The sequence below is a fragment of the Kibdelosporangium aridum genome (genome assembly GCF_900176515.1).
Lineage (GTDB): Bacteria > Actinomycetota > Actinomycetes > Mycobacteriales > Pseudonocardiaceae > Kibdelosporangium > Kibdelosporangium aridum.
In genome coordinates this window covers 343258-400727 of record NZ_FWXV01000006.1, presented here as the reverse complement: position 1 = coordinate 400727, position 57470 = coordinate 343258, and the positions used below count along the sequence as shown (strand labels likewise).

54 protein-coding genes and 3 pseudogenes (2 of these 57 only partly in view) are annotated in these 57470 nt (G+C 66.2%); 25 read left to right on the top strand and 32 right to left on the bottom strand.

All coding sequences use genetic code 11. The features are described 5' to 3' along the window. The 6 genes from B9C43_RS32320 to B9C43_RS32295 form a co-directional block, all read right to left on the bottom strand. Positions 1-1701, bottom strand: the 5' end (the start) of a protein-coding gene (locus B9C43_RS32320) for a WD40 repeat domain-containing protein (RefSeq protein WP_084430616.1). The gene continues 1944 nt to the left of window position 1, outside the view; the window shows 1701 of its 3645 coding nt (coding positions 1-1701); it begins with the start codon at positions 1699-1701; its stop codon lies off the left edge, out of view. Positions 1702-1782: 81 nt separating this feature from the next. Continuing rightward, positions 1783-3183, bottom strand: a complete 1401-nt coding sequence (locus B9C43_RS32315; RefSeq protein WP_235038980.1) for an amidase — start codon at positions 3181-3183, stop codon at positions 1783-1785. A gap of 13 nt (positions 3184-3196) precedes the next feature. Beyond that, positions 3197-3901 carry a GAP family protein gene (locus tag B9C43_RS32310; RefSeq protein ID WP_033380437.1) on the bottom strand — a complete coding sequence of 235 codons (705 nt, stop codon included), beginning with the start codon at positions 3899-3901 and terminating at the stop codon, positions 3197-3199. A gap of 488 nt (positions 3902-4389) precedes the next feature. Next, entirely contained in the window at positions 4390-5949 is a 1560-nt protein-coding gene (locus B9C43_RS32305) for a beta-N-acetylhexosaminidase (protein WP_084430615.1), read from the bottom strand. Between the two features lie 82 nt (positions 5950-6031). Then, positions 6032-9184: a glucodextranase DOMON-like domain-containing protein gene (locus tag B9C43_RS32300; protein WP_084430614.1), complete on the bottom strand. Its 3153-nt coding sequence runs from the start codon at positions 9182-9184 to the stop codon at positions 6032-6034. Positions 9185-9245: 61 nt separating this feature from the next. Next, positions 9246-9551, bottom strand: a complete 306-nt coding sequence (locus B9C43_RS32295; protein WP_084430613.1) for a hypothetical protein — start codon at positions 9549-9551, stop codon at positions 9246-9248. 154 nt (positions 9552-9705) lie between these two features. On the opposite strand from B9C43_RS32295, the gene B9C43_RS32290 reads away from it, so the two are divergent. Then, positions 9706-10659, top strand: a complete 954-nt coding sequence (locus B9C43_RS32290) for a quinone oxidoreductase family protein (RefSeq protein WP_084430612.1) — start codon at positions 9706-9708, stop codon at positions 10657-10659. A gap of 59 nt (positions 10660-10718) precedes the next feature. Then, a complete protein-coding gene (locus B9C43_RS32285) occupies positions 10719-11183 on the top strand; it encodes a winged helix-turn-helix domain-containing protein (protein ID WP_051894818.1) in 465 nt (154 codons plus the stop codon). Here B9C43_RS32285 and mnmA read toward each other — a convergent pair. Continuing rightward, entirely contained in the window at positions 11167-12243 is a 1077-nt protein-coding gene (gene mnmA / locus B9C43_RS32280; RefSeq protein ID WP_084430611.1) for a tRNA 2-thiouridine(34) synthase MnmA, read from the bottom strand. The two genes, B9C43_RS32285 and mnmA, sit on opposite strands and share 17 nt — an antisense overlap. Positions 12244-12245: 2 nt before the next feature. Beyond that, positions 12246-13418, bottom strand: coding sequence for a cysteine desulfurase family protein (locus B9C43_RS32275; RefSeq protein WP_084430610.1), 1173 nt, complete (start codon positions 13416-13418; stop codon positions 12246-12248). A 160-nt stretch (positions 13419-13578) separates the two neighbouring features. On the opposite strand from B9C43_RS32275, the gene B9C43_RS32270 reads away from it, so the two are divergent. From B9C43_RS32270 to B9C43_RS32255, 4 genes are read left to right on the top strand one after another with little or no spacing between them, the layout of a single operon-like run. Then, positions 13579-13863, top strand: coding sequence for a hypothetical protein (locus B9C43_RS32270; RefSeq protein ID WP_143446749.1), 285 nt, complete (start codon positions 13579-13581; stop codon positions 13861-13863). Between the two features lies 1 nt (position 13864). Next, positions 13865-14827, top strand: a complete 963-nt coding sequence (locus tag B9C43_RS32265; protein ID WP_084430608.1) for a hypothetical protein — start codon at positions 13865-13867, stop codon at positions 14825-14827. Then, positions 14824-15420: a DUF3558 family protein gene (locus tag B9C43_RS32260; RefSeq protein WP_084430607.1), complete on the top strand. Its 597-nt coding sequence runs from the start codon at positions 14824-14826 to the stop codon at positions 15418-15420. Before B9C43_RS32265 ends, B9C43_RS32260 begins: the two co-directional genes overlap by 4 nt. A gap of 3 nt (positions 15421-15423) precedes the next feature. Continuing rightward, entirely contained in the window at positions 15424-15879 is a 456-nt protein-coding gene (locus B9C43_RS32255) for a hypothetical protein (RefSeq protein WP_084430606.1), read from the top strand. On the opposite strand, the gene B9C43_RS32250 is transcribed toward B9C43_RS32255, so the two are convergent. Further along, on the bottom strand, positions 15857-16609 hold the full coding sequence (locus B9C43_RS32250) for a hypothetical protein (RefSeq protein ID WP_235038979.1): 753 nt from the start codon (positions 16607-16609) through the stop codon (positions 15857-15859). The genes B9C43_RS32255 and B9C43_RS32250 overlap by 23 nt on opposite strands. A 162-nt stretch (positions 16610-16771) precedes the next feature. Here B9C43_RS32250 and B9C43_RS32245 point away from each other — a divergent pair, with 162 nt between their 5' ends. Next, a complete protein-coding gene (locus tag B9C43_RS32245; protein WP_235038978.1) occupies positions 16772-18820 on the top strand; it encodes a PQQ-dependent sugar dehydrogenase in 2049 nt (682 codons plus the stop codon). Between the two features lie 64 nt (positions 18821-18884). Here B9C43_RS32245 and B9C43_RS32240 read toward each other — a convergent pair whose 3' ends face one another. From B9C43_RS32240 to B9C43_RS32215, 6 genes are all read right to left on the bottom strand, one after another. Next, positions 18885-20246, bottom strand: coding sequence for an MFS transporter (locus B9C43_RS32240; protein WP_235038977.1), 1362 nt, complete (start codon positions 20244-20246; stop codon positions 18885-18887). After that, positions 20243-21217 (bottom strand): LLM class flavin-dependent oxidoreductase, encoded by a 975-nt coding sequence (locus B9C43_RS32235; RefSeq protein ID WP_143446781.1) that lies wholly within the window; start codon positions 21215-21217, stop codon positions 20243-20245. The genes B9C43_RS32240 and B9C43_RS32235 overlap by 4 nt, the downstream gene beginning before the upstream one ends. 31 nt (positions 21218-21248) lie before the next feature. Continuing rightward, positions 21249-22067, bottom strand: a complete 819-nt coding sequence (locus B9C43_RS32230; RefSeq protein ID WP_051894819.1) for a lysophospholipid acyltransferase family protein — start codon at positions 22065-22067, stop codon at positions 21249-21251. Between the two features lie 44 nt (positions 22068-22111). After that, complete coding sequence (locus B9C43_RS32225; RefSeq protein WP_084430604.1) at positions 22112-22894, bottom strand: GNAT family N-acetyltransferase; 783 nt, start codon at positions 22892-22894, stop codon at positions 22112-22114. A gap of 198 nt (positions 22895-23092) precedes the next feature. Then, positions 23093-24052 (bottom strand): electron transfer flavoprotein subunit alpha/FixB family protein, encoded by a 960-nt coding sequence (locus tag B9C43_RS32220; RefSeq protein WP_033380446.1) that lies wholly within the window; start codon positions 24050-24052, stop codon positions 23093-23095. 26 nt (positions 24053-24078) lie between these two features. Next, a complete protein-coding gene (locus tag B9C43_RS32215) occupies positions 24079-24864 on the bottom strand; it encodes an electron transfer flavoprotein subunit beta/FixA family protein (RefSeq protein WP_033380447.1) in 786 nt (261 codons plus the stop codon). A gap of 269 nt (positions 24865-25133) precedes the next feature. Between B9C43_RS32215 and B9C43_RS32210 the strand changes: the two genes are divergently transcribed. From B9C43_RS32210 to B9C43_RS58790, 5 genes and pseudogenes are all read left to right on the top strand, one after another. Further along, positions 25134-25976 (top strand): DegV family protein, encoded by an 843-nt coding sequence (locus B9C43_RS32210; RefSeq protein ID WP_033380448.1) that lies wholly within the window; start codon positions 25134-25136, stop codon positions 25974-25976. 314 nt (positions 25977-26290) lie between these two features. Continuing rightward, entirely contained in the window at positions 26291-28471 is a 2181-nt protein-coding gene (locus B9C43_RS32205) for a putative bifunctional diguanylate cyclase/phosphodiesterase (protein WP_084430603.1), read from the top strand. Further along, positions 28435-28947 (top strand): annotated as a pseudogene (locus tag B9C43_RS60240) (MEDS domain-containing protein); the annotation flags it as partial. The gene B9C43_RS32205 and the pseudogene B9C43_RS60240, both read left to right, overlap by 37 nt. Positions 28948-28990: 43 nt before the next feature. After that, positions 28991-29317 (top strand): hypothetical protein, encoded by a 327-nt coding sequence (locus B9C43_RS58795; RefSeq protein ID WP_235038976.1) that lies wholly within the window; start codon positions 28991-28993, stop codon positions 29315-29317. Beyond that, entirely contained in the window at positions 29314-29712 is a 399-nt protein-coding gene (locus tag B9C43_RS58790; RefSeq protein ID WP_084430602.1) for an ATP-binding protein, read from the top strand. The genes B9C43_RS58795 and B9C43_RS58790 overlap by 4 nt, the downstream gene beginning before the upstream one ends. Here B9C43_RS58790 and B9C43_RS60235 read toward each other — a convergent pair. From B9C43_RS60235 to B9C43_RS57725, 3 genes are all read right to left on the bottom strand, one after another. Next, complete coding sequence (locus B9C43_RS60235; RefSeq protein ID WP_407657142.1) at positions 29669-29875, bottom strand: response regulator transcription factor; 207 nt, start codon at positions 29873-29875, stop codon at positions 29669-29671. The genes B9C43_RS58790 and B9C43_RS60235 overlap by 44 nt on opposite strands. Positions 29876-29891: 16 nt before the next feature. Next, a complete protein-coding gene (locus B9C43_RS57730; protein ID WP_200825794.1) occupies positions 29892-31148 on the bottom strand; it encodes an ATP-binding protein in 1257 nt (418 codons plus the stop codon). A 75-nt stretch (positions 31149-31223) separates the two neighbouring features. Next, the gene (locus B9C43_RS57725) at positions 31224-31985 is read right to left on the bottom strand and encodes an ATP-binding protein (protein ID WP_235038975.1); all 762 of its coding nucleotides are present in this window, start codon (positions 31983-31985) and stop codon (positions 31224-31226) included. Between the two features lie 135 nt (positions 31986-32120). Here B9C43_RS57725 and B9C43_RS32185 point away from each other — a divergent pair, with 135 nt between their 5' ends. Both B9C43_RS32185 and B9C43_RS32180 read left to right on the top strand, forming a co-directional pair. Next, positions 32121-32870 carry a class I SAM-dependent methyltransferase gene (locus B9C43_RS32185; RefSeq protein WP_200825792.1) on the top strand — a complete coding sequence of 250 codons (750 nt, stop codon included), beginning with the start codon at positions 32121-32123 and terminating at the stop codon, positions 32868-32870. Then, complete coding sequence (locus tag B9C43_RS32180) at positions 32867-34366, top strand: 1,4-alpha-glucan branching protein domain-containing protein (protein WP_084430601.1); 1500 nt, start codon at positions 32867-32869, stop codon at positions 34364-34366. The genes B9C43_RS32185 and B9C43_RS32180 overlap by 4 nt, the downstream gene beginning before the upstream one ends. A gap of 3 nt (positions 34367-34369) precedes the next feature. Here the strand turns inward: B9C43_RS32180 and B9C43_RS32175 are convergent, their stop codons facing one another. Further along, positions 34370-36754, bottom strand: a complete 2385-nt coding sequence (locus B9C43_RS32175; protein WP_084430600.1) for an ATP-binding protein — start codon at positions 36752-36754, stop codon at positions 34370-34372. 265 nt (positions 36755-37019) lie between these two features. Here B9C43_RS32175 and mftM point away from each other — a divergent pair, with 265 nt between their 5' ends. Continuing rightward, positions 37020-37937, top strand: a complete 918-nt coding sequence (gene mftM, locus B9C43_RS32170; protein ID WP_084430599.1) for a mycofactocin oligosaccharide methyltransferase MftM — start codon at positions 37020-37022, stop codon at positions 37935-37937. Positions 37938-37951: 14 nt separating this feature from the next. Here mftM and B9C43_RS32165 read toward each other — a convergent pair whose 3' ends face one another. The 3 genes from B9C43_RS32165 to B9C43_RS32155 are packed head-to-tail and all read right to left on the bottom strand — an operon-like array spanning position 37952 to position 41246. Beyond that, positions 37952-38608 (bottom strand): MadR family response regulator transcription factor, encoded by a 657-nt coding sequence (locus B9C43_RS32165; RefSeq protein ID WP_033380455.1) that lies wholly within the window; start codon positions 38606-38608, stop codon positions 37952-37954. After that, positions 38595-39977, bottom strand: a complete 1383-nt coding sequence (locus B9C43_RS32160) for a MadS family sensor histidine kinase (RefSeq protein WP_235038974.1) — start codon at positions 39975-39977, stop codon at positions 38595-38597. Before B9C43_RS32160 ends, B9C43_RS32165 begins: the two co-directional genes overlap by 14 nt. Before the next feature lie 9 nt (positions 39978-39986). Continuing rightward, positions 39987-41246: an iron-containing alcohol dehydrogenase gene (locus B9C43_RS32155; protein ID WP_084430598.1), complete on the bottom strand. Its 1260-nt coding sequence runs from the start codon at positions 41244-41246 to the stop codon at positions 39987-39989. A 236-nt stretch (positions 41247-41482) separates the two neighbouring features. Between B9C43_RS32155 and B9C43_RS32150 the strand changes: the two genes are divergently transcribed. Then, positions 41483-41677: a helix-turn-helix transcriptional regulator gene (locus B9C43_RS32150; protein ID WP_033380459.1), complete on the top strand. Its 195-nt coding sequence runs from the start codon at positions 41483-41485 to the stop codon at positions 41675-41677. A 106-nt stretch (positions 41678-41783) separates the two neighbouring features. Then, entirely contained in the window at positions 41784-43034 is a 1251-nt protein-coding gene (locus tag B9C43_RS32145) for a glycosyltransferase family 4 protein (RefSeq protein WP_084430597.1), read from the top strand. Here B9C43_RS32145 and B9C43_RS59685 read toward each other — a convergent pair. The 4 genes from B9C43_RS59685 to B9C43_RS59680 form a co-directional block, all read right to left on the bottom strand. Then, positions 43027-43152 carry a hypothetical protein gene (locus B9C43_RS59685; protein WP_268811600.1) on the bottom strand — a complete coding sequence of 42 codons (126 nt, stop codon included), beginning with the start codon at positions 43150-43152 and terminating at the stop codon, positions 43027-43029. The genes B9C43_RS32145 and B9C43_RS59685 overlap by 8 nt on opposite strands. 202 nt (positions 43153-43354) lie before the next feature. Further along, the gene (locus B9C43_RS32140; RefSeq protein ID WP_143446748.1) at positions 43355-43618 is read right to left on the bottom strand and encodes a helix-turn-helix transcriptional regulator; all 264 of its coding nucleotides are present in this window, start codon (positions 43616-43618) and stop codon (positions 43355-43357) included. A gap of 7 nt (positions 43619-43625) precedes the next feature. Further along, a complete protein-coding gene (locus B9C43_RS32135; RefSeq protein ID WP_084430596.1) occupies positions 43626-43877 on the bottom strand; it encodes a hypothetical protein in 252 nt (83 codons plus the stop codon). After that, positions 43858-43989, bottom strand: a complete 132-nt coding sequence (locus B9C43_RS59680) for a hypothetical protein (RefSeq protein ID WP_268811599.1) — start codon at positions 43987-43989, stop codon at positions 43858-43860. The genes B9C43_RS32135 and B9C43_RS59680 overlap by 20 nt, the downstream gene beginning before the upstream one ends. Positions 43990-44121: 132 nt before the next feature. Here B9C43_RS59680 and B9C43_RS32125 point away from each other — a divergent pair, with 132 nt between their 5' ends. After that, on the top strand, positions 44122-44352 hold the full coding sequence (locus B9C43_RS32125) for a DUF397 domain-containing protein (RefSeq protein WP_084430595.1): 231 nt from the start codon (positions 44122-44124) through the stop codon (positions 44350-44352). A gap of 24 nt (positions 44353-44376) precedes the next feature. Here B9C43_RS32125 and B9C43_RS32120 read toward each other — a convergent pair whose 3' ends face one another. Further along, positions 44377-44973 carry a superoxide dismutase family protein gene (locus B9C43_RS32120; protein ID WP_084430594.1) on the bottom strand — a complete coding sequence of 199 codons (597 nt, stop codon included), beginning with the start codon at positions 44971-44973 and terminating at the stop codon, positions 44377-44379. A 184-nt stretch (positions 44974-45157) separates the two neighbouring features. Here B9C43_RS32120 and B9C43_RS32115 point away from each other — a divergent pair, with 184 nt between their 5' ends. Then, entirely contained in the window at positions 45158-45646 is a 489-nt protein-coding gene (locus tag B9C43_RS32115; RefSeq protein ID WP_084430593.1) for an ester cyclase, read from the top strand. Here B9C43_RS32115 and B9C43_RS32110 read toward each other — a convergent pair whose 3' ends face one another. Beyond that, the gene (locus tag B9C43_RS32110; RefSeq protein WP_084430592.1) at positions 45647-47980 is read right to left on the bottom strand and encodes an ATP-binding protein; all 2334 of its coding nucleotides are present in this window, start codon (positions 47978-47980) and stop codon (positions 45647-45649) included. Between B9C43_RS32110 and B9C43_RS60230 the strand changes: the two are divergent. From B9C43_RS60230 to B9C43_RS32095, 3 genes and pseudogenes are all read left to right on the top strand, one after another. Then, positions 47876-48526 (top strand): annotated as a pseudogene (locus tag B9C43_RS60230) (AAA family ATPase); the annotation flags it as partial. The gene B9C43_RS32110 and the pseudogene B9C43_RS60230 overlap by 105 nt on opposite strands. A 586-nt stretch (positions 48527-49112) precedes the next feature. Further along, positions 49113-49790 (top strand): hypothetical protein, encoded by a 678-nt coding sequence (locus B9C43_RS58780; RefSeq protein ID WP_084430591.1) that lies wholly within the window; start codon positions 49113-49115, stop codon positions 49788-49790. Between the two features lie 118 nt (positions 49791-49908). Next, entirely contained in the window at positions 49909-50172 is a 264-nt protein-coding gene (locus B9C43_RS32095) for a Prokaryotic metallothionein (RefSeq protein WP_084430590.1), read from the top strand. A 45-nt stretch (positions 50173-50217) separates the two neighbouring features. Here the strand turns inward: B9C43_RS32095 and B9C43_RS32090 are convergent, their stop codons facing one another. Further along, complete coding sequence (locus B9C43_RS32090) at positions 50218-50973, bottom strand: acyltransferase (protein ID WP_033380474.1); 756 nt, start codon at positions 50971-50973, stop codon at positions 50218-50220. A gap of 378 nt (positions 50974-51351) precedes the next feature. Between B9C43_RS32090 and B9C43_RS32085 the strand changes: the two genes are divergently transcribed. Then, complete coding sequence (locus B9C43_RS32085) at positions 51352-51936, top strand: RICIN domain-containing protein (protein ID WP_084430589.1); 585 nt, start codon at positions 51352-51354, stop codon at positions 51934-51936. Between the two features lie 224 nt (positions 51937-52160). Then, a complete protein-coding gene (locus B9C43_RS32080) occupies positions 52161-53561 on the top strand; it encodes a vanadium-dependent haloperoxidase (RefSeq protein WP_200825791.1) in 1401 nt (466 codons plus the stop codon). A gap of 37 nt (positions 53562-53598) precedes the next feature. Here the strand turns inward: B9C43_RS32080 and B9C43_RS32075 are convergent, their stop codons facing one another. From B9C43_RS32075 to B9C43_RS58770, 3 genes and pseudogenes are all read right to left on the bottom strand, one after another. Beyond that, positions 53599-55605 (bottom strand): ATP-binding protein, encoded by a 2007-nt coding sequence (locus tag B9C43_RS32075; protein WP_235038972.1) that lies wholly within the window; start codon positions 55603-55605, stop codon positions 53599-53601. A 139-nt stretch (positions 55606-55744) separates the two neighbouring features. Further along, entirely contained in the window at positions 55745-56278 is a 534-nt protein-coding gene (locus B9C43_RS58775) for a helix-turn-helix transcriptional regulator (protein ID WP_235039005.1), read from the bottom strand. Between the two features lie 63 nt (positions 56279-56341). Next, positions 56342-56795 (bottom strand): annotated as a pseudogene (locus B9C43_RS58770) (hypothetical protein); the annotation flags it as partial. A gap of 636 nt (positions 56796-57431) precedes the next feature. Between B9C43_RS58770 and B9C43_RS32065 the strand changes: the two are divergent. Then, positions 57432-57470 carry the start of a hypothetical protein gene (locus B9C43_RS32065; RefSeq protein ID WP_033380482.1) on the top strand. The gene runs 441 nt beyond the window's last position, so only the first 39 of its 480 coding nucleotides appear in the window; the start codon lies at positions 57432-57434; its stop codon lies beyond the right edge, outside the window.

Below are 57470 nucleotides of genomic sequence, written 5' to 3'. Positions count from 1 at the left end.
GGGCGAAGCCGTGATGCTTATCAAGGCGTCTCGCGCCTCCGGAATGGGCGCCAACCGGTACGCCGCCAACGCGATTTGACGTGCCAACGCGGGATTGGCGGTTCGCATGGCGTTCGCATCGTTGACGGCTTTGCGCACAATGGCCAACTGGTGCTGCTCCGCCGCTTTCTGCTCGTTCATGACAGCCGTCGTAACACCACCGACCGCGACCAACACCAAGACGACGAGCAGCGCGACGAGCTGTTTCAGTCGTCTGGCGCGACTGCGGGTTCTCCGGTACTCCATGGTTTCCGCGGTGTTGCTGGCATGGAGAAACGCCTTTTCCCTTGCGGAAAGGAGATCTTGATGGGAGTTCGCCCAATCCCGCGCCACGGTGAGCCGAATGCCACGGTAGAGCGTGCCGGGGTCGCGCCCGTGCGACTCCCATTCGTCGGTGGCCGACGTGAGCTGCCGATGCACTCGCCGCCCTTCCCGGTCGGCGGACAGCCACTCAGCGAACCGCGGCCAGCTGCGCATCAGGACCTCGTGCACGACCTCGACACAGTCCTGGTCGAGCATGATCAACCTGGCCTGTGCGAAGCGTTCCAGGACCACCACGGTGCCGGGGTTGTCGTCGAACTCCTGCCGTCTGGCACGGCGCTTGGTGTCGTCCGTTCCTTGACCGACGGCTGCGAGGCGCAGCATGACCTGCTGGGCGATCACCTGCTGAGCGTCGTTCAAGGCCAGGAACGCCTCTTCGGCCGTACGAGCGATCGCGTGTTGGAGTCCGCCGGTCTCCTCGTATCCGGCGAGCGTCATCCGGTTGCCGCGTCGACGTCGCCAGGTCTCCAGCAACGCGTGCGACAACAGCGGCAGGACTCCAGGCTCACCCACGGCCTCCGCGGTCAGTCGCGAGACCAGCGCCGTCTCAACCATGAACCCGGCGTGCACGGCCGGTGCGGTGATGGCACGGCTGAGGTCGCCCGGCGTCATGGGTCCAATGAGGACTTGGGCGTCCTTGAGGGCTTCGACGAGCGCTGGGTACTGCGCGCAGTGGGCGTAGAAGTCCGCTCGTACTCCGATCACGACCTTGGGCAACGCCAGTATCCGCTGGATGAAACGGTCCCGTTCGGCCGTGTCCTCGCACAGGGTGAACAGCTCTTCGAACTGGTCGACGACGACCAGGAGGTCGTTCTCGGCCTGCGGGTGTGGCGGGTGGGCGCCTGGCGTGACCACCAGGACCGGCTTCTTCTCTTTGATCCAGGCCGCGGCGAGTCCCGCTCGCAGGACCGAAGATTTCCCTGCCCCCGATGCACCGAACACCGCCAGAAATGATCTCTCCCGCAGCCTGGCCCGGATGTCCTCGACCAGTTCTTCCCGGCCGAAGAATTTCCCGGCATCGTCCGGCTGGAACGCGGTCATCCCGACATAAGGCGCTTCTTCGTCCGGTTTCTCGCCGGAATCTTCGGCTATTTCCAGCCATCGGGCACGCCAGCTGTCCACGTCACCCGAACAGGCGCGGACAAAGGCGAGCGTGACCGCGAGCGTGGGGAGGCTTTTGCCGCTCGCCGCTTCGGACAAAACCGTTGACGAGTAGTGCGCGACCGCGCTGAGCTCGCGATACGTCGGAGTGCCCGCCTCGGCCCTGAGCCTGCGGAGATCGGTTGCGAAAGCCGCCAGTGCGGGGTCGTGACTCGATACAGGTTTTTCCGGACGCGCCATCGGCTCCCCCTCCAAGCCCGCCTTCTTTCGCAGCGTAACGGCGTCGTGGCGGATGGGTAAGGGGAACTGCCCAATGGGGCGTCAAATCGGCGGCGACCACGACTTCGTGCAGTACCAGGGGTTGGCCGAGGCGATGATGTTGCCAAGTGTGAAGACCGTTTGGTCGTCATAAGGACGGCCGACCACCTGGACGCCGGTGGGCACTCGATTTCCCGCCAGGCCCGACGGCACGCTCAGCACCGGGCACCGGCTGGCGATGTTGAACGGGATCGTCAGCGGCGCCTCGAGGTTGTGCTCCAGCCGGACGCCGTTGACGATCAGCGGAGTGTCCACATAGTCCTCACCGGCCAGCAGAGCCGGTATGCCGGATGTGGGGCAGAGCAGGGCGTCCGCGCGCTGGAAGACCTCACCGAGGTCGTCCTGGATCTTGGCTTCGATCAGCATGGCGTCGAAGAACGTCCCCGCCTCGTTCGCTCTTGTGAGGAAGTCGTTGGTGTACCGCAGAACCGGACGTCCCTCGGCGGCGGCCTCGATCATCGGGGCGAAGATGGCGCCGTAGTGGGCCCACGCGGCCGCCATGATCTCGGCCCGTGTCCACGGCAGCTCGATTTCCTCGACGTGCACGCCTGCCTGTTTGAGCGCTTCGGCTGCCCGCAGGGTCGCGGCGGCGACATCGGGCTCGACCGGGTAGTCGCCGAGGTTCATGCACAACGCGACTCTGCGGCCGTCTGCCTCGCCGATCGCGAGCTCGGCAGGCGCGGGCAGCGACACGGGGTCGAGCGGATGGGCGCCGGCGATCACGTTCTGCAACAGCGCACAGTCCGGGACCGTCCTGGCCATCGGACCGTCGTGGCAATACGAGTCCAAGTTGGCCGGTGGCATGCTCGGCACCCGGCCGTACGGCGGTTTGAAGCCGACGACGCCGTTGAACGACGCCGGAATCCGGATGGAGCCGCCGACGTCCGAACCGGTCGCGAGCGTCGCGGAGCCCGCGGCGAGGGCGGCCCCCGAACCACCGGACGACCCGCCCGACGAGTACTCCAGGTTCCACGGCGTCCTGGTCACGCCCCACAGGTCGCTGTGCGTGAAGCCCGCGCAGCAGAACTCGGGCGTGGTCGTGCGAGCGTGCACGATCCCACCGGCCGCCATGATCCGCTCCACGATCGGGTGCGTCTGCGTGGCCACGTTGTCGCGGAGCAGGTTCGAGCCTTCCCGCCACGGCAGGCCGGCGATCGGCTGCTCCTCCTTGATGGCGACCGGCACGCCTTCCAAGGGCCGCTGCTCGCCCCTGGCGTACCGGTCCCCGGCCTCCCGCGCCTGGTCCAGCGCGTCTTCGAAGTACCGGTCGGTGAAGGCGTTGATCGCGGGCTCGGCCAGCTGAGCCCGCTCGACCACCGCCGTCATCAGCTCGACCGGTGCCAGCTCCCCGCTGCGGAACAGTGCGATCGCATCGGTCGCCGAGAGGTAAGCGAGATCAGCCACAGCGGGAGAGTAGCTACATCAGGTGGGGCCAGAACAGCCTGACGGCGGCGTCACGGGCAACGAGGAACCCCGCGATGGCGAGAAGCCAGCCCGTCGCACTGGCCCCGTTGCGCATGATCCAGTTGTTGAGCCGCTGCAACACCGGTTCGACCATGCTCCGCGCCGTCATGCGCGCCGCGAGCAACACCCCAGCCGGAACGATCATGACAACGCAGTACCCCGCGAGCAGCGTGAGGATGGCCAACGCACTGAGTCCCGACGTCGTCATCAGGCCAATCGCACCGAGGTAAGGCAGCATCGTGGCGACCTCCGTCAGCCCAGCGAGCAACGCCAGCGCCATCAACCAGCGCACCGACGTCTGCTCCGACATCGCCCGCTCACGCCAACGCTGAATGGCACCGCCGTTCCCCTTCCGCCTCTTGGGGTCGAACCGGAAGCTCAGGACGAACAACCCGACCCCAAGAACCAGCTGGCCCCACAACACGGCCTTGGTCTTCATCGCCTCACCGAAAGCAGTGATCGCCGCGCCCGCGCCGAGCGAGATGAGCAGGCCAACGCCGAAGTAGAAGACCGCGATGGTGCCGAGGTACAACAGAATCCGGCCGACCTTCACCCGGCCGGGCGCGAGCAACAGCCAGATCGGGATGAACAGGGTCCCGATACTGGTCGAGTCGATCAGTGCCAAACCACCAAGCGACAGTACGAGTCCAACGCTCAACGCTCCCCCTTTGACGCTGGCCCCGCACGCTACCGGCGGCGAGTGAACACCGAGTCCTCCTTTCGAACGACATGTTCATCCCCCATCAGCACAACGCCGCAAGCCTTGTCAGACCCCTGAGATACTCTGCGGCCGCACCTCCAAGCCCAGCCCCCGCCTGGGGGATCCCCCGATTTCAGTCAACCATGGGGGTCTGACAGTTCTGGGCTGTCGTGGTCCAGTTGTCCACAAGCCGCACCGCTTCACGGGATCGGGGATTTGGTCCGGTGGGGCAGCACAGAGGCACGCTTCGAGGGAATACACGCGCCCACGCAACCATCCTGCGGCAACCCCCACTGGCCGCCGCCCAACGCCGCGAGACGCCGAACACTCATGGCGCCTCGCCATGATGGTCATCATCCTGACCGAACACACCGACATCGGCCGCACCCGGGGGAATGCAGGCTAAAAGGACACGAACTCCGCCCAGAACCCGACCGGATCCCGCGTCAAGCCCAAGGAACCTGCGTAGACCGGTAATAGTTCATGCCCATCACGGTCCAGCGAGGCCCCTGTGCCCCAAGGCGCTGCCGGAACTGGTCCCAGTTGTGCTTGGACCACGGCGACCAGCCGACCTCGGCGATCGCAGGCAGCCGGGGAAACGCCATGTACTCGATGTCCTGGCGGGTCACGATGGTCTCCGACCACAGTGGAGCCTCAACGCCCCGCACCGCCGACTCCCCGACCCCGCTCAAATGAGCACCGGGATTCCAGTCATAGGCCGTCCGGACCTCGATGTATCCGGCCCACGTCAGCCCAAGCCGTGTGCTGGAGTTGTACTTCATGTCCAAATAGGCCTTGTTCGCCGGGGACATCAGGATCTTGTTGCCGCGCGCCGCCGCGTCGCGCACCGAAGTGTTCGATGTGGTCGTGCCCCAGTATTGCGGGACCACGCCGGTCGGTGGGTTGACCTTGGCGATCTCGTGCCAACCCATCGTTTGCTTGCCGTACTTGGCCACGATCGGCAGCACTCGGTTCATGAAGGTCCGGTAGTCGGCGTCTGATGTGGACTGTGCCTCGTCGCCGCCGATGTGGATGTACGGGCCGGGTGTCACAGCGGCGAGTTCGCGGATGACGTCATCGACGAAGCGGTACGTCACGTCCTTCGGCACACACAGCGAGCTGAAGCCGACGTTCGTGCCGGTGTACAGCGGTGGGGCAGTGTTGTTGCAGTTCAGCTCGGCGTACGAGGCCAGTGCGGCGTTCGTGTGGCCCGGCATGTCGATCTCGGGGATCACCGTGATGTGCCGTGCGGCGGCGTACGCGACGATGTCGCTGTACTGCGCCTTCGTGTAGTAGCCGCCGGGACCGCCACCGACCTGGGTGCTGCCGCCGTACGTCGCCAGGCGCGGCCAGCTGTCGATCATGATCCGCCAGCCCTGGTCGTCGGACATGTGCAGGTGGAGGTAGTTGATCTTGTAAAGGGCGATCTCGTCGATGTATCGCTTCACCACGTCCGGTGTGAAGAAGTGCCGTGCCACATCGAGCATCGCGCTGCGATGGGCGAACCGCGGATAGTCGAGGATGCGGGCACCCGGTACCGGCCACGGTCCGGTTTGGACGCTGGATGCCTCGATCTTCGCCGGAAGCAGTTGACGCAGTGTCTGCGTTCCGGCGAACAGGCCTGCCGCCGACGATGCCTTGATCGTCACGCCGGAAGCGGCGACATCGAGCTGATATCCCTGCTGACCGACCTGGGGGTCGGCGCCGGACAACTGCAACGAGATGCCGTCACCGGTCCCTTGCGACACCGGCAACGCGAACCCTGTCGACCGCCGGAGCGTGGTGGCGAGCAGGTTCGCGACGTCGGTCGCGCCCGCTGCCGCCCGGATCTGCGTACCGGACGTGAGGTTGTAGGTCACGTTGGGCACGGACTGCACTGAAACCGGGACAGGAACGACGCTGTCGATCGGGGCGACCGCGGCCTGCGCCTGGCTCGCGGCCAGTGTCGTGGACGCCACCAACGCGAGCGCGGTGAGAATGCTGCCGAACAATCGGGATTTGCGCATGGTGCAGTCCCCTCCTGGCAGGGCGCGGCGGCGACTCACCCAATGTGAGGTTCTCACCTACTCGGTGTCAAGGTCTGGACCACTACGACACCGCTTTGACCACGACTGGCCCACGCGTCGGGTCCAGCACAACGGCCTGATCGGCGCCGGGTGGGGTGATCACGTCAACTGCCTTGGGCACGGATGTCGGCGCCACAGCACAGATCGGGCTCGTTCCACCCGGCGCGCACACGCCGAAGGTGTACTGCTCGGGCGTCGCGGTGAACCTGCGTGCCCGGTCCGGACTGTCACCTTCCTGCCCGGTCAGCACCACCGCATAGGACGTCGGATTGCCGAGCGCCGACTTCGCCACGCTGATCGTGATGAATCTGGCGGTTTCACTGGCTTGCACGGACGCGTCACCCAACGGGACACCGTTCGCGTCCACGAACACGGGCTCGGCGAAGCCTTGAACCTCGATCATCCGGTTCCACGGATCGACTTCGTAGTTACGCGTCGGGTAAGGCGCCTTCGTCGAAGTCGCCGGGACTGCCGGATCGCGGGCGTAGATCGTCAGCAGTTGCGCGCCGAGCGGCGAACCGAACGTCGGAGTCAGGTTGCGCAGCTTCGTCCGCAGGATGACCCGCTCACCACTGTCGATCACCTGGAACTGCTGGATGTCGAAGGCACCAGGATGGAAATCACCCGCGGCCGGATAGGCGTACGTCCCAGGGCCGTTGTCGTCGTTGTCCGGGTCGGTGACGTTCAGCAACACCGTCCCGGACACGAAGTCGGAGCCGACATTGCGTTGCGCATAACCCGTGTCGCGGCCTTCGCTCGCCGCGGCGGTGATCACATTGGTGCCCAGCTGAGCAGGCAATTCAGCGGTGAAAGTGCCGTTCGACCGAGTGGTTACGACCGTGGTCGCTCCGCCGGCGTCCGTCGCGGTGGCTGAGACGTCGATCCTTGTCCCGGCAGGCGCCGTTCCTGTCACGGTAACCGTCGGCGTGGAGACCAAATCAGGTGCCTGCAATGAGATCGGGATATTTCTCGGCGCTCCGTGCTCGATGTATCGCGCGCGGACTTCGGCAGGTTGTTCGACTAGACGTCCTGCCGAAATACTCTGCGTCAATCGGACGGCTTGGGCTTGCGCCCAGGTCAGCGGGGATGCCGAGCCCACCGACTGGCCAGGTGTGAACCCGATGCTCGCGGTGGCCGGATCGCTGCCGTAAGGCGACTTCGGCACCGGCGGGTTCTCCCAGATCTGCTCGGGAATCATGCCGACGCCGGAAGCCTGCGCCCGCATGGCTTCGAGCAGTTTGCGCGCGCCACGCCTGTCGCCGGTCTGCAGCAAGTGCTCGGCGCGTTCGCCCGCGAGCACCGGCCACAGGTGTCCACTGCCGACATTCCCGGTGGGCCAAGGCTTTCCAGTCGGCGCACAGCTGGTGGCGTCCGGCTCGTAGCAGTCGCCGTAGCCGTCTTCACTACCTGGATTCGAGGTTCCGTAGCGGTACCAGCCGGGCCCGTTCGGCGTTTCTCGTTTGATCGTCTGGTCCACGCGGTCCAGCGATCTCACAACCTCAGGATCGTCCGCGGGCAGAATGCCCAGCCTTGGCAGTTCGAGGAACCCGGCGTCCACAACAGACCGTTGGTCGACGGTGATCGAGCCGTTGCCCAGGTTGTACTCGACCGGGGCGTTCGGGTCGCCGGTCTTGGACAGCCGGATGAAGTGCCCGCCGACCACGGTCCAGCCCTTGACGCTGCGCTGGAAGTGGTCCGCGGTCGCGAAGTAGACCCTCGCCCGCTGCTGGTCGCCGTTGCGGCTGGCGATCACCCCGGCGGCGACGAGTCCGGCGATCTCGGCCGCGATGGTCGACGGCGAATACCCGCTTTGCTCCTCCCAGCGCTCCGACCCGAACGAAGGACCGTGCGCGACAACGAAGTCGGCGGCCTTGCGGATGTTGGGATACAGCCGGCGATCCCGGTCGAACCCGGCCTGAAGCGCCATCAGGATCGGATACGCGGTCTCGTCGAGCTGATCCCCACCCGAGTCCGGCGCCTTCTTGCCGTTGACCATGGAGTTGCGCGGGAACCGCCCATCCGGCTGCTGCTGCCGGTTGAACAACCAGGTCACCGTCGCGCGCGCAGTCTCGCGGTCACCAGCGGCCATCAGACCGGTGAAGCTCTCGTAGAGGTCACGCGCGAAGATCTCGCGATACGAACCGAAATACACCGGTTTGCCGTCCGGCAGATCGCCCGCGCTGACAGCATGCCCCCATGGGCTGCCGAGGGAAGCGACGATCGCGCCAGGAAATGTCTTGTCCTCACTGGCTTTCAGGACGTTGACCGAAACCCAGTCGTCAGTGTGATTGAGTTTCCTGTTGTAGTCCCGCCAACCTTGGATGTAGCGGTCGTAGGTCCTGTGCCACGGCGTGGACAGGCTCTCGGCGGCGGTTTGTATGGCGTGGTTGGCGCTTTGCGCGAAGCTGAGCGCGAGAGTGCTTTCGTGCCCGTCGATCTGGGCTGTCTGAACCACGTTTCCGTTGGCTGCCCTGGCGTTCGGCTTGATCCCCCGGCTCTTGTCCAGCTGGACAAGCCCATCCGTCTCAGTGCCCACGTACCCGCTGTTCACGGCCTTGAAGGGCTTGTTCGCCGCCAGGGCGCCATGCAACGGGACGCCGTAGTCACGGTTCGGTGCGTTCGTCACGGTATTCGGATCGCTGCTGACCAACGCGCGCTGGTCCGCTGAGGCGCTGTCCGCTCCACCATTCAGCGGCCCACCACCGCCGTTGCCGTTGATGCTCGCGTCGTAACGCACATAGAGCTTCAAATCCCGCGGGCCCTGCAGCCGCGCTTTGATGAGCACAGAGTTACGAGCGGGGTCGGTGATGAAGTCGGTCGTGAGCTGGTAGTTCCTCGCCTTGGACTGGACCTGGCAGGCCATCCCGGTCCTGTCCGCGCTGACGGTGTACGTCATGTCGCGGCTCTGCAGGTCAGTGAAGGTCCGCCCGTCGGTGACGATGAACTGCAGCGTCTCCACGTTGGTGTTGTCGATGGTCGGCGCGTACACGTCGGAGAGCACGCCGTCCGCGACCGTGAACCACACCTTGCTGGTGGTGTTGCGGGCCGTGCCAACGCAGTCCTTGCGCGCCAACCCGAAGTGGGACAACGCCCCTGGGTCCACCTGGGCCTGAGCCACCGGACTCACGAACATCACGCTCAGTAGCAGAACCAGCACCAAGACGTACCGTCGCATGTCCGGATCACACCACCCCCAGTGACCCAGCGACATTGGCCAATCGGGTGACGCCAAAGGTTCACGAGATAGGGCGAACCGTGCCGTTGTCGCAGTAACTCACGGAGTAGCCGTCGCCGAGTTCGGCCGCCAGCCGCTTGGCCAGCTCCTCGCCTCGCACGAAGAACTGACGCTCGGCTTCGGTGGTCTCGAAGCCGGACCGCGGTGGATCTTCGCGGTCGATGGCCTCGTCGTAGATGCCCGCCCACTCCCACAGCTCGGCCGCGAGAGTGTCCGAAATGGGCAGCTCATAGGCCGACAGGTGGCCGCCGCCGGTCAGCCACAGCGGACTGCACTCGTAGCCGGCCATCACTTTGATCGACTTCACGCGCCCACCCTGGCGGACACCTGGACCAGATTCAAGCTATGCACGCCGGTCATCCCCCGGGTGATGCCAGGCACAGTGGGAACAAACTGGCAGTATTGTCCCTTGAATGAGACAAAGTGTTAGTCTGTCTCACGACGACAAGGAGGCGTTGGACGTGCGGGCTGTGCGGATCACTGAGTTCGGTGGACCCGAGGTGCTCAAGGTCACCGAGGTACCCGATCCGGTTGCGGGCGAGAACGAGCTGCTCATCGACGTTGACCGGGCCGGGGTGAACTACGCGGACACGCATCAGGTCGAGGACTCCTACCTCGCCTCCCCCGAGCTGCCGCTGATCCCTGGTGGTGAGGTGGTCGGCAGGACCGCCGACGGCAGGCGGATCGCGGCCATGATCGGGCACGGCGGGTACGCTGAGAAAGCCGTGGTCAACAAGTACATGGCGTTCGACGTCCCCGAAGGCGTCGACGACGTCTCCGCGGTCGCCTTGCTGGTGCAGGGCATGACCGCGTGGCTGCTGCTGAAGAAGACCACGCACTTCCAGCCAGGTGAGTCCATTGTGGTGCATGCCGCGGCCGGCGGTGTCGGGTCGCTCGCCGTCCAACTCGCCAAGTCCATGGGCGCTGGCCGGGTCATCGCGACCGCGAGCACCCAGGAAAAGCGCGATCTCGCGCTGCGGCTGGGCGCGGATGTCGCCCTCGACCCCGCGACCCCGGAACTCGACAAGGCGATCATCGAGGCCAACGGCGGCAAGCGCGTCGACGTCGTTCTCGAAATGACCGGCGGCCGGGTCACCGACGAAAGCCTGAAGTCGTTGGCACCCTTCGGAAGGCTCGCGTTCTACGGCATGGCCAGCCGCGAGCAGCCCAAGGAGGTCACGCTCCCCGCACTGATGGCGCACTCCACCACGGTCAGCGGTTTCTGGCTGGCGCACGCCTTCCGCAACCCGCCGCTGCTGCACCAGGCGTTCGCGGACCTGTCCGCTGAGGTCAAGGCGGGCAAGCTGAAAGTGATCAGCGGCGGCGACTACGCCATGTCCGACGTCCAGCAGGCGCACGAAGCCCTGCGCGGCAGGCGGACCACCGGCAAGCTGGTGATCAACCCAAGCAAGTAAGAGGTATCAGCAGGTGGGAGGCGTTGACACCCGCACGCGCCTGCCGGTCGGATGAACGCATGGCACAGCTGACTGTGATCGTCCAGCTCACCGTCGACAACGAACAGGCGCCGAACCTGGCCGCCAGGCTGGTCGACACCCTGCGTACCGCCGTCGACCTGCCGATCGACCGGATGGTCGTCGACGGTGCGCAGGTTCCACAGCAGCGTGCCCTGCCACCGGCCAGACTGCGCATCCAGCCGGACTCCCGCCGCGTCCTGGTCAAGGACACGCCGATCGAGCTGACGCGGCTGGAGTTCGACCTGCTGCTGTTCCTGTGCCGCAACCCCGGCCGGGTGCACCGCCGTTCCACACTGCTCGCCGAGGTCTGGGGCGTGGCCGAGCACCTGGGCAGCCGCACGGTCGACGTGCACGTCCGCAGGTTGCGCGGCAAGATCGGGCCGGGCATCGACCCGATCACCACTGTCCGCGGCGTCGGCTACCTGGTCGACCGCAACGCGGGGTTCGTCATCGAGTCCGTGTGATCGTCGCGCTGCCGAGCACGAGGTCGCCGCAGTACATCACAGCCGCTTGACCAGGCGCGACACCGCGCAGTGGCTCAGCAAGCCGGATCACCAGTTCACCGTCCTCCAGTTCGGCCACAGCAGGCGCCGTGCCTCCGTGCGCACGCACCTGCACGACGCACTCGGTCAGCCCGTCAATCGGCTCACCGGACGGCCAAATCGGCCGCTCACCTGCGATTTCCTGGACTTCCAGCCGTTGTGCCGTGCCCACGCGGACGTTTCCGGACACCGGCTCCAGCGACAGCACGTACCGCGGGCGGCCGTCCGGCGCGGGCGCGTCGATGCCCAGGCCCTTGCGCTGGCCAACGGTGAACCCGTGCACGCCGGTGTGCATGCCAAGCACCGCACCGGTTTCGTCGTCAACCAGCATGCCGGGGCGCTCGCCGAGCTTGTCGGTAAGGAACTTGCGGGTGTCGCCGTCCGGGATGAAGCAGATGTCGTGGCTGTCCGGCTTCTCCGCGACCGACAGGCCACGCTCGGCCGCCTCGGCCCGAACCTGCGGCTTGGTCGAGTCACCGAGCGGGAACATCGCATGCCGCAACTGGTCGGCGGTCAGCGAAGCGAGCACATAGGACTGGTCCTTTTCGGAGTCAACGCTGCGCCGAAGCTCCGGCTTGCCGTCCACTGTGGTCAGCCGGGCGTAGTGGCCGGTGCAGACCGCGTCGAAGCCGAGCGCCAGCGCCTTGTCCAGCAACGCCTCGAACTTGATCCGCTCGTTGCAGCGCAGGCACGGGTTCGGTGTGCGGCCCGCGGCGTACTCGTCGACGAAGTCCTCGATCACTTCCTCGGTGAACCGCTCGGCGAAATCCCAGACGTAGAACGGGATGCCCAGCACGTCGGCGGCACGCCTCGCGTCATGCGAGTCCTCGATCGTGCAGCAGCCACGCGCCCCGGTGCGCAGCGTGCCCGGCTTCGCCGACAGGGCAAGGTGAACCCCGACAACGTCATGCCCGGCAGCCACCGCCCGTGCCGCGGCCACGGCAGAGTCGACACCACCACTCATCGCGGCGAGCACGCGCATGCTCACACCTCCTTCGCTGCGGATCGACGCATTCCGGACAACCCCGCGGTGCGGGCCCGTTCCACTGCCGGTCCAATCGCTTGTGCCAAGGCGTCCACGTCGGCTTTCGTCGACGTGTGCCCCAATGAGAACCGGAGCGAACCACGCGCTGCCGCCGGATCCATGCCCATGGCGAGCAGGACATGGCTCGGCTGCGCGACCCCAGCGGTACACGCTGAGCCGGTCGAGCACTCGATTCCCTTGGCGTCCAACAACATCAGCAAGCTGTCCCCGGCACAGCCGGGGAACGTGAAGTGCGCGTGGCCCGGCAGCCCCGGATCCCCGTTGAGTATCGCGTCGGGGACCGCCGCACGCACGGCGTTTACCAGCTCGTCCCGGAGCATCGCGAGCTGCTTGGCCCGCTCTTCCCGGTGCTTCGTGACCTCACGGACGGCCGTTGCCATGGCGTGAATCGCAGGCACATCAACGGTTCCGGAGCGCACGTCCCGCTCCTGACCACCGCCGTGCAGCAACGGCGCACACGGCACGTCCCTGCCGAGCAGCAGCGCGCCGACGCCCATCGGGCCGCCGAGCTTATGCCCGGTCATGGTCAACGCACTCGCCTTGGACTCACCGAAGTCGACCGGCAACGTACCCACGGCCTGCACGGCGTCGGTGTGGAACGGAACGCCACGCTCGGCGCACGCCTCGGCGAGTTCCCGAACCGGGTTGACGGTGCCGACCTCGTTGTTCGCCCACATCGCCGTGACGAGCGCCACATCGTCGTCAAGCTCTTCTTTGAGGGCGTCGACGTTGACCCGGCCCACCCGGTCCACCGGCAGCCACGTCAACTCGGCGCCGTCGTGGCCCTCCAGCCACTCGGCCGCGTCGAGGACGGCGTGGTGCTCAACGGCGGACACCAGCACACGGCGGCGCCCTTCCTTACGTCTCGCCCAGTAGATGCCCTTAACCGCGAGATTGTCACTCTCAGTGCCACCCGCCGTGAAAATGATCTCGGACGGTCGCGCACCCAGTGCCTCAGCGATCGACTCACGCGCCTCCTCGGCCATCTGCCTGGCCCGACGGCCCGAGGTGTGCAGCGACGAAGCGTTGCCCCTGATGGACAGCGCCTCCGTCATCGCCGCTACTGCCTCGGGCAGCATCGGCGTGGTCGCCGCGTGGTCTAGATAGGTCATCGCTAATGAGTGTATTCGGCGACGTACGTCACGCCCCACGCGACGGCAGGTAGAGACCGGACCAGATTGTGACACCACGCACGGAACTGATCACGTAACGTGGTCGTCGGAGTAGGGACAACGAAACCGAGTGGGAAGCTTGGTCGAGATGCCCAAACCGATGGACAGATTCACCGTCAGCCTGCCCAAGCTGGAAGACGTCGCGAATCACGAACTGCCCGCCGTGGCCAATGCGCTTCGTGCACCCGCGAACATCCTGAGGGCCCACGAAGGGCTGGAAGGACCAGGCCGTTTCCAGCCGGTCTACGCGATGGAAGGCGCATACGCGCGATTCACCGACAGCGTGGCGTTCCGGCAGATAGCCGGGTGCGACCGAATCGAGAAGGTCGCCCAGTCACTGAGCTATATCGCGAATCTTTACCGCCGAGCCGACGGGCAAAGATGACATGGCCGACTGGAAGACGGACGCAGAGCTCTACGACATCGCCAACCGGTTGGGCCGCAAGATCATCGAGATGTACTCGAAGGCGGGGGTATGGATTTCGGCCGGGCTGTACGTGGACACGCTGATCAAGAACATCGTCATGGACGCTGAGACCTACATGTCCCTGGAACCACAGAGGATCATCGACGAGTTCGAGCGGATGCAGAAGGCCGCGCGTGACACCGGCGAAGATGCGGTCTCCAAGGCCACGCTGAACACCGCGGCGATCAAACTCGGCGAGTGGACCGGCGCGGGAGCCGAAGCCTTCATGGACCAGATGAACTACATCCAGACGTTCATGGAGCAGCAGAACCGGCAGATCTTGTTCGCCGCGCACTGCATGGGTACCGCGTACTCTCTCGCGGTCAACGCCCGGCGCAACTACTACGAGCTCGCTGACGCCACGATCGCCGCGTGCGACAAGGAGATGAAGAAACAAGCCGAGCGGGACACCAAGGCGACAATCGGCATTCTGAGCGAGATCGCCACCGCGTGCATCACCGGATTCGGCAAGCCCGACAAAGCTGCGACCGTAGTCCGCTGGGGACTCGAGTCGTTCGTGGCCATCGGGGCCAAGACCGGCGAGGTGGTGATCGAAGGCAGCGAGGCACCGGAGGTCGTGTCCAGCTACACCCGGGCGAGGAGCAACCTGGAGAGCTCGTTCCACGACGGCCTTGCCGAGCTCACCAGGTGGATCGAAGTTCAGGAGCGTGACCTCGCGGAGGTCAAGAATCCAATCCTCGAACCCCTGCAGCGTGAGATCGATGTGACCGGCGCAGATTTCGACTATGGAAAGTTCTTCCACGATGCCAGGGATCCGGCCGTGTTCGGCGCGAAGGTCGAGCAGGAACGCAAGAAGATCCAGGAGGAGCAGAACCGGCCACCGGGGTTGATCGGCCAACGACTGGACGGAGGTCCGTCGTGATTCGCAAGGTGATGATCGGGATCATGGTGCTGGCGACAGCATGCGGGACCTCCGCTGACCCCTCGCCGACATCCGCGACCCCACCGAGCACGACCACGCCGACCGCACCTCCATCCAGCTCCGGCTCGTCGGTCGTGCCAAGGCCGACAATGCCGCCGACTGCGTCTCGGACGCTTGACATGAGCAGGTTCACCGGTCGGACCTGCGAGTCGCTCACACCACCACAGGTCGCCACTCTCGGCCTAGGTGATCTCGAACGGCTGGATGCGACCGAACGGTGCCATTGGTCACGAGGAGAAACAACGTTCGATGTCGATCTCCTTCCGGACAAGAACACACTGTTGCGGCCCTACCAAGAAGCCAACGACCTCAACCGTGCCGCGGTGTTCGAACCGTTCGAGATCCGTGGCTTCCCCGCAGTGAAGCGGCAGATGTTCCCGAACGACAACCACACATCCGACTGCAATGTCAGCGTCGCGCTAGGTCCAGACCGGGGCATCTACGTCGCGGGGTTCAGCCAATCCCCAGGCGTGGACTGGTGTGCGAAGTCGGTGGCGGCCGCTGAGTTCGTCATTCAGAACCTAGGTGGTTAGGCGATGCTCCAAGAGCGGATTGAGTACCTCGAACGGGAACTCGACGAGCGCACCACCGCGTCCGCCTTTGCCCGGTGCTACGGCGTGGTCACCGCTGTTCTGGCCGTTCTGATGGTCGTGCCCGTCACCGAACCGAAGCGGGAACTGGTCATCTGGTCCGTGCCCTCGGGTTCGAGCAGCATCGCCACATGGATGACGTTGATCCTGCTGTTCTTGGTGCCGCTGTTGTTTCTGTTGGCGTGCGCCACCATCCGGCCAGGCAGGTCGCCGTGGCTCGGATGGTGGATCGCTGGATTCTCCACAATCGACTTCGTGTTCTCACTCATCCTGTTGAACCAGGATGGGCTGTCCACCGCACCGGCCGGCTACGTGCTCGTTGCGCTGCTGTTTCTCACCGTGGTACTCGCGTGTACCCACGCCGTCCAGCGAATCCGCGTCAGGAACACTCCGCCGAGCTGATGATGGACACCGACGTCACTTTGTTGTCCTTCACCGTGAACTCGTAGTGCCAGTTGGGCTTGTCGGCGATCGCCAGCTGGTAGCGCTCGTTCTCACCCAGCTTGAGACCGCGAGCCTCGTAGGCCTTCTTCAGCTCGTCGACCGTCGAGCCCGTGCTGATACCTTCCGCGGTTTTCGCGGCCGGTGGGGCGGCGAGCTGGCGGAGGCCGTCCTTGCCGAAGGACGCGCCGCCTTCTGCCGAGAACGCCGTGTCACGCGCTTCTCGCTTTTCCATCAGTTCCACCATTGCCATGGTGGCGTCGGCGTTGAGCTGCGCGCTTTCCGCGGCCCGCTGTGCGCCCTTCGCGGCCTCTTCCGCGTTCTTCGCAGCCTGCTCCGCGTTCTGCGCGGGTTGCCTCTGCCCGCCCTGGTCCGCGGTCTTCTTGGCCTCGTCGGCTTTGGCGTTGAGCTCACGGGACTTCTTCTCGGCCGCGTCCTCCGCCGCCATCCTCGCCGGGTCGGGCGCGGGCCCGCCGGCATAGCTGAAGTCCGTGCAGCCGTCCAGATTGGACGTCGGCGCGGCCGCCAGCTTCCCCGTGGCCAGCGCCGCTTCCTTGGTCATCCCTGGTGTCAGGCCGCGATAACCCGCTGGGCCGAACACCTCAGGCGGAGGTGCCGCACCGCTGTTGTCCGATGTGCACGCGGTCAGTCCCATCAGCAGGACGGCAGCGCAAAGCACACTCTTGTTCACTTGAGAACCCCCTTGTGAGTACCGGTGCGGACCCTAGCGAACCGGCACGCCGTTTCCGCAACGGGATTACTGGACGAAACACACCGAAAACGTTTACATTGATCGCGCCTCATCCGCCGCGGGCATCCGGAGTAGTCCCTTCACGATCATTCGGAGGACCTTGTGGTACCCCTGTCCCGATGGCGGGCGGGCGCGGCCGGCTTGGCGGCCGTCGCCCTCACATTCGCCGTCGTACCCGCTGCCACCGCGGCTCCCGTCCTTCTTTCGCAGAACAAGCCGGTCAGCGTCTCGTCCACCGGCGGCAGCGCCTACGCGGGCACGAACGCCGTCGACGGCAGCACTTCGACCAGATGGGCGAGCCAGAAGAACATCGATCCCGCGTGGATCTACGTCGATCTCGGCGCCGTCGCCGCGGTCAGCCAGGTCAAGCTGACGTGGGATCTGTCGTGCGCGAAGGCCTATCGCGTCGAGTTGTCGACCAACGCGACACAGTGGAGCACTGTCTACGAGACCACGACCGGGGACGGCGGCGTCGACGACCTCGCAGTCGGCGGCAATGCCCGCTACGTCCGGGTTTTCGGCACCACGCGCTGCCGGACCGGCTCCGCGTACGGCTACTCCCTGCAGGAATTCCAGGTCTACGGCACGGTCGGCGCCGACACCGAACCGCCGACAACGCCAGGCAACGCGCGGGCGAGCGACATCACGTCGACCAGCGTGAAGCTGTCGTGGGACGCGTCGACCGACGACAAGGGTGTTGTGGCGTACGACATCTACAACACCGGCCAACTCGTCAAGACAGTCGACGGCGCCACGCTGACAACCACAATCACCGGCCTGACACCGAACACGAACTACGGGTTCTACGTCAACGCACGCGACGGCGCAGGCAACGTCTCCCAAGCCAGTAACACAGTCGCGGTCAAAACACCACCGGACGTCGTCGACAACGAACCGCCGACCGCGCCCGGCAACCTACGGTCCACCGCCAGCACGGCCAATAGCGTTTCCTTGGCGTGGAACGCATCCACGGACAACATCGGCGTCAAGGGGTACAACGTCTATTCGTCCGGCGAGCAGGTCGGTTCCGCGACGGGAACCTCGGCGACGATCAGCGGGCTGAAGGCGAACACCACGTATCCGTTCACCGTCAAGGCTTTCGACGCCGCAGGGAACCTTTCCGCCGCCAGCAACGAGATCTCGGTGCGGACCAAGGCGGGCGGGGACGTCATCGGCGAGGTCAAGCAGGTCACGACCAGCACCGACGTGCCGTGGGGCCTGGTGAACCTGCCGGACGGTTCGGCGCTGTACACCGAGCGCGACACCCACAAGATCACCCGGGTCACCCAGTCCGGCACCAAGAACACGGTCGGCACGGTGTCCAACGTGTCCGGGACGGACGGTGAGGGCGGTCTGCTCGGGCTGGAGATCTCGCCGACTTTCGCGCAGGACCACTGGTTGTACGTCTACCACACGAGCCCAAGCGACAACCGGATCGTCCGCATCAAGTACGAGAACGGTGCACTGGGGCAGTCCCAGGTCCTGCTGACCGGCATCGTGCGCAACAGGTACCACAACGGCGGCAGGTTGCGGTTCGGACCGGACGGCAAGCTGTACGCGGGTGTCGGTGACGGCCAGAGTGGCAGCCGGGCGCAGGACATCAACTCGCTCAACGGAAAAATCCTCCGGCTCAACCCGGACGGGTCAGTGCCGTCAGACAACCCGTTCCCCGGCAAGTACGTGTGGAGCCTTGGCCACCGCAACATCGAGGGCCTGGCGTTCGACTCGCAGGGCAGGCTCTGGGAAGCCGAGCTCGGCAACTCGGTGATGGACGAGCTCAACCTGATCAAGAAGGGCGGCAACTACGGCTGGCCCAGCTGTGAGGGCACGTCCGGCTCGGGCTGCGGCAACTCCGCGTACAACAAGCCCGTCCGCACCTGGGGCGTGTCCAGCGCCTCGCCCGGCGGTCTCACGATCGTCAACGACACGCTGTTCATGTCGTGCCTGCGCGGCGAACGCCTGTACCGCATGAAGATCAACGGCAGCGGCACGGACACCCCGGTCGCGTACTTCCAGGGCACCTACGGCCGGTTGCGCACGGTCGAGCCGAACCCGGTGACCGGCGGCTTGTGGCTGACAACGTCCAATGGGGACAAAGACAGCACAGGCAACAACAGCAACACCAGGATCATGAATGTGGCACTGAACTAGACACAAAGGGTCACCCCGCGCGGGCCGCTTGTCGGAGCGGAAAGTGCCCGCGCGGGGTGAGTCTCTACCTGCGGCCCGGCCGGACCAGCACAACGCCGATCACGGCGATCACGGCCATCGCGACGTCCAGAATGGCCATTGCGATCGACGGCCGTTGCGGGGACGCCAGCAGGGCAAGCAAAACGCCGCCGAGACCGACCAGCACAGCGCTGAACACGCGCTCGGACACCTGCAACGCCGCGGCATTGGCGCCCTGCTCCTGCAAAGACGAATACCGCATGGTCAGCACGCTCAGGCTGGAGTAACCCAAGCCCATCCCGGCACTCGCCACGATCCACGCGGCAAAGGAAATCCAGCCCCAGCCCCATGTCGGCGTGACCAGCAGCATCCCCAACGCACCCGCGGCAAGCAACGTGAACCCCCAGCGGACGAACACGAGCCGGTCGACATCGGGATTGCGCGCCGGGAGCACGGCCGCCGCCGACCACGCCAAAGCACCGACGGTCAACGGAAGCCCGGCCAGCACGGGCGAATACCCGTGTACAGCGGTCAGTGTCAGCGTCACGTAGACCTCGATCGCGGTGTACGCACCGGCAAGCAGGCCACGCGCCAGGATCGTCACCGGCAGCCCTGGCCGTGCTGCCAGAGTTCCCTTCGGCAGCAACCGGAACAGCGAGGGCAGCAGCATCGCCAACCCGGCGAGGCCCAGCAAAATCGTTGCCAGTGAAGGGTGTTCCGCCGCCCACGTCAACGCGGCGATCCCCAGTGCCGCGGCGATCGCCGCGGGCACCAACCCGCCGCGGACCGGGCCCGTCTGCTCCACCCGGGCAGGCAGCGTGCGCACGGCGGGCAGCAACAACAGTGCTCCCAGCAAGGCAAGAGGCACCAGGCCGAGGAAAACCCAACGCCAGCTCGCGTGCTCGGTCAACAGCCCGGCCGCGGCGGGACCGACCAACGAAGGCAGCACCCAAGCCGCGCTGAGGATGCCGAACGCGGCAGGCTGGACCCGTTCCGGGTAGACGTACGCGATCATCACGTAGATCGCGATCGAGATCGTGCCGCCGCCAAGGCCTTGCAGCGCACGGCCGATCAGCAGCATCCACATCGACTGGGCGAGCCCGGCGACCAGCAGGCCGGCCATGAACAGGATCACGCCGGTGTAGAGGCCGAACGCCGGACCGCGCCGGTCACACAGCCGTCCGGCGAGAACGTTCGCGATCAGGCTCGTGACCAGGAACACCGTGAACGGCCACGAGTACAGCTCGCCACCGCGCAGATCCGCGACCATTCGCGGCATCGCCGTGTTCACACCGAGGTTCTCGAACGCGACCAGCGTCACCAACAGCGTCATACCTATTGAGACAGCACGGTATTGAGCTGTCCACAGTGAAGTCTTCGGCTCCGCGGCGGTGTCGGTGATGGTCACATCGGCGAGTCTGCAACTTCAAGTCCACTGGAGGTCAAGTCCGCGATCAGCTCGTAGCACCGGATCCGCTCGGCCTGGTCGTGGATCAGCGTGATGACCATCAGTTCGTCGGCGCCTGTGCTGGCCAGCAGCGAGGAAATCCCGCGCCGCACGGTGTCCGGGCCGCCGATGATCCGAGGCGCCATCCTGTCCTTGACGAGCTGGCGTTCCGCGTCGGTGTACGACTGGTTCACCGCGATCTCCGGCGGTACGTGGCGCCCGTGGTTCAGACCGCCCGCGCTCATCCGGACGATCATCAGCGCCAGCGAAGAGGCGAGGAACTGTGCGCGCTCGTCGGTGTCCGCGGCGATCATCAGCGCGCAAACCAGTACGTACGGCTGCGCCAACGCCGCTGACGGCTGGAACGACTCCCGATAAGCCGCCACGGCGGGCAAGGTGTCCGCGGGGTTGAAGTGATGGGCGAAGGCGTACGGCAGACCGAGTTCGCCCGCCAGCCGCGCACTCGAGGCACTCGAACCGAGCAACCACACGGGTGCCGCCGCCGGGATCATTTCGTTCGCGAAATAGCCCCTCAGCTCGGCCAGCTGGGCCGGAAAGCCGGCTTCGGACCGTCGCAGCAAGCGCACGGTGCCCGGATCGGAACCCGGTGCGCGTCCGATGCCGAGGTCGATCCGATCCGGATGCAAGGCGGCCAATGTGCCGAACTGTTCGGCGACGATCAGCGGCGGGTGATTGGGCAGCAGCACACCGCCCGATCCGACCCGGATCGTGGATGTGGCGCTGGCGATTTGGCCGACGAGCACGGCAGGGCTGGTACTGGCGATGCTGGGGGTGAGGTGGTGTTCGGCCACCCAGAAGCGCCGATAGCCGAACCGTTCGACGTGCTTGGCCAGGTCCACTGTGTCACGCAACGACTGCGCCGGTGTGGATCCCTGCCACACCGGCGCTGTGTCGAGTACGGAAAGCCGCATGGTCACATCGGCGAAACTAGCGAAGAAACCGTTATGCCACGGCCAGTTTCGGGTGTTCCATCTCCGGCAGTGTCTGCGTGCGGTCCAGCGTGTCCCGCACCGCGGCATGCGTCATCGCGGCGAGTTCCTTGCGGTTGGCGGCTTTGCTCGGCTCGATCGGGTCGAGCACGTGCACCTCCATCACCAAGCCCTTGGTGCGCGCGGTCCGGCGCAGCGACGTGACCAGGGTCTCGTCGCCGATGAACGCGGGCGCCGTGGTGTCCCGGCCATCGGCCAACCGGTACCGGATCACGAACGGGATCACCGGCACGTCGGCGTCGATCGCCGCCTGGAACATCGCCGGGCGGAACCGGCCGCTGGCCAGCCCGCACCACGTGGTGCCCTCCGGTGAGACGTTCACCAACGAACCGCCGCGCATCGCCTTGCGCAGCTCGTCCACCGCGGTCGGCAGCGAGCGGAGGTTCTCCCGGTCCAGGTAGACCGTGCGAGCCGCGTTCGCGAGCTTGCCGATGATCGGCCAGCTAGCCACTTCCTTCTTCGCCTGCGCGCGCATCGGCTGTACGGCGTTCACCGCGACGATGTCCAGCCACGAAATGTGGTTGGACGCCACCAACGCGCCGCGGTCCGCGTCGGCGTAGTCACGCAGGACCTTGCCGTTGTGGACCTCGATGCGCACGCCGAACGACCGCGCGATCCGACGGAACCACCAGCGGACGGCGCCTTCCCGGCCCCGCTTGGACAACAGTGGCATCCCGATGGCGATGAACGGCCCGGTCAGCAGTACCGCGATCGCGGTGATCAACCGCCACCACCGGCGCGGCCGGCTGACGGTCGGCGTTTTCCCCGACATGCAGCTGGAGCCACACGGTGACTCCGGCTGCCAAAGATGTCCCCTCACCCTTGCTCCCCCAGGAAGAACTTCACGTAACGCGGGTCGACCTTGGCGATGTCCAGCAGCACGAACAGGTCGGCGACGTTGAAGTCGCGATCCAGTGCCGGCGGACCGCACACCCACGCCCCCAGCCGCAGATACCCCTTCAGCAGCGGCGGAACCATGGTGCGCGCAGCCGGGCGAACTCCGTCCGGCTGCCACGGGTGCAACGGGCGCACCCGGTACTCAGGCGGCGACATGTGGTTGTCCCTGACCATGTTCCACACCGCGGCGGCGAGGTGTCCACCGTCGCCGAGCGGCACAGAGGCACAGCCCGCGAGCATCGTGCGCCCGGTGAGCAGCATGTACCTGGCAATACCCGCCCACATCAGGCTGACAACCGAACCGGACCGGTGATCCGGGTGTACGCAGGACCGTCCGGTCTCCACGATGCCCGGCAGCAATGACCGGACTCCGCCGAGGTCGAACTCGGTCTCCGAGTAGAGCCTGCCCGCCGCGGGCACGCGGTCCGGCGGCAGGAACCGGTAGGTGCTGACGATCTCACCCGTGCGGTCCTCGCGGACCACGAGGTGATCGCAGTGCTCGTCGAACTCGTCGACATCCAGCCCGGTGTCGCCGGACTTGAGCGTCGCGCCCATCTCCTCGGCGAAAACCTGGTACCGAAGCCGCTGAGCAGCGACGACTTCCTCGGAGTCGCGAGCGAGCAGCAGTGAGTAACGAGGTGCGTCCTCCGGCAGATCGGTTCCGGGCTGAGCGGTACTGACGAGCACCTGCGCCTGAGTCATGGAATCGTTCTACTCGCGATAGATGACCTTCGACAAGCCGACTTTCTGACTCGTCAGTGGAAAATAGGTGAATACCCTGAGACGGGGTCACCCCATAGGACGATGTCGTCGGGAAGATCACTTACGGCGAGGATCAGGGAATAAAAGAGCCCCCGCACGGCAGAACCGCGCGGGGGCCGTCAACTGGGATGATCTTGATCAGCCCTTGCGCTTGCCGATCTCTTCGGTCAACTGCGGCGCGACCTGGAAAAGATCACCGACGACACCGTAGTCGGCGATTTCGAAGATCGGCGCCTCGGCGTCCTTGTTCACCGCGATGATCGTCTTCGAGGTCTGCATTCCGGCGCGGTGCTGGATCGCACCGGAGATTCCCAGTGCGATGTACAACTGCGGCGAAACGGTCTTGCCGGTCTGCCCGACCTGGAACTGGTGCGGGTAGTAGCCGGAGTCGACCGCGGCTCGAGACGCACCGACCGCGCCACCGAGCGCGTCCGCGAGCGCCTCGACGACGCCGAAGTTCTCCGCGCTGGCGACACCACGGCCACCGGACACGACCACGGACGCCTCGGTGAGCTCCGGACGGTCACCGCCGACGACCGGCTCGGTGCCGGTGATCTTGGTGGCCTTGGCCGCGTCGACCGCGGGCACCTCGACGGCGCTCTCCGCGGCCGCGCCTTCGGCCTGCTCGGGCTCAACGCTGCCCGCGCGCACCGAGACGACCGGAACACCCTTGTTGGCCTTGGCTTTCGCGGTGTACGCGCCACCGAAGACCGAGTGCGTCGTGGTCCCGTCGGCGTCGATGTCGACCGCGTCGTAGAGCAGACCGGAGCCGATCCGGATCGCCAGGCGGCCGGACACCTCCTTGCCCTCCGCGGTGGCCGGCACCAGCACCGCGGCCGGAGATGCCTGCTCCACAAGGGAAGCGAGCACATCGACCTTCGGGGTCACCAGGTAGCCAGCGGCGTCGTCGGACTCCGCGACGTAGACCTTGGCCGCGCCGTACGAACCGAGCGCGTCCTTGATCTTGCCTGCCGTGCCCGGCGCGCCGACCACGACGGCCGACGGCTCGCCGAGCCTGCGGGCCAGGGTGAGCAGCTCGTAAGTGACCTTCTTGACCTCGCCGTCGAGTTCGTCGACGAGGACCAGAACCTCTGCCATGACTGTGTTCTCCTCCTCGCGGCTGGTCAGATGAGCTTCTGGGAGACGAGGTACTCGGCGATCTTGCTGCCGCCGTCGCCCTCGTCGGTGATCTGCTGGCCCGCGGCACGCGGCGGCTTCGGGGCCGACTCGAGTACCGAGGTGGCGGCGTTCGCCAGGCCGACTTCGCCCGCGTCGATGCCGAGGTCGGCCACGGTGAGGGTGGTGACCGGCTTCTTCTTGGCGGCCATGATGCCCTTGAAGGACGGGTAACGCGGGTCGTTGATCTTCTCGCCGACGCTGATCACCGCGGGCAGGCTCGCCTCGAGGAACGTGCGACCGGTGTCGGTCTCCCGCTCCACCTTCACGCTGCTGCCGTCGATCTCGACCTTGCGCGCGTGGGTGAGCTGAGGCAGGCCGAGCAGCTCGGCGATCATGGCCGGGATCGCGCCGCCGACACCGTCGGTCGACTCGTTACCCGCGATGATCAGGTCGTAGCCCTCGACTGTGCCGATGGCCTTGGCCAGCACCTTGGCGGTCTGGATGATGTCGGCACCGTGCAGCGACTCGTCGCTGACGTGCACGGCCTTGTCCGCGCCCATCGACAGCGCCTTGCGGATCGCGTCGGTGGCCCGCTCGGGGCCGACGGTCAGCACCGTCACCTCGCCGCCCTGCGCCTCTTTGATCTGCAGGGCCTCCTCGACGGCGCGCTCGTTGATCTCATCGAGCACGGCGTCCGCCGACGCACGGTCCAGAGTGTGGTCAGCACTCGCGAGCTTGCGCTCCGAGTAGGTGTCAGGCACCTGCTTGACCAGGACAACGATGTTAGGCATGGGTCTTCTTCGACCTCCCGTACACGACTTGCTGTTTTCTTGAGGCCTTGCTGTTGCAGTTGGGTAGACGATCCCACGCCGACCCCGTGCGGGCGCGGTGGCCTGCGACACTCATGGGCTATGTTACCCATCGGTAGTATTTTCACTCGACATGCCCGGCGTGACGGTACTCACCCGGGCCTGTGACGTGCGACGGAAACGGTTGGGCGGGCCAAGTGGATCACTACTGATTGCGTCCATCCGGGTGATAACAGTTAATCTCGCTTCCCATGCACGGCCGTGTAGCTGTAGTGACCGACTCCACCGCTTGCCTTCCGGCGGATCTCGCCAGGCAGTGGGGAGTGTCGATCGCCCAGATCCAGATCAGGATCGGCGACCAGGTCGCCGAAGAGCAGTTCGTCCCCGCCGACCATCTGATCTCCGCGATGCGCAACCGGACCCCGGTCACCACCGCGCCGCCAGACCCAGGCACCTTCTACCGGCTCTACCAGCAGGTCGCCCAGCACGCCGACGCGATCGTGTCGATCCACGTGTCCTCCCGGCTGTCGGAGACCTGCAAGGCGGCCAGCCGCGCGGCCGGCCAGATGCGGATGCCCGTGCACATCGTCGACTCGGCCACGTGCGGAATGAGCCTGGGTTACGCCGTGCTCGCCGCGGCCCGGGTCGCCGGGGCCGGCGGCAACCCCCGCCGGGTCATCGACGCCGCCGTCAAGCGGTGCCGTGCCAGCTCCGAGCTGATCTACGTGGACACGTTGGAGTACCTGCGCCGCGGCGGGCGGATCGGCGCGGCCGCCGCCCTGGTCGGCAGCGCGCTGTCGCTCAAGCCGGTGCTGACCGTCCAGGAAGGCCAGATCGCGCCACAGGACAAGGGTTTCGGCACCGACCGGGCGCTGCGCAAGATGGTCGAGACCGCCGTGTCCCGTGCGGGCGAAGGCATGGTCGACATCGCGGTCGAGCACTTCGGCAACATGGGCCGCGCCAGCACGATCCTCGAAGAACTCAAGCCACGGCTGAACCACGTGCGCGACGCCGTCATCACCGAGGTGTCCTCCTCGATCGGCGTGCACGTCGGGCCCGGCGCTGTCGGCATCACGGTGTCCAGAGCTGAATAGCCCATCAGCGGCTTTACCGGTGACAGAGCGTCACATCCGACTGGCGGCGACGGTCCGCCGGACAGACCATTCGCCCCCGCCGATCGCTCGATGGCGTCATGTCGCCGTTCCTACTCTACGGAAGGATTTTCCCTGCTTACGGCCGTGATCAGGCCGGACGCCGACGACGGCTGGCCTGATCAACGCCGAAGGCTGTTCACCCGATCGAGCGAAGCCGATTGGCACGTGGCCGATCAAGCACCACAGTCGGTACGCTCTCGCCACGGAGTAATCCACGCTCCGGCTCCACCCGGCACTGAACTGGGCAGAGGGAAATGACCTCACCGCTCCACGACGGCTCGCGTACGCCCGCAGGCCCGGCCCGCACACCCGCGGACCACGCCAGGGCACGCGTCAAGGTGGCCCGCAAGTGGGCGTACCTGCTCAGCTCGAGCACGTACCTGCCGTTCTCCCAGCAGGAGATCGACCAGGCCATGCACGAGCTGGTGGACGTCGTGTTCAACGCGGCCTTGAGCGAGCCGTTCAACGCGGATCTCGCGACCGGCGTCGGCACCCGCTTGGTCGACATGAGGTGCACCGGTCCGACGAGTCTGCGTAGAACCATTGACGTGCTTGGCAAAGCGCTGCTGAGCGAGCCCGAGCTCTACCGGATCGACGACAAGCGCGAGGAGCGCGCGGTCCAGCTGCTCGGCGTGATCGCGTCGGATTACCTCGAAGCGGCAAGGCAGTTCATCTTCACCCAGCAGGAGGACATCAAGGAGGCGCTGGTCCGCGCCGGGTCCGACGCGCAGCGCCAGGCACGCGCGACCCAGGCCCGGTTCGACGCGATCTTCACCTCCTCACCGAGCGGGATCGCCATCGTCGAGCTGACCGGCGCGTTCGTCCGCGCCAACCCCGCGTTGCAGAACATGTTGGACCGCACGGATTTCGACGACGTGACGCTCTTCGACGTGGTCGACCCGGACGAGGCGCCGTTCCTCAAGGCGGCGTGCCGTGACCTCGCCGACGGCTGGGCCGAGCGGCTGCACCAGCAGCGCAGGCTGATCCGCCAGGACGGCGAAGCCGTACGCGCCAGCATGTCGATAACCGTGTTGCGCGACAACGGTTCCACACCGACCCACCTGCTGGTCAGCGTGCACGACGAGACCGAGATGTCGCTGCTGCAGGGCCAGCTGTCGCACCAGTCGCTGCACGACGTGCTGACCGGCCTGCCGAACCGGCAGTACTTCTCCACGCGGCTGGAAAGCGTGCTGCGCCAAGCGGATCCGGACATCGGCGCGACCCTCTACCACCTGGACCTTGACGCCTTCTCGATGATCACCGACGGCCTCGGCCGCAGCGTCGGCGACCGGGTGTTGATGAACGTGGCACAACGGCTGCGGGCCGTGGTGGCCGGCGAGAACGCGATGGTCGCCCGGTTCGACGGTGACGAGTTCGCGATCATCGTGCAGAACTCCGAGACCACACCGGACCTGGTCAGCATGATCGCGTCGATCAACGAGGAGCTGGCCGAACCGATTTACTTCGACGGCCGGGGCGTGGCCGCGTCGGCGAGCATCGGCGTGGTGCACAAGCCGCCCGCGGACGCCGATGTCAACGAGCTGCTGCGGACCGCGGACATGACGTTGCGGCGCGCGAAAGCCAACGGCAGACGGCAGTGGGGCCTGTTCGACTCGGCCGAGGACGCCAGGGACCGCTCCAGGTTCAGCCTGGCCGCCCAGATGCCGGGCGCGCTGGAGATGGGCGAGATCACGGTCGTGTGCCGTCCGCTGATCCGGCTGTCCGACGGCGGCCGTGCCGGATTCGAGGCGCTGTTGCGGTGGGAGCACGAGTCCGAGGTCATCTCGCACTCGCTGTGCCTCGAACTGGCCGAGCAGACCGGTCTGATCGTGCCGCTGCGCGACACCCTGCTCGACGAAGCCGGTAAGCAGGTCCAGTGGTGGAACACGGAGCACGGCACCGCACTACCGCTGACAATGGCGTTGACCGCGAACCAGGCCTGTGACCCCGATCTGGTCGGCGCGGTCCTGATCCGCCTGACGGAAGCCGAGATGGACCCCTCGCTGCTGCGGATCAGCATGCCCGCGTCGGTCCTACTGGCCGACCGCGGCGAGTCGGTCGACAACTTCCGCGTCCTCGCGGACAACGGCATCACCATGGAGGTCCACGACTTCGGCAGCGCCGCGGGCGACATCGAATGCCTGGAAGACCTGCCCGCGTCGTCCGCCCGGATCGCGCCCCGACTCGTGGAACGCCTGCGATCCGGCAAGTCGAGTCTGATCACACGGACGCTGACTGACCTGATCGAGGTCGCCCACCTCGCGGGCGCGGCCATCACCGTCGACGGCATCGAAACCGCCGAACAGGCCGACTGGTGGCGCGAGATCGGCGCGGACACCGCCCTCGGCCGGTACTTCGCCCCCGAACCCGCCGACCTGCACGAACTGGATCTGTCCAGCTGGAACGTCCCCGGGCCCGGGAGTGCTCGTCGCTAGTCGCTCCGGAATACCTGGCGGCATCCGGCATTGGCCGACAGTGGCCTTGCCGGGAGCGTCCCCCTGACGGGTGTAGAGGGGCATACAGTTCGACGTGCGTCCTGGACCCCAGTGATCTCAGCGACGACGATGCGGTGGCACGGATGGATGGCGGCAGCGGTCATGTGGAAGCCGCCCTGGACAGCGGCCAGTTGGTGATCGAACGCAATACGTCCGTCTACCTGCCGGACAGCTCCTTCGACAAGGAGCGTCAGATCGCGACGTACGCCACCGAACTTGACCGCGCCTGTCGCGAAGGCTGGCCGGGGATGCGGGTGGCGGCCGACATGACCTGGGCGCTGCAGCCAGGCGTGGACAGCGAAGAGGTGGTGGACTACGAAGCCTCGGTGGAGCCGCTGTTCGCTGATCCTCGCCTGAGCGCGATCTGCTGGTACGACCAGCGGCGGTTCAGTGATCACGTGGTGGCCGCGACGCGTGCGGTTCATCCGATCCAGGTCATGGAACGCCTCGACGCGGTCGATGTCACCCGGACTCCGAAACGGAACGCGGATCGCGGGCTCCGCGGAGCTGTCCACCCGCGAGGAGTTCACTGCGGCCCTGCGCGAAGCCCTGAAACAGCCGGATATCCGGGCGCCCTTCCACTTCGAGCTGGACCTGACCGACCTGTGCTTCATGGAGGCGCACTGCGCCTGGCAGCTGATCACCTTCGCCGCCGCGCTACCCGAGGGCAGCAAGGTCACCATCCGCTGCGGACCGCTGCTCGAACTGGTCCTGCGCGGGCTCGGCTCCGACACCGTGCCCCAGTTGCAGCTCAGCGTGCAGGCAGACGTGGAGGAGCAACTGTGAACGAGAACTGCCTGCTGCGGCTCGGCTTCACCCGATCCGACCTCCCACTGGTACGAGCCAGGGTGGCCGAGAGCCTGTTCCGGGCCGGGGTGAGCGAACCGGTACGGGGCACCTTCGTCCAGGCCGCGTTGGAAATCGCCTGCAACGCGATCGTCCACGGCGGCGGCTCGGGCCACCTGGTGCTGCACGTGACCGACGGGGAACTACTGTGCGAGGTCACCGACCACGGCCCCGGCCTGCTCGGCAACGGAACCGCACAGGCCACATCCACCCACAGCAACCCGGGCTTACGGCTGGCCGAGGCACTCACCGGACGGCTCAAGCTATGCCGCGGCCCCGGCGGCCAGGGCACTAGCGCGACTCTGGCCGTTCGCCTGGAGGCTGTGTCGAACTGAACCAAGCGACCACTTGGACGCGATTGGTGAATCCCAGCTTGGCCAGAACGCGCTGCACATGCCCCTCCGCGGTGCGCTGAGCGATCACCAAAGCGGCCGCGATCTGCTTGTCCGTCAGCCCCTGAGCGACCAACTCCGCGACCTGCCACTCACGCGGCGTCAGCCGAGTACCGGAAGATTCACCGGCCGTGGCCGGGGCCGTCCTGGGCGATTCGCGCCGCCCGGGAACCTTGGGCCGATCCTGCAGGGCGTAGACGACGACATCGTCCCGCGAAAGCTGACCGCCGCGCCGGAAGGCCCGCTCGAAGCCACGATCGCCCAGGACCTCGCGGGGACCGCCACTCACTCGCCCGGATCTGACCAACCTGACGCCGCTGCAACTCCAGCGGACCATGGCCAATGTCACGCCAGATCCGCTCGGCCGCGCCCAGCAACACGGCCGCGCGCTCGGCGTCACCCTTGCTGGCGGCGATGGCAGCCAGCAGGTCGAGCGTCATGCCCAGACTCTGCCGGTCGTGCACGACATACTCGAGCCGCAGGCAATCGTGAGCGTGTGTGGTGGCACTGTCATACTGACCCATCACCCACCACGCCAGGGCAAGAGTGCGCAACGCATACGACCGGGCCCATTGCTCTCCACGCGCCTCGCACATGGTGAGGGCCTCAACACACAGCGGCACAGCCTGGTCGGGCCTCGCGTGGAACACCAGCGTGCAGGCAAGCTCGATCCGGCCGAGCACGATAAAGCTCACCAGCTCGCCCTTGGCCTGCTGCCAGCCGGGAATGTAGTCGGCCACCGGTGTCGCGACCGGCAGATCCTCACGCAGCGGCGCCAACCTGCCCGGTGAGGCGCCGGCCAGCAGTGCGGCGGCCGAGCGGCTGTGGATCATTATGAAGGTGCCGCCAGCCCAATGCGCCTTCACCCGCACACCGCTTGGTTTCGCACCATGGCGCAGGGCTTGGTGAAGCCAGTGCCGCATCTCGCCGTGTGCTCCACAGGGGGTCCAGTAGCACCACAGGGTCCCGGCCAGGTTCAGGCCGTGCGGGGCCTCGCCCGGGGTGGTGACGCAGAAATGCAAGGCAGCGCGGAAGTTGTCCAACTCCACCCGGAGGTTCTCCGCGATCTCCAGCTGGCGCGGCCCGAACCACTGCCGTTCGCGCGCCTCGGCCAGACGCAGATAGTGATCCCGATGCCGACACCGGGCAGCGAACACCTCGCCGAGCTCGGTCAACTTCTCCAGACCGTAGTCCCGCAACGAGCTCAGCAACCGATACCGGATCGTCTCGCCGTGACGCTCGCTGACCAGAACGGACTTGTCCACCAACCCGGCGACGGTGTCGAGAACATCGACAGGCCCGATGTCCTCCCCGGCACAGACCGCTTCCGCCGCAGTCAGGTCGAAGCTGCCTACGAACACCGACAGCAACGCCCACACCCGACAGCTCGTAACTCCAATCCATCGCTGCACGCAGCGTCCGATGACGAGGCAACGCCGTGGGCTCGCCACCGGTCAGCAACCGGTAACGGTCATCCAACCGCTCAACAAGCTGCTCCAGACTATGCGACCGCAACCGCACCGCCGCCAACTCGATGGCCAACGGCAGACATCCAACCGATGACACAACCGAACCACATGCCCCAGATTCCCGGCAGTCGTCTTGAACCCCGGAACCACAGTGGCCGCACGGTCAGCGAACAACTCAAGAGCCGGAAAAGCTTTCACCGCGAACCCGCCCCGGGCCAGTTCCTCCAGCACCGGAACACCCAACGGCGACACCTCCAACAGGTATTCCCCGATCACATTGAGCCGATGCCGACTGGTCGCCAACACCCGCATCCCCGCCGCCCTCGGCAGGATCGCACCCATCAGCGCCGCACACGCGTCCAGCACACGCTCACAGTTGTCCAGCGCCAACAACAGCCGCCGCTCCCGCAGATACTCGACAACCACATCAAGAACCTCGCCACCCGTGTCGTCACGGATCCCCAGCACATCCGCGACGGCATGCGGCACCAGCGCACCATCCTGGAGTGTCGCCAGCGACACCAGCCACACACCATCAGGAAACGCACGCGACAGCCGCTCCGCCAACCGCACCGCCAACCGCGTCTTACCCACCCCCGCAGCACCGGTCAGCGTCAACAGCCTGTCAACCGACAGCAGCCGCCGCACCTCAGCCAGCTCATCCCGCCGATCCACGAAACTGGTCGTCTCCACGGGAAAGCCGGCAACACCCCGCGCCCCGAAACTGGCCACCACCTTCACGCCCATCGAACCGACATCAACAGGAAACAAATCCTGACACGCCGCCTTCATGGGCGAACTATCCGAATCTGGTCAATGGCCACCACACGCCAGTGCCACCCACTCGGTCGCCTCTGCGAAACACCCGGTTAGCCTGCGTGGGTGACGGCTGATCCTGCTTCGCTGCCGCTGACCGGTGAGCGCACCGTGCCCGGCATCGCTGAGGAAAATTACTGGTTCCGGCGCCACGAGGCGGCGTATTCGAAGTTGCTCCCGTACTGTCAGGACGCGATGGTACTGGAAGCAGGCTGTGGCGAAGGTTACGGCGCCGATCTGTTGGCTCAGTGCGCGAGAACAGTGATCGGGCTGGACTACGACGAGCTGACCACCAAGCACGTGGCCAGGAAGTACCCCCGGGTGCGCATGCTGCGGGGCAATCTCGTGATGCTGCCGTTCGCGTCCGGTTCCATCGATGTCGTGGCGAATCTGCAGGTCATCGAGCATTTGTGGGAACAGGAACGGTTCCTCGCCGAGTGCATGCGGGTGCTTCGGCCAGGCGGACAGTTGTTGATCACTACTCCCAACCGGATCACGTTCTCACCCGGCCGGGATACGCCGCTCAACCCGTTCCACACCCGGGAGCTCAATGCGGCCGAGCTGACCGAGCTGCTGGTTGGGGCCGGTTTTACTGTCGAGCTGATGGCTGGTCTTCGGCACGGACCCAAGTTGCGGGAGGCCGATGCGACTTTCGGGTCGATCATCCAGGCACAGATGGACGTCGCGGTCTCCGGCGAGGCGTGGCCCGCCGAGCTGCTGAGCGCTGTCAAGTCCGTCACCAGCGCGGACTTCGAGATCGTCGAGTCTGATGTGGACTCGAGCCTCGACCTGGTCGGGGTGGCGATCAAGCCTTGACCAAACCGATCGGAACGTTCTGCCTCGTCCTGCACAGCCACCTGCCGTGGCTCGCCCATCACGGCTCCTGGCCGGTCGGCGAGGAATGGCTCTACCAAGCCTGGGCGCATTCCTATCTGCCCGTCGTCGAACTGCTACAACGGTTTGCCGACGAAGGCCGGGAAGATGTGCTGACTTTGGGCGTCACGCCAGTGCTCGCGGCCCAACTGGACGACCCGTATTGCCTGAGCGGTTTCCATGACTGGCTGGGAAACTGGCAACTGCGGGCATGTTATGCCGCCGTGCGCTGGCAACACGGCGACCCTTTGCTCAAAGAGTTGGCCGCGACTGAACACCGCGCGTCGGAAAAGGCACTGACCGCGTTCGAAACCCAGTGGCGGCACGGTTTTTCGCCGGTACTGCGACCATTTGTCGACGCGGGCACGATCGAACTGCTCGGCGGTCCGGCGACGCATCCGTTCCAGCCTTTGCTGGACTCGAGAATCCGAGACTACGCCTTGAGTCTTGGCCTGGCGGACACGCAAATCCGGATCGGGCGAAGGCCGGAAGGCATCTGGGCACCCGAATGTGGTTACGCGCCGGGCATGGAGGCGACGTACGCGGCCGCAGGTGTGCGGCGCTTTCTCGTTGACGGCCCGTCCCTGCGCGGGGACACGGCTGCCGCACGTACGGTCGGCGACTCCGACGTGGTCTGCTTCGGCCGCGATCTCGAAGTCACGTACCGGGTTTGGTCGCCGAAAGCCGGATATCCCGGCCACGCCGACTATCGCGACTTCCACACCTATGATCACCCGTCCGGGCTCAAGCCGTCCCGCGTGACAGGCAAGCACATCGAGCCGTGGGACAAGCACCCGTACGATCCCGCGCGCGCAGCCGTTGCGGTGCGACGACATGCTGACGACTTCGTGGACACAGTGGTCGGCCGGCTGACCGGACTTCCGGAGAATTCCCTTGTCGTAGCGGCCTATGACACCGAGCTTTTCGGACACTGGTGGCACGAAGGACCAGCGTGGCTGGAAACGGTCCTGCGCAAGCTGCCCGAGGCAGGCGTTCGCGTGACCACGCTCAAGGGCGCGCTCGACGCGGGCCACTTGGGTTCCAGGGTGGATTTGCCCGCGTCTTCATGGGGCTCCGGCAAGGACTGGCGGGTCTGGGATGGTGAGCAGGTCGCCGACCTGGTCGCCGCAGGCGCCGACCTGCAACGCGATCTCTTATCCATTGTGGACACTTTTGGCACGACGTCCCGGAACGCCGCCGCCGACCAGCTTGTCCGCGAGGCGTTGCTGGCGCTGTCCAGCGACTGGGCGTTCATGGTGACCAAGGACTCCGCCGCCGACTACGCCCGGCGCCGCGCCAAGGTGCACATCGAGCGCTTCGGCGAGCTGGCCGAACTGCTCCGGCTCGGCCATCACGACCGCGCCCTGGCCAGGGCCGAGGAGCTCCACGCCCAGGACCATCTCTTCGGCCGGCTCGACGCCCGGGACCTCGTTCTGTGACGGCTAGTTCTCCTTCTGGCGGGCGATCCAGGCCGCGATCCGCGTACGGGAGCTGAAGCCCAGCTTGGTGAGAACCCGCTCCACATGCCCCTCCGCGGTGCGGCGCGAGATCACCAACTCGGCCGCGATGTCCTTGTTCGACAGCCCGCGGGCGACCAACTCGGCGACCTGGCGTTCCCGCTTGGTCAACAGCGGCTCGTCCTTGGCCGCCGGTGGCTGGGAGGTGACACCGGATGACGAGGTCCGCTCGCCCAGCGCGTAGGCGACGATCTCGTCCCGGCGCAGCCGTGCGCCCTCCTGATAGGCATTGTCGTACGCCTGATCGCCGAGAGCCTCACGGCTTCGCACCTGGCTTTCCCGGCTCCACTTGAGCAGGACCTCAGAACCGAGCAGCGGCCGACCGAGCGGCTTCCACATCTTCTCCGCAGCGCCGAACAGGACAACCGACCGGCGCGAGTCACTCTGCCAAGCCGCCACCCACGACAGCAGCTCGACACAACACGGAATACCCACTTGATCATCCAGCTCGGCCTTGGTCCGCAAGCAATCGCGCGCATGCTCGTACGCCTTGTCCGGATCACCCATCGCCCACCAGGTGACGCCGATGTTCCACGCCATCCATGACGACGCCCAGCGCTCACCCATCGACTCGCACAGGACACGGCACTCGCTGAAGAACGCCATAGCACTGTCGATCTCCCCGGGCAGTTCCGCGGCCGGGAAGCCCAGGGCAAAGGTCAGCAACGCAGGAGCGGGCCAATAGCCCTGCACACCGCGCCGATCTCGCGCCTGCTCCAACAGCGTAAGCGCACGCAGGAGATTGTCTGCCCACAACTGCTCGTCACCGAGGAATGCCGCACGGGTCAGCGTGGTCCTGTCTTCCGGACGCCAAGCCAGGTCACGGCTTTGACCGTGCAGTGCCACGCTGGCGACCGTATCGCCCCGCAGATGGGCGATCCATCCAGCGACCCACAGTGCCCTGGCCCGCTCACCACTGGGCGCGGTGCCGAGGCTGAGCGCCCGGTCGAGCCAACGCTGTCCCTCACCGAGACAGCCACACGCGATCCAGTAGAACCACAACGCGACAGCCATTCGCAGACCGGTCCTGGCCTCGCCCGGTTCGGTCAGCGAGTAGTCCAGCGCCGCGGCGAAGTTGCCCCCCTCGGCACGGAGCCGGCGCACCAGCTCGTCCTGCCGCGGACCACAGGAGTCCACGTCGGACTCCTCAGCCAGGCGGAGGTAGTAGTCCCGATGTCTGCGGCGGAGCAGGGCGTCCTCGCCTGCCTCGGACAGCCGCTGCCTGCCGTACTCGCGGATGCTCTCCAGCATCCGATACCGGGCACGACCACAGCCTTCCACCCGGATCAGCATGGACTTGTCCACGAGCCCGGCCACGCCCTCAAACACGTCGTGCTCGGTCAGTCCCTCCCCTGAACACACACGATTCGCCGCCTGGAGATCGAATTCCCTTGGGAACACCGAACACCTCGCCCACAGGGCACGCTCGGCCGTCGAGCACAGCTCGAAACTCCAGTCCATTGTGGCCCGAAGTGTCCGATGTCTCGGTGACGCACCGCGGTAACCTGTGGTGAGCAGCCGGAACTCGTCGTCCAACCGGTCCAGGATCTGCTCGACCGACAACGCGCGCAAGCGCATCGCGGCGAGCTCGATAGCCAACGGGACACCGTCCAAGCGTTGACACAACCGCGCCGCCGCCGCTCTAGTGCCGTCATTGAGGGTGAATCCCGGTATCAAGGCAGCCGCGCGCTCCTCGAACAACATCAACGCTTCGCTCTGGCGCGGCGAGGTGTCCGCATCTGGCCCGTCCACGGCGGAAACCGGCAACGGAGGCACCGGCCAGACGTGTTCGGCGGTGCTACGCAACGGCTCCCGGCTGGTCGCCAGTATCCGCACGCCAGGCGCGGTCGACAACAACTCGTTCGCCAGCATGCAGCAACCGGCCAGCACGTGCTCACAGTTGTCAAGCACCAACAACGCCTGCCGGCATGCCAGGTGATCCGCCAGCTCCTGGAGATCGCGTCCTGTCCAGTCACCCAAGCTCAGTGCACCCGCCACACTCTGCGCCACCTGCGACGAATCCCACGCCGTCGCCAGCTCGACCAGCCACACGCCGTCGGGAAACGCCCGACGTAGGTCCTTCGCCACACGCAGCGCCAACCGTGACTTGCCGACGCCACCCACACCGGTCAGCGTCACCAGTCGCGCCCCGGACAGCACATGCTTCACCGCGGCCACCGCCTGTCGGCGCCCTACAAAGCTTGTCACCTCGTTGGGAAGCCGGACCGCCTCGGGCGTGGCGGTACGACCGCCGGTCGCTGACGCCGGAGAGCGGCGTGGACCTGGCCTGCCATCGCCGTCTGGGGCCATGTGATCCTCCTGGGCTGTGCCTGGAATGGACCGTACTTCTCGCGGCCGGCCGTTTTCGCCGTGCTTCTGGCCCCCTCTCCCCCTATCCGACTGGGCAGGTGCCTCCTGACCAGCCGTGCGGACTTCATACCCACACGACCGGGATCAGCCAACGAGGGATTGGCGGATGCACTGGCGCCGATTACCGTCGCGTTACCTTCGTTGTGCGCCGGTTTGGGCGGGATGGAACCTCGCGCGCAGGGCGGCCCGGGGGACTGACCGGACGATGACCACCAGCGCGAAAGCAGAGTTGCCCATGCTCACCATGGACCCGTTGGCCTCCGGCCCAGACCAGGATGACCTGGTCCAGGTGGTACGGGAGGACCCAGCGGCGAGGCCACAGCGTGTCCCGCCGATCGTGCGCACCGAGCACTTCTGCCTGCGCCGGTGTGACCGTCGGCTGGAGGTGAGCCATTGGCTCAAGCCGGAGCAGCTCGACGCCGACATCGGCGGCTTGCTCGTCGACGAACTGTTCGCCCCGGGCTGGCTGACCGGCGCCTCGGTGTTCGAGCGCGTGTTCATCGGCGTCGCCCGCTCGACCGGAGATGATCCACTGCAGTCCTGGATCACGTTCTACGAGAACACGTTGGCGCGTATCCACGAATACTGGCGGGTGCCTCAGCGGGACCCACGGCAGTCCTGGATCGCCGACGGCGCACATGTGTTGCAGCGGGTCTTGCGGCTCGTGCCGGCCGGCGAGGTGCTCGATCTCGGCTCGTGCTTGGGATTCCTGCCCTTGCTGTTGGTCGAGCGCGCCCAGAACACGGTGACGGCCTCGAACATCTCTTCCGGCGCGGTGCGGCTACTGGCGGCAGTGGCTGCCCGGCGCAGGACCCCGTTGCGGACACTGGTGTGCGACGCCGCCTTCGTACCGCTGCCCGACGACGCGGTGGACACAGTGACGGTGATCCACTTGCTCGAACACCTGGATGACCAGGAAGGCCACCACGTACTGCGCGAGGCTGTCCGCTTGGCCCGGCACCGGGTGATCGTCGCGGTTGGATCCCACCATGAGTCCAATGCGGCTCGCCAGCCCGTTCGTGGATTCTCCCGCGACAGGCTGATCGAGATGGGTATGCGCACCGGAATGCGTTTCGACGCCGAAGAGTTCGACGGCGGCTGGCTGGTGATCCATGTGGGCTGAAGGCGCGCTGGACGCTAGAGCACACCGAGCTTGGTGGCCTCGTAGACCACCTCGGTACGGGTGCTCACGTTCAGCTTGCGCATGATGTTGCGTAGGTGGAACTTCACTGTGGTCTCCGAGATGTACAGTCGCGCGCCGATGTCCTTGTTGGACAGTCCGCGGGCGAGCAGCCCCACCACTTTCGATTCCCGTTCGGTGAGCACAGTTTGCGCGGGCTCGGCCCGCATCGAGCGGACCACCGCCGCTGCCGAGCGAGAGTCGAACGCGCTCTCGTCGCGAGCCACCGCCCGGATCGACCGCACCAGCTCAGTGGTGTCCACATCCTTGACCACATACCCTCGCGCACCGCGCTGGACTGCCTCCACGACAAGCGCATCGTCCAGGAAGGTGGTCAGCACCAGTACGCCCACCTCCGGGTGGCGGCTGGTGAGCTGTTCGCACAGGTTCAATCCGTCGGTGTCGGTCCCGATGGACAGCTTCAGGTCGAGCAGCACGACGGTGGGGTGCTCACGCGACACGACGACCAGTGCCTCCCCTGTCGTGCTCGCCTCACCCACGACCTTCAGGTCTCGCTCCCGTTCGAGGATCGAGCGAATCCCTTGCCTGAAGATCGCGTGATCGTCCACCAGCACGATCCGCACCTGATCCGGCTGGGCGTCAGGGATGACCATCTGTCTCGCCCCCTCTTACGGCTACCGGCAGCGGAATCTCCACGCGCAGCATGATCCCGCCGACACGCGCACGCAGGATGGTCATCGTGCCGCCGAGCTCGTCCGCCCGGGCGAGCATGTTCGCCAGACCGCGATGCCGCCCGTCCGAGGCGGCCTCCCGCGACAGCCGCATTCTCCGTCTCAGCTGCACCGGGTCGCCCGTCCCGTCGTCGGAGATCGTGAGCAGGACCCGGTCAGCCTCATACACAAGCCGGACGATGGCCCGACAGGCGTGCCCGTGCGACGCGGCGTTGAAAAGAGCTTCACCGGTGATCCGCACAATTGAGTGCTCGGCCTCGGGTGACAGCGGCGTAGGCGTGCCCAACACCTGCACGTCCACGGTGAGCTCGCTGGGCAGGTGCACAGTGGACAGACGGGCCAGCATGACGGGCAGTGGGGCCGGCGGCTCGTCCGACGAATGGTGCAGCGCGTAGATCGCCCCACGCAGCCGCTCCACCGCACATCGGGTGAGTCGTTTGGCCGGGCTGAGCTTGTCCGCGATCTCGGCGGCCGCCGTTCCCATCGTGGCCAGCTCCGCTCGGCACACTTCGATCGTCATACCGGCGGACAGGACGTACTGGGTGACGCTGTCGTGCAGTTCCCGGGCGATCCGGCGGCGCTCGTCGTCGAGCGCCTGCCGCTGCATCGCGGCGAAAAGACGCTGCTGGGTCTCTGCCAACTCGGCATTGCGGGCCGCGAGGTCACGAGCTTGTTTCGCGGCTGCCGCGGACAACTGCTCGGTGCGGCCACGCAGGTGGGTCGCATCCTGGAACAGATACGAGTTGTACAGCGCGACTGCGGCTTGGTTGGCGAGCACACGCATGACAGCCAGGTCGGTGCTGGCCACCTCGATGTCGGGGCACGGCTGGGCCACGATTCCGCCGACCGGCTCGCCGTCCAGGGCCATCGGCGCACGCACCAGGCCGGGCACCTGGGGCTGCGTCGCGATCTCCCACGGCCGCATGCGCGCCACGTCCAACTGCTCGCGTGCCTCGGCCGGCAGGTGCGCGACGTCGTCGATCAGCCGGTTGTCGGTCAACAACAGGAACCGTGGGCGGGCTGCCCACAGCGTGCCGTCGGCGATGGCGAACAGCAGCCATCTCGCCTGCAAGTGCTCCGCCGCTGCGCGCACGACCGCTTCGACCAGTGCTCGCGGGCCCTCGGCCCGGCGCACGAGCGCGTGAGAAATCCCGTCCAGTGCTTCGACCGCTCGTTCCAGCCGTTCGTTCGACCGGACATAGGCCGGGTAGAACGAGCGTTTCCCCGTGCGCAGCCCGGTCAGCGCCCCCAGATCAACCGGGTCACCAATCTCGTCGTCGCGTCGTGACACTGGACGACCTCACAAGGCCGCGTAGAACAACGCTTCGATGTCGGATGCGGTGGCGTCCCGGGGATTCGTCGTCATATTGGCGTCGCTGAGCGTGGTGCGCGCCAGACTCGACACGTGCTGTTCGGTCACGCCCAGGGCGGAAAGTCCTCTGGGCACGCCGACCGAGTCGGCCAGCTGACGAGTCCACTCGGCGAACTCCAGTGCGACCTCCTCGGCCGGAACCGACTCGGTGGGCAGCCCGGCCGCAGCGGCCAGCGGCACGAATCGAGCGGGATCGGCTTCGGCGTTGAACCTGATCACGTGCGGCAGCAGGATGCCGTTGAGCGTCCCGTGCGGGGCGTCGAGCAGCCCACCGACCTGGTGGCTCATCGCGTGCGTGGCACCCAGGATCGTGTTGCTGAACGCCATCCCGGCTTCCAGCGAGGCCTGCGCCATGGCCAGCCGAGGCCCTGCCAGTTTCGGCTGCTCGATGGAGCGCAGCAGGGCTCCGCCTGCGATCAGTCGGACCGCGTGCAGGGCGTGATTGTCCGTCAGCACGTTGTGCGCCCGCGAGACGAACGACTCGATGGCATGGGTGAGTGCGTCCAGACCGGTGGCGGCGGCCAGTTCGTCCGGCATAGTGATGAGCAGCCGCGGGTCGGTCACGGAGATCTCGGGGACGAGGGTGCGGCTGAGGATCGCGACCTTCACCAGGTTGGCGGTATCGGTGATCACCGACACCTGGGTCACGTCGGCACCGGTACCCCCGGTGGAGGGCGCCATCACCATGGGCGGGATCGGGTTGGGCACCTGATCGATACCCCCGTAGTCAAGAATCCGGCCCCCATTGCCGGACAAGATCGCCACTCCTTTGGCCGCGTCGATGCACGACCCTCCCCCGACCGCGAGGATCACGTCACTGCCAGCCTCCATGTAGCACTCGTAGGCTGCCTCGACCTCGTGATCCTTCGGGTTGGGCGTGATGTCGTCCCAGGTCACCGGATGGATCCCGGTCAAGCGGAGATAGCCGATGGCCTCGTCCGCCCACCCCGCCTCGATCAGTCCCGGATCGGTCACCAGGAACGGCCGGCGTGCACCGAGGCGTAACGCACAATGCCCCAACTCGGCCAGCGCGCCAGGGCCGAACAGGATCTCCGACGTGTGGAACTTGGCCAGACTTGGCGGGGGATGGACCTTCCTCAGGGCCACGACCTGCGGCCCAGCCAGCTCTTCCTGCCCTTCTTCGAGATATGAACAGGAATACAAGGCCGGAACCTTCTGCTCAGCCATATCCAAACCCTCCAGGAGATGGATCGGCTACCTCTTGCAACTCGCCACAACTACGGTCAAACCTACTGACCCCACCGGGAAATGCCGTGGCGGATATCGGCCAACGTCGCACATGGGCCGTACTTGCCATCCTCCGCCGCCTGACGGCGAGGGATTCCAACTCTCACCAGAGCAAGAGTTGAGGTTCACGTACGCTCGACCGCTGGTGCGGTGTCGTCCCTCCGGCACGGGAAGGGTTGATCTCCGCGCCACAAGCCGCCCAACTGCTCGGCGTCGACCGGAACACCCTGTACCGCTACAGCTACGTCTACGACGACTTCCCGCAACCAGTGAAGATCGGCCGGACGGTGCTGTACGACCCGGACACCTTGCGTGCGTGGCGGCGTGACCCGGCTATCCGGAAACGCCCGGCCGATTCACCCTCGCCCTGAAGGACGGGGCACCCTCGGCCGAATCCCGTGGGCGATTCTTGCCCAAGCACTTGTTAGGGGTACCGGCGAGTAGCTCCGCGGCAGGGGATGCGAGGATCAACGCCTCATGCGCGTGTTGATGTTGTCTTGGGAGTACCCACCGGTGGTGGTCGGCGGGCTGGGCCGCCACGTGCATGCCCTGGCCACCCACCTCGCCGGGCAGGGGCACGAGGTGGTCGTGTTATGCCGTCACCAGGCTGGCACGGACGCATCGACCCACCCGGCGACAGACCAGGTTCTCGAGGGGGTCCGGGTGATCCGGGTGGCCGAGGACCCTCCGCACCTGATGTTCGAGCGTGACCTGGTGGCCTGGACGCTGGCGATGGGACACGCCATGGTGCGCGCAGGCCTCTCCCTTCTGGACGACTGGTGCCCGGATGTGATCCACGCGCACGACTGGCTGGTTACCCACGCCGCGGTCGCTCTCACCGACCACACCGGCAAGCCCTTGGTGGCCACGTTGCATGCCACCGAGGCGGGCAGGCACAGCGGCTGGCTGTCCCAACCGTTGAACCAGCAGGTGCACTCCGTGGAATGGTGGCTCGCCAACCGAGCGGACGCGCTGGTGACGTGCTCGGCGGCGATGCGGGCAGAGGCAGCGCACCTGTTCGACCTCAACCCGGCCGACATCACCGTCATCCACAACGGCATCACGACAAGGTCTTGGCGTGTATCCGCGGCCACCATTCGTGCCACGCACCAGCGGCACAACCCGCAGGGCGGACCAATGTTGTTGTTCTTCGGCCGCCTGGAGTGGGAGAAGGGCGTGCAGGACCTGATCGCCGCGCTGCCACGGGTACGGCGCTCGCACCCCGGCACCCGCCTTGTAGTCGCCGGAAAGGGCCGGCACGGGCCAGAGCTCGTCGAGGACGCTCGCAAAGCGCGGGTGCGGCGATCCGTGGACTTCGTCGGCCACCTCACCGACCGCCAGCTCGTCGCCGCCCTCGCAGCCGCCGATGTGGTGGTACTTCCGAGCCGTTACGAACCGTTCGGGATCGTCGCGCTGGAGGCAGCCGCCGCCGGGGCGCCGCTGGTCGCGTCAACTGCGGGCGGCCTCGGCGAGGTCGTGATCGACGGCGAAACGGGGCTGTCCTTCACCCCAGGTGACATCGATGCTCTGACAGCCTCGATCAGGGCCGTCCTCGACGACCCGGCTGCCGCCCGCCGCCGAGCCCGAGCAGCGAAGGCACGGCTGTCCACAGACTTCGACTGGACCCGCATAGCCGCCGCGACAGCCGAGGTCTACCGCGCGGCGCAGGCAGGCGATCGAGTTCCCTTCGGCCGCCCCAAAATCGCCACGGGCAACGCCTTCAGCTGACCAGTTCGGGAAGCCAGGCCAAGCCTGGCCCGAACGCGTTCAGCGTGCCCCTCGGCGGTGCAGCGGGCGTCACCAGCCGAGCGGCGACCTCGCTACGGTCGAGCTGACCGATCATCACAAGGGACTCCTTCACATCACCCGCGCCACGGGTCCACCAGCCAGTACCGCCATCGGCACTGGCAGTCAAGATCGCAGTCCGTGTACGTCGCCGGTGATCGACTTGGCGGGTGCCTGCACCGAGGCGGGTATTCGTGGTCTCCCCTACTCCTTCCCGGCCGACTCTCCATGTTTACCCATATGATCAGATCCTGTACACAGAGTTAGATTCCAAGACTGGTGGCTCCAGGCCAAACGGGCGAAGTCGGCGGCTCGGGGTCAGACTGCCGGAGGAACCCGTCCAGCTCTTCCATCGTGATGTGGAGCTTGCAGGCGAGGTCGGGGCGCTGCCAGGGTTGGGGTAGCTGTTCTCCGCGTTCCCAGCGGCCGATCGTGGTGCGATCAACGCCCAACGCCTCGGCCAGACCCTCTTGGGTGTATCCGACGATCATGCGCCGGTTCACCAGCGGGCGAGGTGATCGGGCCACGATCCGGTCACTCCTTCCATTGTCTTTGGTGGGCCAGGCCCGTTGTCGGCATCGGGCCGATGATCTGTTCGCAGTCTCGACAGGGCGGGTGCGACAGGGCGCTTCCGGTCCATCCGAGAGCGGGTGCTCCGCACGCGGCCCAGAGCACGATCAGGCCGTCGAAGTCGGTGTGGCGCTCGGTGTCGGGAATGGCGTGCAGAAGCGGCCGGAACAGGCCCGGCAGCCACAGCGCGCCCGTTTCAGGCAGCCTCGTTGTCATCCTCGGCGGGCGTGGCCGCGTCCGGGTTGAACCACACGAGACGAGCCCGGATGTGGCTGCCGAACGTGAACAGGCGCAGCGCGTTTTCCGGAGTTTCCAGGCTTATCCGCATCCCACGTCCCTCCGAGACGACCACGGCGTGATCGTCGAAGGCCAGGCCCCACGCGGCTACCCAGCGAGTCGGTGGACCTGATCGGGGAGGCCGCGAAGGGCTACCGGTGATCCACAACGAAGGAGAGCGCGGATGATCGACAAGGGCCTCGTGGCCCGCGCCGAATGGCGCAAGAGCAGCTTCTCGGGCAGTGGCGGTGCAGGCGCGGGTAACTGCGTTGAGGTCGCCTCACTGGCCGATGGCACGATCGCACTGCGCAACAGCAACCACCCCGACGCAGGCGTGGTGTTCTTCAACCGAGCCGAGATCGCCGCGTGGATCAAAGGCTGCAAGGCTGGCGAGTTCGACGACCTCGATACGTGATCGTGGTGACCGCGCTGTTTCGGTTCAATGAGGTCGGACGATCACGCCACATGCCACCCGGCCGCCGGAGTCTCCGGTCGCGAGGGTCTCGGCGTCTGGGCCGGTAGCCGAATAGCGCTTGGGAATATTGGCGAAATTGTCCGGTAGTGCGTGCACGATGATCGCGCTGCCGTCGGCGTCGAAGAGCGCTGCCGCAGTGAGTTTGTCGTTCTCGGTGATGCTTGTGGTTGTGCCGTCGGCGGAAACATAGAGTGATGGCAGATCGCCCGTGTGGTGGGGATGGCCGACGCCTTCGAGGTTGAGGTGGCCGCCGGCCGAATGAAACGGCACGACTTTGCCGCTGGGGTCGGTGGCTTTCGGGTCGCAGATACCCGCGGTGTGCACATGGAACCCGTGGAATCCAGGGGAAAGCCTGGTCAGCCTTCCGCTGACGAACGTCTTCCGGTTGACCATGTAGAAACTGACGGTGCCGAGCACTGCGCCGTTGACATTGCGGACGGTGGCGAGGGCGACACCGCTGCTGGAGGTCTCAGCGGTACCCGCCGAGGCGGCTACTGAAGGGACGGCGACGGCCAGAATGGCAAGCGCGGCAATGATTCGTGAAGTTGGCGGTGGGCGCATGCTGCCTCCCTGTGGGAATCGATCGTCACGTTCTACCAACTCAGTGGCCAGCAGGGGGATAGCCAGCCAGAAAGCCCCTTGGCCGCCAGTGTCCGTTTATGGCCAAAGCAGGCCGCAGGTGCCGGTTGCCCGGCAAAGACCGGCGATGAAAAACTGAAACGGTTGGTAAACCAGGAGAGCGATCATGGCCATCACCGACCAGGAACGGATCGCCGCCCAACGCCGGACGATCGACGAGCACATCAGAGGCGAGAACGAGCATGACTGGGCGCGCGTATATGAGACCTTTCTGAAGGACGAGCGGGCGTACTACGACGTCGTCCCCTTCAGCACCCGTTACCCCGGATTCCAGGGTGTCCAGGACTTCTACCAGATCATCGAAGCGGCCATCCCGGACTTTCGGGTCATCGTCACCGGCGAGTACGACACCCTCGGGGCATCCGTGCGTGAGGTGACGATCTCTGGGACGCACCGCGGCGAGTACTGCGGAGTCGCGCCCCAGGGCCTGCCGGTTTCGGTGGAAGTGGCCGCTTTCTATCTCTTCGGAGAGGGAGACGAGTCGAGCAAACTCGTCGCCGAGCGCATCTATTACGACAACGAGACCCTGCTCAGGCAGATGCGCGGCGAGGAGGACGCCATGTCTGGCGTAGGCCTCGCTGAGCGCTGGCCGTAGCTAGCCTGCGGCCTGTCGTTCGATGACCCAGACGGCAACCTGAGCGCGCGAGGTCACGCCGAGCTTGGCCAGGATGCGTTCCGCGTGTGCCTCGGCAGTGCGCTGCGCGATGACCAATCTGGCGGCGATGTCCTTGTTCGACAGACCTTCGGCGATCAGCAGGGCCACGTCCCACTCCCTGCGTGTCAATGGTGACCATAGCCGGTCTTCGCGCTTCGGTGGAGTGTCTCGCCGGGTGGCTTCTCCGCGCAGTACCTGGTCGAGCGCTTGATATGGATCCATCCCCGCGACCGTTCCGAACGCGGAGCCGAAAGCTTCTCCACCGAGGGCGGCACGGGCTTTCGCCAAGTTCTCCCGATGGTGATCGGCGAGCGGCTGGATTCCCATCAGCGGGACGCCGACCAACGGCCAGATGCGCTCGAGGGTCCCGAACAGCTGGGCCGCGTCTTCGTGGTGGCCGGTACAAGTCAGCGACCAGGCGAGGAATTCCACCGCCATACCGAGACCGAACAGGTCATGGAGGGTGCGCTTGATGGCGATGCTTTCCCGCAGTGGCGCGATCGCCTGCCGATGGTCACCCCGGCGCCACAGGGCGAGGCCGAGCACGACGAGCCCCCATGAGCGGGTCCAGTGCTCGCCGTGTGCCCTGGTGATGTGCACACACTCCTCGGCGTAATCGACGGCCTGGTCGAAGTCGCCCTGCAGCGACGCGGCGAAACCCTGTTGCATCAGTGCCATGACCGCTGGGCTGGCAACATGACCGAGGGCGCAGTGGCGGCGCCACGCCTCGGCGCACAACGCCCGCGTGCCCGCGAGATCGCCGCTGCTCAGCGCGCTCAGCCCGGCCACCTGGAGGCTGTAAGCCGCCATCTGCTTGTCCCCCAACTGCTCGGCCAGCTTGCGGCTCTGCTCGGCACTGGCCCGACTCGCGGCTGGTTCGCCCTGATGGGAGGCTGCCCAGCTGTAGACCCACAGCGCGGTGCCGCGTGCCCAGGTCGGTTCGGGGTCCCGCGGGAGCAGGCGGTCGATCCACTGCCGCCCTTCCGCAAGGACCCCGCACGGCATCCAGTAGCACCACAGCGCTCCGGCTATCCGCAACCCGGCCTGGACTCCACTCCGTTCGGCGAGGCAGAACTCGATGGCTGCCCGCAGGTTGGTGTGCTCGCCGCGCAGGCGGGCGACCCACTGCACCTGGTTCGGGCCGAACCACTCCGCCGCGGCCTGCTCAGCCAAGTGCCGGTACCAATCGCGGTGCCGCTGCCGCCCCCGTCGCTCCTCGCCGACGGCCCGGAGCTTTTCCTGTCCGTACCGACGAATTGTGTCCAGCATGTGGTACCGCGCGCATTGGCTGTACGGGGGGTCAGTCCGGGTCAGGATGGATTTGTCCACCAGGTTCTCAACGAGATCGACGACCTCCTCACGGGCGATGCCGTCACCGGAGCAGACGCCCTCTGCCGCGTCGAGGTCGAATTCCCCGGCGAACACCGATGTCCGGGCCCACAACTGTTGCTCGTCGGGTGAGCAGAGGTCGAAGCTCCAGTCAACGGTCGCCCGCAGGGTCTGATGGCGAGGCGGTGTCGTGCCGCTTGCGTCGGTGACCAGATCAAAGCGGCGTTCCAGGCCGGCAAGCAGTTGTTCGATCGACAGCGTCCTCAACCGCACGGCGGCAAGTTCGATGGCCAACGGTATCCCGTCCAGTCGCCGACAGAGCCGGACCGCAGGCGGGATGGTGTCGGGAGTGAGGGTAAAGCCGGGGCTCACGGCCGCTGCTCGCTGGCTCAGCAGGCTGATCGCCTCGTACTGGTCGAGTTCGTCCGGCTGCGGTATGCGGGCGGAGTCCGGTAGCGACAGCGGCGGCACGAACAGGAGCCGTTCGCCCTGGATCCGCAGCGACCGGCGGCTAGTGGCCAATACCCGCGCTTCAGGGGCTACGCCCTGCAGGGTTCGCACGAAGTTCGCGCAGGCATCAATCAGGTGCTCGCAGTTATCCAGCACCAGCAGGATGTGCTTGTCCGCCAGGTAGTCCAGCAGCACGTCCCGGGTCGGCCGGGACGACCAGTCCCTGATTCCCAGTGGCGTGGCGATGGCCTGCACCAGCAGGTCCGGATCCTCCAGCGCGGCCAGTTCAACCAGCCAGGCGCCATCCCGGAACGCGTTGCGCACCTTGGCGGCGATGCGCAGCGCCAGCCGCGTCTTGCCCACCCCACCGGGACCGGTCAGGGTCAGCAAATGGGTCCCCGACAACACCTGCCTCGCCGAGGCGACCTCCCGGGTGCGGCCGACGAAACTCGACACGTCATCAGGGAGATTGCCCTGCGGCGGCTTTACGACCATGACTCAAACCTCGATGCCCGTGTCATCCGAAGCCAGCCCACCGTAGCGCCGGCGAGCCCAAGTGGTGCGGCACACGCTGGCATCTTGTGGCCGCTGGCGAGAGTCCGCCGGCACTGGCCCCTGCCGAAAGAGTCGGGCACGCAGCATTCTCGATTCTGTGTCAGGCGCACACGGCAACCGCATCGACCTGCCATGACCGGCACCAGGTCGCGTCGGCTGAAAGGCAATCTTCCTGCCGAGACCACCAGTTTCATCGGCCGACGGGGAGAAGTCACCAAAGCCAAGCGCCTGCCGTCCACCGCCCGCCTTGTGACGCTGACCGGGGTCGCTGGGGTGGGTAAGACTCGACTGGCCCTGCGCGTAGCCGCGCAATTGCAGCAATTGCATGAGCGGTTTCCGGACGGTGTGTGGCTGGTCGAACTGGCGGCGCTGACCGATGACAAGCTGCTGCTCCAAGCAGTCGCCGACGTCCTGGGCATCCAGGACCAGTCGGCCCGGCCACAGCTGGACACGCTTGCAGACCACCTTGCGGACAAACGGCTGTTGCTGGTGCTGGACAACTGCGAGCACCTGGTGGACGCGTGCGCGATCCTGGTGGACCAGTTCCTGCGCGCAGCGCCGGACCTGCGGGTCCTGGCCACCAGCAGACACGCGCTGCGAGCCGCTGGCGAGCACCTTCTGGCGGTGGCGCCGCTGCCCATGCCGGACCTGACCCAGGTAAGGAGCCTGCCGACGCGGTATGCGGCGGTGCGCCTGTTCGGCGAGCGGGCCGCGGCCGCGCTGCCGGGTTTCCGGGTGGATGCCGGCAACCGCGATACCATCGCCCGGATCTGCCATCGACTGGACGGCATCCCGCTGGCCATCGAACTGGCTGCGGTCCGGGTGCGGGCGCTACCGGTCCACCAGATTCTGCGCCGGCTGGACGACTATTTCGAGTTCCTGGCGGAGGGCAGCCGGGTCTCGGTGCCCCGCCTGCGGACGCTGCGGGCCACGATCGACTGGAGCTTCGACCTGTGCTCGGTCGAGGAGCAAGAAGGGGTGGGCTCGGCTGTCCGAGTTCATCGGCGGGTTCGACCTGGACGCGGCCGAAGCCGTCTGTGCCGACGAGGCCGACACCGCCGCGGCGCTGTCGATGACCGAGGAATCCCGCCGCTTGGCACAGAGGCTCGACGACGAATCCGCCCTCGGCCACGCCATCCGAGTCGCAGGCCTGGCCACGTTCTTCCAGGACGACGTTCCAGGCGGGGCCATGCTCCTCGAAGAGGCGCTCGCCTGCTTCCGCGGGGTCGACGACCGGAGTGGCGTCTGGATCACTCTGCTCCAACTGACCGGGATGATCGCGATCCTCGAAGAACCCGTGCGTGCCGTCGACCTCGGCAAGGAGTGCCTGGACCTCTCACATACCCGCGCCCACCTGTCCAGGTCCTGGGCATTGTGGGGGCTCGCGATCAGTCGATGGCTGACCGGCGACAGGCAGGCAGCCGGCCGGCTGATTCACGAATGCATCCGAATCTACCAACCGTCCAACCGGTGGAGCCTGGTCCACAGCATCGAGATACTGGCCTGGATCACGGCAGCCGAGGGACAGTACAGACGTGCCGCCCGATTGTTCGGGGCAGCCGACCCAATCTGGCGGTCCACCGGCGTACTACCGGCCACGCTCAGGCATCTGGCGCCGTCCAACCACCAGTGCGAGCAACAAACCCGCCAGTCACTCGGAGACGAAACGTTCGCCGTCGCATTCCGCGAAGGAACCCGCCTCACCACCGACGAGGCCATCGCATACGCACTCGAGGCAAAGCGAAGCTAGTGGCTTGGCGCAATCTCGTCATCGACCACGAGACGTCAGACCGGGACAGTTGCGGCTACGTCATTCGAAGCACAGGGTGGACAGGTACCGGGACAACCCAGCATGGGAGGTGTGCCCGATGGCGACCTGCGACGTGTGCGGGAACGACTACTGGATGACCTTCGAGGTACGCACGGCCAGCGGGGACGTGCACACCTTCGACAGTTTCGAGTGTGCGGTCACCAGGCTCGCCCCGCTGTGCGAGCACTGCGAATGCCGGATCCTCGGCCACGGTGTCGAGGTGGCCGGCCGCTTCTACTGCTGTGCGCACTGCGCACGGGCCGCCGACTCCGAATTGGGCGCGCAGATCCGCGACACTGTGGGTGCCCACCCAGGCCGATGAGCTCGGGGGTCCACAAAAGACGCTCTCGGTGATCGGCTGGTCAGCTTAAGAATCCTCGAGGATCTTGCGCACGGCCTCGCGTGCCTTGCGGTCCATATCGGCGATCGCGGCCCGGCGCTCGGCCTTGGCTTCGTAATCGGCCAGGCGGTCACGCACGACCTTCGCCGGTGTACCCACGGCGATCGCGTAGTCCGGGATGTCCCCTCGCACCACGGAATGTGCGCCCAATACGCAGCCACGGCCGATCCTGGTGCCGCGTAACACCGAGACCTTGGTGCCGATCCACGTGTCCGGGCCGATCCGCACCGGTGCCTTGACGATGCCCTGGTCCTTGATCGGCAGGTGGATGTCTTCGGTGACATGGTCGAAGTCGCAGATGTACACCCAGTCCGCGACCAGCGACGCGTCACCGAACTCGATGTCGAGGTAGCAGTTCACCACGTTTGCGCGGCCGAACACCGCCTTGTCGCCGATCCGCAGCGACCCCTCGTGGCACCGGATGGCGTTGCCGTCCCCGATGTGCACCCACCGGCCGATCTCCATGCGGCCGTACCCCGGCCGACAGTGAATCTCGACGTTCTTGCCGAGAAACACCATGCCTCGCAGGATGATGTGCGGGTTCGCCAGCCGGAACTTCAGCAGCCGCCAGTACCTGACCAAGTACCAGGGCGTGTAGGCCCGGTTGCGCAACACCCACCGCAGCGAGTCCATGGTCAGGAACTTGGCCTGGCCCGGATCCCGCCGCGCCCGCCACCAGCCCCGCGCCCGCTCAGCGATGGGCGATCCCCACATCGACGTCATACTCGCAGACGTTAGATCATCCCCCCGGCCAGCGGACCGCGAGGCATCCGGCACCCGTTGATCGAGTCAGGATCACCATTCGATGGGTTGATGGAACATCAGACAATCATGGCGATCCACCCTGCCTTTTCTGACTCCCGATGACCAACAATTTGCGACGTGAGACATCGTGGTTCTATAAAACACGAAATGTCTGAAGAATGACATTGACCGCAAGACGCCATCGCATGGCCTTGAAACCTCCCCGGTCGTATGACCAGAATAGTCGCCTCTGTTTCCCTCGTCGGGATTCACTCTCGCGTCCCTTGGAGGGAATTCTACGTCGTCGCCTTAGTTCCTGACTACTTTCCGACTTGACCATTGAATGGAGGAGAGCTCATGACCGGGAGGGCAAGAAGAATTCTGACTCGAGCGACCCTGGGTGCGGTATGCGCACTGTTAGCCGGTGGGATCACCGCGTTCGCCGGTCCCGCCGCGTCCGCGGCTGAAGCCCGGGCCGGGGCGGCCGATGTGGCGGCATTCGCGGTACCGCCGCACAGGATCATCAACCGCAACAGTTACAAGTGCCTGGATGTCAAGTACAACGACACCAGGGTGGCCACCAATCCAGACAAGACGTACGTCGTGCAGCGCCGGTGCGACCACCGGCGCTACAGCCAGATCTGGACCGGTGACTACTACGGCGGCGACGAGTATCTCGTCCGCCACGGATACAGCGACAAATGCCTGGATGTGACCGGGGCCTACGACGCGTATCTCGTACTCCACTATTGTGACCATTACCGGGTGACGCAGCGATGGCACATCACCGGGGTGGGACACGGCGACCACGTCTTCTACAACCCGGCCACTGATATGTGCATGGGTGTCTACCGTTCCGATCGCGCAGACGGCGCGTACGTGGTGACCGAGTACTGCGACAAGTACAAGAAGAACCAGCGTTGGTTCGCCGGACGGGCGTAGTACCGCCGCCTTACCGCGACACCATCCGCTCTTCATTGTTCACACTACGCCTCGTCGGATTCCGAATCCGACGAGGCAGGAGCACGCCTTTTCACACAAAAGGTAACTTCGAGGAGGGCGTTGATATGCCCACACGTGTTTTCGTCCGCCGCTGGCTGGTGGCGGCCGCCGTCACCATAACGGCTGCAGCAAATCTCGTTCCGAGCGCGCCTGTGTCACATGCCGTGAACACTGACACCACCGACAGCGAGATTGTGCGCTGGAACGAGGCACTGTTGCAAGCCATCCGTGATGGCACCCTTGGGCCGCCGATGGTTGCCCGCGCCCTGGCCATCGTGCACACCTGCGCCTACGACGCCTGGGCCGCCTACGACGACAGGGCGGTCGGCACCCGGCTGGGCGGGCAACTACGCCGGCCACCCCGCGAACGCACCTTGGCGAACAAGAACGAAGCGATCAGCTTCGCCGCCTACCGAGCCGCTGTCGACCTGTACCCGGGCGGCAGCCAGCAATTCGCCGACCTCATGCGGCAACTCGGCTACGACCCTCTGCACAACCCGACCGATCCCACCAGCCCCGCAGGCGTGGGGGTCACCGCCTGCGCCGCGGTACTGGCTTTCCGGCACCACGACGGCGCCAATCAGCTCGGCGATCTCGCACCCGGCCCGTACACCGATTACACCGGCTACCGCCCGATCAACGCTCCAATGACCGTGGCCGCCCCCATCGACCCCGCCACGGTCCGCGACCCGAACAAATGGCAACCGCTGGTCTTCACCGACCAGTCCGGCCGACACGTCACACAGAGCTTCCTCGCACCGCACTGGGGCAAGGTCGCACCGTTCGCCCTGAAGTCCGGAGATGAACTACGCAGCCCCACCGGCCCGGCCATCTTCGACAAGAAGGCCTACCAACGGCAGGCCCGCGAGATGCTCACAATCAGCGCCAACCTCACCGACCGGCACAAGGCGATCGCCGAATACTGGGCGGACGGCCCCCGCAGCGAGACTCCCCCGGGCCACTGGTGCCTGTTCGCCCAGTTCGTGTCCCACCGAGACGGCAACACCCTGGACGAGGACGTCAAGCTGTTCTTCACACTGACCAACGCGCTGCTGGACGCGAGCATCGGCGCCTGGGACAACAAACGCTTCTATGACTCGGTCCGGCCGATCACGGCCGTGCGGTTGCTGTTGCGTGGGCAGCAGGTGCGGGCCTGGGCGGGCCCCGGCCTCGGCACCCGGACGATCGACGGCGGCACCTGGAAGCCATACCAGCCAACGTTCTTCCCTACCCCGCCGTTCGCCGAGTTCACCTCCGGGCACTCCACCTTCAGCGCCGCCGCGGCGGAGGTGCTGAAGGCGTTCACCCGCAGCGACAGGTTCGGGCTCACCGCGACCGTCCGGGCCGGTTCCTCGAAAATCGAACCCGGCATCACACCGGCGACCGACATCACCCTGTCCTGGGCAACATTCAGCGCCGCCGCCGACGAAGCCGGCATCTCCCGCCGCTACGGCGGCATTCACCTGGAGGAAGGCGACGAGGAGGCCCGCAAACTCGGCCAGCGAACCGGCCGCCGCGCCTGGACCAAAGCCCATCAGCTCTTCCAGGGTCACGGCATTCCCTGACCCGCCACTTCCCAAAGCGGAGGCGAATGCCGAACTGTCATGTCAGCTGAGAGCTGTCCGTCTTCTCTGCGAGTGCGAAGGCGACGCCTTGCGCGAGGGTGAACCGGTTGCCCTGCCGGAAGGCCGCACTGAATCGCTCCTTCCCCAGGGCGCCAAGGGTTTGCGACTCGCAGGTCTTGTGGTGGGCTATGAAGTACTCGGACCCGAACAGAGGCAGGCCGAACGTCGGCCAGTACCGCTGGGCGACCCCCAGCAGGACGGCTGCCAGGTTGTGGTTACCGGCCCCCGCGGCGATCCACGCCTGCAGCTCGAGTGCCTGTGTGAGGCCGACGATGTCGCGGAAGGTTCGCTTGAGCCGCAGGCAGTCACACACACAAGCTGTGGCCTCCATCCACTTGCCTCTCCGCCACTCTACCAACGCAAGGACATACAGCGCGTAGGAGCGAGCCCAGGTCTCCCCGTGCGCATCGCTGACCGTGAGGCACTCCTCACAGAGGTCGACCGCTCCGTCAAGATCGCTTTGAAAGGCGCGTGTCAGGGCGAGCTGGAGACTGGCGAGCAACGCTGTGCTGGTCAGCTCACGATTGGCGTGATGGCGGGCCACCGCCTCCTCCAGCAGTGTCGCGGCTCGCGGTAGATCACCACCGAAAAGGCTGGCCACGCCCAGCATCTGGGTACCGTACGCCAGCGCCTGCAGGTCCCCCAACTGTTGAGCCAAGGTCCGGCATTCCTCCAATTTGGACACGGCTGCGGGTACGTCGCCCTGGAAGACGGTGATCCGGCCATCGCGCCAGAGCGCCCCGGCCCGCATCCTCGTCGGCTGCGGATTGAGCGAGAGAGCCCGGTCCAGCCAGCGCCGTCCCTCCTTCAGCAGGCCGCTGGCCGTCCAGTAGAACCACAGCGCGCTGGCCATGCGCAGACCGAGGAGTTCCTCGCCTGGTTCGCTGAGGCAGAAGTCCAGTGCCGTCCGCAGATTCGCGTGCTCGATTCGCAGCCGGTTCAACCATTCCGACTGGTGAGGACCGAACCAGTCGGGCACGCCCTGCTCGGCAAGACCGAGGTAATGGTCCCGGTGCCGCCGGCACATCGCCGCTTCCTCACCCGCCCGGCGCAGCTTGTCCATCCCGTACAGCCGGATGGGCTCCAGCATCCGGTACCGCATGACACCGACACCGTCGCTCCTGGTCAGGATCGACTTCTCCATCAATTCCGTCACCAGGTCCAGCACCTCGACGCGCGGCAGGCCCGCATCGGCGCAGACCTCCTCGACGGCCTCGATGTCGAAGTCGCAGGGAAACACCGACAAGCGGGCCCACAACGTCTTCTGGCCGAACGAGCACAGGTCGTAGCTCCAGTCGATAGCACGACCCAAGGGTTCCAGGCGGGGCATGGCGACCCGGCTTCCGCCGACGAGGAATTCGAAGTAGTCGCTCAGGCCGTTCAACATCTGCTCAGGTGACTGCGCGCGAACGCGGAGCGCCGCGAGTTCGATGGCCAGTGGTATTCCGCCCATCCGCTCGCAAATCCGGGCGACTGCCGTCCGATTGTCTTTGTTGACCGTGAAGCCCCGCCGGGCAAGCTTGGCACGATCAGCGAATAGTCGTACGGCCTCATATCGGGACGTTGCCCTCGCCGTCGTCGGCGAATCGGGATCCGGCGTCGACAGCGGCGGTACATCGAGGACACGCTCCCCTGTCACCCTGAGCACCTGCCTGCTGGTGGTCAGCACCCGCAGCCGTGGCGCTGTCGCCAGCAGCCTGCTCACCAGGCTCACGCAAGCGTCCAGCAGATGGTGACAGTTGTCGACGACCAGGAGCATTTCCTTGTCCGCCAGGTACTCCAGCAGCGTGTCCAGCACGGACTGTCCCGGTCGGCACTGAAGTCCCAGGACATCCAAGAACGACTGGTCCAGCAGCCCGACGTCGGACAAGGCGGCCAGCTCGACCAGCCACACACCGTCGGGAAACCTGGCGCGCATGTGCGCGGCGACCCGCAGGGCCAGCCGTGTCTTGCCGATGCCGGGGGCACCGGCCAAGGTCAGCAACCGTCCCTGGCGCAGTAACCGGACGGCGTCGGCAACCTGTCGGCGGCGACCAATGAAGCTGGTGGTTTCGGCTGGGATGTTACAGAATGTCCGGCTCGACCTGCGGGTTGTCACGTGCCCCGGGTTCCCCGCTGTTCAGTCATCCATGCGACGATCTGGACGCGATTGGTGAACCGAGCTTGGCCAGGACGCGTTCGACATGGCCCTCGGCGGTGCGCTGGGCAATCACCAGCCTGTCCGCGATCTGTTTGTTGGTCAGCCCTTCGGCGACCAGCTCGGCAACCTGGCGTTCCCGCCGGGTCAACGACCCCTCCGCGGTGCCCGTCGCGGCAGGTGCCTCGGTGGTGGGCTCCGGTTCCTCGCCGAGCGCGTAGCCGACCGCTTCCTCGAGGCCGAGTTCGGCACCGCGAGCGAAGGCGGCGTCGAAGGCACGATCACCGAGGACGTGGCGGGCCTGCCGCTCGCACACCTCGTGCGGGACGGCCCAGTTCGGGGAACCTAACTGGGCTTGGCCGCCGGTCGAGACCCAGAGCTGCTGGACGGCGCCGAGCAACACCGCCGCCCGCTCCCCATCTCCGGCCGCGGCCGGAGATCCAGGCCAACGCGTCAACGACCACCGCCATACCCACGAGGTCGTTGAAGGCCTGCTTGAGCCGCAACGATTCCCGCGCATGCGTAGTCGCCTGCTCGAACTCGCCCTGAGGAAACTCGGCCAGGACAAGCGCGTACAACGCATACCGGCGAACACCGACGCCCGCGCCCACAGGACCTGCTCCTCCGGCGTGCACAGATCGAAGCTCCAGTCGATCGTCGCCCGCAACGTCTGGTGGCGGGGCAGCGCGGCTACCCCCACCAGCAGCCGGAACCGGTCATCCAGCCGCCGCGGCAGCTGTTGCGGCGGCAGCACACGCAGCCAGGCCGCGGCCAGTTCGATCGCCAACGGCATCCCGTCCAGCCGATGGCAGATCCAAAACAAGCAGCACCTGCTTGTCCCGAAGGTAATCCGCCACCGCCTGCGTCTACAGTCCCGGATCCTGCAACGCCTCCAGCTCCCCTAGCCACACACCATCCGCGAACGCCCGCCGCACCTGCCCGGCCACCCGCAACGCCAGCTGGGTCTTGCCCACCCCACCCGGACCGGTCAACGTCAGCAACCGCGTCGACGACAACAGCTGTCTCGCGGCGGCCATCTCCTGACGACGCCCCACAAAGCTGCCCAGTTCCGCCGGAAGATTCCCCCTTCGCGACCACTGCGCCTCGCCGCCCACCAGCCCAGAATCAACAACGACACCCCGTCAACCCCGGCCGCTGACGCATACCGGCCAACGCCGACTTCACGCCACCCGCTAACCACGACGGCTGTTGAGCCACGCGGCGACTTGCGTCCGTTTGGTGAAACCGAGTTTCACCAGGACCCGTTGGATGTGCCCTTCGGCGGTGCGCCGACCCCTTCCTCGGTCACCTTCCACCCACCCCGCACTCGGAACCCGGTGAGGGCCTGTGGCTCGTCCGCCAGATCAGTGACCTTGTCGAGATCCGGTCTGGGGAGTCCGGCTGTACCGTGCGGCTGCACATTCCGCAGTCCACTCCGGCGCCCGATGGCCGGAAGTGACCTTTGTCCAGTAAGCGCCACCGCTCGATATTGCCGAACGCCGGCTGTCAGGCATAAGTATTAGACCCGCGAAAGTTAGTCGCGAGATGTCGGGAGATGGTGGCCGCCAAGTCGGCCGCCGCAGATTTTAGCTTATTCGTACGTCATTCCACGAACATTATTTATTCTCTCAAGAGAGAAGGTCATTCCCGTGGGGCACCTCATGAGTCGAAGCGTGGGCCGCGCATGGCGCGGCGCGATCATCACAGTCGCA

What these genes read in the sequence shown, in the direction of transcription:
- B9C43_RS32305 (WP_084430615.1), bottom strand. Translation starts at nt 5,949, where the DNA reads ATGCGCAAATCCCGATTGTTCGGCAGCATTCTCACCGCGCTCGCGTTG.
- B9C43_RS32300 (WP_084430614.1), bottom strand. Translation starts at nt 9,184, where the DNA reads ATGCGACGGTACGTCTTGGTGCTGGTTCTGCTACTGAGCGTGATGTTC.
- B9C43_RS32285 (WP_051894818.1), top strand. Translation starts at nt 10,719, where the DNA reads ATGGCACAGCTGACTGTGATCGTCCAGCTCACCGTCGACAACGAACAG.
- mnmA (WP_084430611.1), bottom strand. Translation starts at nt 12,243, where the DNA reads ATGCGCGTGCTCGCCGCGATGAGTGGTGGTGTCGACTCTGCCGTGGCC.
- B9C43_RS32275 (WP_084430610.1), bottom strand. Translation starts at nt 13,418, where the DNA reads ATGACCTATCTAGACCACGCGGCGACCACGCCGATGCTGCCCGAGGCA.
- B9C43_RS32270 (WP_143446749.1), top strand. Translation starts at nt 13,579, where the DNA reads ATGGACAGATTCACCGTCAGCCTGCCCAAGCTGGAAGACGTCGCGAAT.
- B9C43_RS32265 (WP_084430608.1), top strand. Translation starts at nt 13,865, where the DNA reads ATGGCCGACTGGAAGACGGACGCAGAGCTCTACGACATCGCCAACCGG.
- B9C43_RS32255 (WP_084430606.1), top strand. Translation starts at nt 15,424, where the DNA reads ATGCTCCAAGAGCGGATTGAGTACCTCGAACGGGAACTCGACGAGCGC.
- B9C43_RS32235 (WP_143446781.1), bottom strand. Translation starts at nt 21,217, where the DNA reads ATGCGGCTTTCCGTACTCGACACAGCGCCGGTGTGGCAGGGATCCACA.
- B9C43_RS32230 (WP_051894819.1), bottom strand. Translation starts at nt 22,067, where the DNA reads ATGTCGGGGAAAACGCCGACCGTCAGCCGGCCGCGCCGGTGGTGGCGG.
- B9C43_RS32225 (WP_084430604.1), bottom strand. Translation starts at nt 22,894, where the DNA reads ATGACTCAGGCGCAGGTGCTCGTCAGTACCGCTCAGCCCGGAACCGAT.
- B9C43_RS32220 (WP_033380446.1), bottom strand. Translation starts at nt 24,052, where the DNA reads ATGGCAGAGGTTCTGGTCCTCGTCGACGAACTCGACGGCGAGGTCAAG.
- B9C43_RS32215 (WP_033380447.1), bottom strand. Translation starts at nt 24,864, where the DNA reads ATGCCTAACATCGTTGTCCTGGTCAAGCAGGTGCCTGACACCTACTCG.
- B9C43_RS32210 (WP_033380448.1), top strand. Translation starts at nt 25,134, where the DNA reads ATGCACGGCCGTGTAGCTGTAGTGACCGACTCCACCGCTTGCCTTCCG.
- B9C43_RS32205 (WP_084430603.1), top strand. Translation starts at nt 26,291, where the DNA reads ATGACCTCACCGCTCCACGACGGCTCGCGTACGCCCGCAGGCCCGGCC.
- B9C43_RS58795 (WP_235038976.1), top strand. Translation starts at nt 28,991, where the DNA reads ATGTCACCCGGACTCCGAAACGGAACGCGGATCGCGGGCTCCGCGGAG.
- B9C43_RS57725 (WP_235038975.1), bottom strand. Translation starts at nt 31,985, where the DNA reads ATGGGCGTGAAGGTGGTGGCCAGTTTCGGGGCGCGGGGTGTTGCCGGC.
- B9C43_RS32175 (WP_084430600.1), bottom strand. Translation starts at nt 36,754, where the DNA reads ATGGCCCCAGACGGCGATGGCAGGCCAGGTCCACGCCGCTCTCCGGCG.
- mftM (WP_084430599.1), top strand. Translation starts at nt 37,020, where the DNA reads ATGACCACCAGCGCGAAAGCAGAGTTGCCCATGCTCACCATGGACCCG.
- B9C43_RS32165 (WP_033380455.1), bottom strand. Translation starts at nt 38,608, where the DNA reads ATGGTCATCCCTGACGCCCAGCCGGATCAGGTGCGGATCGTGCTGGTG.
- B9C43_RS32155 (WP_084430598.1), bottom strand. Translation starts at nt 41,246, where the DNA reads ATGGCTGAGCAGAAGGTTCCGGCCTTGTATTCCTGTTCATATCTCGAA.
- B9C43_RS32145 (WP_084430597.1), top strand. Translation starts at nt 41,784, where the DNA reads ATGCGCGTGTTGATGTTGTCTTGGGAGTACCCACCGGTGGTGGTCGGC.
- B9C43_RS32135 (WP_084430596.1), bottom strand. Translation starts at nt 43,877, where the DNA reads ATGACAACGAGGCTGCCTGAAACGGGCGCGCTGTGGCTGCCGGGCCTG.
- B9C43_RS59680 (WP_268811599.1), bottom strand. Translation starts at nt 43,989, where the DNA reads ATGCGGATAAGCCTGGAAACTCCGGAAAACGCGCTGCGCCTGTTCACG.
- B9C43_RS32125 (WP_084430595.1), top strand. Translation starts at nt 44,122, where the DNA reads ATGATCGACAAGGGCCTCGTGGCCCGCGCCGAATGGCGCAAGAGCAGC.
- B9C43_RS32120 (WP_084430594.1), bottom strand. Translation starts at nt 44,973, where the DNA reads ATGCGCCCACCGCCAACTTCACGAATCATTGCCGCGCTTGCCATTCTG.
- B9C43_RS32115 (WP_084430593.1), top strand. Translation starts at nt 45,158, where the DNA reads ATGGCCATCACCGACCAGGAACGGATCGCCGCCCAACGCCGGACGATC.
- B9C43_RS32110 (WP_084430592.1), bottom strand. Translation starts at nt 47,980, where the DNA reads ATGGTCGTAAAGCCGCCGCAGGGCAATCTCCCTGATGACGTGTCGAGT.
- B9C43_RS58780 (WP_084430591.1), top strand. Translation starts at nt 49,113, where the DNA reads ATGACCGAGGAATCCCGCCGCTTGGCACAGAGGCTCGACGACGAATCC.
- B9C43_RS32095 (WP_084430590.1), top strand. Translation starts at nt 49,909, where the DNA reads ATGGCGACCTGCGACGTGTGCGGGAACGACTACTGGATGACCTTCGAG.
- B9C43_RS32090 (WP_033380474.1), bottom strand. Translation starts at nt 50,973, where the DNA reads ATGACGTCGATGTGGGGATCGCCCATCGCTGAGCGGGCGCGGGGCTGG.
- B9C43_RS32085 (WP_084430589.1), top strand. Translation starts at nt 51,352, where the DNA reads ATGACCGGGAGGGCAAGAAGAATTCTGACTCGAGCGACCCTGGGTGCG.
- B9C43_RS58775 (WP_235039005.1), bottom strand. Translation starts at nt 56,278, where the DNA reads ATGCGCGGGAATCGTTGCGGCTCAAGCAGGCCTTCAACGACCTCGTGG.